General features: G+C 69.4%; 40 protein-coding genes and 3 pseudogenes (1 of these 43 running past the window's edge). 34 read left to right on the top strand and 9 right to left on the bottom strand.

Going from position 1 to position 57,671, the window contains the following annotated elements; all coding sequences use genetic code 11:
- The 3 genes and pseudogenes from ABNF97_RS25340 to ABNF97_RS34325 form a co-directional block, all read left to right on the top strand.
- Positions 1–1,079 carry the 3' portion of an FAD-dependent oxidoreductase gene (locus ABNF97_RS25340; RefSeq protein WP_130463654.1) on the top strand. The gene continues 205 nt to the left of window position 1, outside the view, so the window shows 1,079 of its 1,284 coding nt (coding positions 206–1,284); the start codon falls outside the window, past its left edge; the stop codon is at positions 1,077–1,079.
- 523 nt (positions 1,080–1,602) lie between these two features.
- Positions 1,603–2,847, top strand: a complete 1,245-nt coding sequence (locus tag ABNF97_RS25335; protein WP_349340042.1) for an MFS transporter — start codon at positions 1,603–1,605, stop codon at positions 2,845–2,847.
- A gap of 32 nt (positions 2,848–2,879) precedes the next feature.
- A pseudogene (locus ABNF97_RS34325) lies at positions 2,880–7,322 on the top strand (beta-ketoacyl synthase N-terminal-like domain-containing protein); the annotation flags it as partial.
- Between the two features lie 276 nt (positions 7,323–7,598).
- Here the strand turns inward: ABNF97_RS34325 and ABNF97_RS34320 are convergent.
- Positions 7,599–7,649 (bottom strand): annotated as a pseudogene (locus tag ABNF97_RS34320) (hypothetical protein); the annotation flags it as partial.
- Between ABNF97_RS34320 and ABNF97_RS34315 the strand changes: the two are divergent.
- The 18 genes and pseudogenes from ABNF97_RS34315 to ABNF97_RS25245 all read left to right on the top strand — a co-directional run bounded on the left by ABNF97_RS34315 (position 7,638) and on the right by ABNF97_RS25245 (position 29,116).
- Complete coding sequence (locus tag ABNF97_RS34315) at positions 7,638–13,922, top strand: MupA/Atu3671 family FMN-dependent luciferase-like monooxygenase (RefSeq protein ID WP_502930552.1); 6,285 nt, start codon at positions 7,638–7,640, stop codon at positions 13,920–13,922. The pseudogene ABNF97_RS34320 and the gene ABNF97_RS34315 sit on opposite strands and share 12 nt — an antisense overlap.
- 152 nt (positions 13,923–14,074) lie before the next feature.
- Positions 14,075–14,611, top strand: a pseudogene (locus ABNF97_RS25325) (DDE-type integrase/transposase/recombinase); the annotation flags it as partial.
- Positions 14,612–14,903: 292 nt separating this feature from the next.
- Positions 14,904–16,394 carry a flavin-containing monooxygenase gene (locus ABNF97_RS25320; protein WP_349340040.1) on the top strand — a complete coding sequence of 497 codons (1,491 nt, stop codon included), beginning with the start codon at positions 14,904–14,906 and terminating at the stop codon, positions 16,392–16,394.
- Between the two features lie 151 nt (positions 16,395–16,545).
- Positions 16,546–17,805 carry an ABC transporter substrate-binding protein gene (locus ABNF97_RS25315; RefSeq protein ID WP_349340039.1) on the top strand — a complete coding sequence of 420 codons (1,260 nt, stop codon included), beginning with the start codon at positions 16,546–16,548 and terminating at the stop codon, positions 17,803–17,805.
- 25 nt (positions 17,806–17,830) lie between these two features.
- Positions 17,831–18,682: an ABC transporter permease subunit gene (locus tag ABNF97_RS25310; RefSeq protein ID WP_165436795.1), complete on the top strand. Its 852-nt coding sequence runs from the start codon at positions 17,831–17,833 to the stop codon at positions 18,680–18,682.
- 104 nt (positions 18,683–18,786) lie between these two features.
- Positions 18,787–19,758: an ABC transporter permease subunit gene (locus tag ABNF97_RS25305; protein WP_165436796.1), complete on the top strand. Its 972-nt coding sequence runs from the start codon at positions 18,787–18,789 to the stop codon at positions 19,756–19,758.
- An 18-nt stretch (positions 19,759–19,776) separates the two neighbouring features.
- A complete protein-coding gene (locus tag ABNF97_RS25300; RefSeq protein ID WP_349340060.1) occupies positions 19,777–20,472 on the top strand; it encodes an ABC transporter ATP-binding protein in 696 nt (231 codons plus the stop codon).
- A complete protein-coding gene (locus ABNF97_RS25295; RefSeq protein ID WP_130463663.1) occupies positions 20,469–21,164 on the top strand; it encodes an ATP-binding cassette domain-containing protein in 696 nt (231 codons plus the stop codon). The genes ABNF97_RS25300 and ABNF97_RS25295 overlap by 4 nt, the downstream gene beginning before the upstream one ends.
- A gap of 62 nt (positions 21,165–21,226) precedes the next feature.
- Positions 21,227–21,745, top strand: a complete 519-nt coding sequence (locus ABNF97_RS25290; protein WP_165436798.1) for a nuclear transport factor 2 family protein — start codon at positions 21,227–21,229, stop codon at positions 21,743–21,745.
- 9 nt (positions 21,746–21,754) lie between these two features.
- Positions 21,755–22,552 (top strand): MBL fold metallo-hydrolase, encoded by a 798-nt coding sequence (locus ABNF97_RS25285; protein ID WP_130463665.1) that lies wholly within the window; start codon positions 21,755–21,757, stop codon positions 22,550–22,552.
- Positions 22,553–22,597: 45 nt separating this feature from the next.
- Positions 22,598–23,479, top strand: a complete 882-nt coding sequence (locus tag ABNF97_RS25280) for a glucose 1-dehydrogenase (protein WP_130463666.1) — start codon at positions 22,598–22,600, stop codon at positions 23,477–23,479.
- The gene (locus tag ABNF97_RS25275) at positions 23,476–24,381 is read left to right on the top strand and encodes an NAD(P)-dependent oxidoreductase (RefSeq protein ID WP_349340038.1); all 906 of its coding nucleotides are present in this window, start codon (positions 23,476–23,478) and stop codon (positions 24,379–24,381) included. The genes ABNF97_RS25280 and ABNF97_RS25275 overlap by 4 nt, the downstream gene beginning before the upstream one ends.
- On the top strand, positions 24,378–24,776 hold the full coding sequence (locus ABNF97_RS25270) for a cupin domain-containing protein (protein WP_130463668.1): 399 nt from the start codon (positions 24,378–24,380) through the stop codon (positions 24,774–24,776). The genes ABNF97_RS25275 and ABNF97_RS25270 overlap by 4 nt, the downstream gene beginning before the upstream one ends.
- A gap of 20 nt (positions 24,777–24,796) precedes the next feature.
- Positions 24,797–25,195 (top strand): 4-carboxymuconolactone decarboxylase, encoded by a 399-nt coding sequence (gene pcaC, locus ABNF97_RS25265; protein WP_130463669.1) that lies wholly within the window; start codon positions 24,797–24,799, stop codon positions 25,193–25,195.
- Positions 25,188–26,075, top strand: coding sequence for an NAD(P)-binding domain-containing protein (locus tag ABNF97_RS25260; protein WP_130463670.1), 888 nt, complete (start codon positions 25,188–25,190; stop codon positions 26,073–26,075). Before pcaC ends, ABNF97_RS25260 begins: the two co-directional genes overlap by 8 nt.
- Positions 26,076–26,116: 41 nt before the next feature.
- The gene (locus tag ABNF97_RS25255; RefSeq protein ID WP_349340037.1) at positions 26,117–26,797 is read left to right on the top strand and encodes a GntR family transcriptional regulator; all 681 of its coding nucleotides are present in this window, start codon (positions 26,117–26,119) and stop codon (positions 26,795–26,797) included.
- 73 nt (positions 26,798–26,870) lie between these two features.
- Positions 26,871–27,632, top strand: coding sequence for a carboxymuconolactone decarboxylase family protein (locus ABNF97_RS25250; protein WP_349340036.1), 762 nt, complete (start codon positions 26,871–26,873; stop codon positions 27,630–27,632).
- Positions 27,633–27,676: 44 nt separating this feature from the next.
- Complete coding sequence (locus ABNF97_RS25245) at positions 27,677–29,116, top strand: NAD-dependent succinate-semialdehyde dehydrogenase (protein WP_349340035.1); 1,440 nt, start codon at positions 27,677–27,679, stop codon at positions 29,114–29,116.
- A gap of 109 nt (positions 29,117–29,225) precedes the next feature.
- Here ABNF97_RS25245 and ABNF97_RS25240 read toward each other — a convergent pair whose 3' ends face one another.
- On the bottom strand, positions 29,226–30,467 hold the full coding sequence (locus tag ABNF97_RS25240) for a PQQ-dependent sugar dehydrogenase (RefSeq protein WP_130463673.1): 1,242 nt from the start codon (positions 30,465–30,467) through the stop codon (positions 29,226–29,228).
- A gap of 285 nt (positions 30,468–30,752) precedes the next feature.
- On the opposite strand from ABNF97_RS25240, the gene ABNF97_RS25235 reads away from it, so the two are divergent.
- The gene (locus ABNF97_RS25235; RefSeq protein ID WP_130463674.1) at positions 30,753–31,220 is read left to right on the top strand and encodes a TrmO family methyltransferase domain-containing protein; all 468 of its coding nucleotides are present in this window, start codon (positions 30,753–30,755) and stop codon (positions 31,218–31,220) included.
- Positions 31,221–31,297: 77 nt separating this feature from the next.
- On the opposite strand, the gene ABNF97_RS25230 is transcribed toward ABNF97_RS25235, so the two are convergent.
- Together ABNF97_RS25230 and ABNF97_RS25225 are read right to left on the bottom strand one after the other, a co-directional pair.
- Positions 31,298–33,052 (bottom strand): glycoside hydrolase family 44 protein, encoded by a 1,755-nt coding sequence (locus ABNF97_RS25230; protein WP_349340034.1) that lies wholly within the window; start codon positions 33,050–33,052, stop codon positions 31,298–31,300.
- 55 nt (positions 33,053–33,107) lie between these two features.
- A complete protein-coding gene (locus ABNF97_RS25225) occupies positions 33,108–35,039 on the bottom strand; it encodes an alpha-L-fucosidase (RefSeq protein ID WP_349340033.1) in 1,932 nt (643 codons plus the stop codon).
- Between the two features lie 664 nt (positions 35,040–35,703).
- On the opposite strand from ABNF97_RS25225, the gene ABNF97_RS25220 reads away from it, so the two are divergent.
- A complete protein-coding gene (locus ABNF97_RS25220) occupies positions 35,704–36,429 on the top strand; it encodes a FadR/GntR family transcriptional regulator (RefSeq protein WP_349340032.1) in 726 nt (241 codons plus the stop codon).
- A 53-nt stretch (positions 36,430–36,482) separates the two neighbouring features.
- On the opposite strand, the gene ABNF97_RS25215 is transcribed toward ABNF97_RS25220, so the two are convergent.
- Entirely contained in the window at positions 36,483–37,169 is a 687-nt protein-coding gene (locus ABNF97_RS25215) for an FCD domain-containing protein (protein WP_130463677.1), read from the bottom strand.
- Positions 37,170–37,464: 295 nt separating this feature from the next.
- Between ABNF97_RS25215 and ABNF97_RS25210 the strand changes: the two genes are divergently transcribed.
- The 10 genes from ABNF97_RS25210 (at position 37,465) to ABNF97_RS25165 (ending at position 48,869) form a co-directional block, all read left to right on the top strand.
- Complete coding sequence (locus ABNF97_RS25210) at positions 37,465–38,781, top strand: enolase C-terminal domain-like protein (RefSeq protein WP_130463678.1); 1,317 nt, start codon at positions 37,465–37,467, stop codon at positions 38,779–38,781.
- 111 nt (positions 38,782–38,892) lie between these two features.
- Positions 38,893–39,954, top strand: coding sequence for a substrate-binding domain-containing protein (locus ABNF97_RS25205; RefSeq protein ID WP_130463679.1), 1,062 nt, complete (start codon positions 38,893–38,895; stop codon positions 39,952–39,954).
- Between the two features lie 25 nt (positions 39,955–39,979).
- The gene (locus tag ABNF97_RS25200; protein WP_349340031.1) at positions 39,980–41,548 is read left to right on the top strand and encodes a sugar ABC transporter ATP-binding protein; all 1,569 of its coding nucleotides are present in this window, start codon (positions 39,980–39,982) and stop codon (positions 41,546–41,548) included.
- Positions 41,541–42,587, top strand: coding sequence for an ABC transporter permease subunit (locus ABNF97_RS25195; protein ID WP_130466109.1), 1,047 nt, complete (start codon positions 41,541–41,543; stop codon positions 42,585–42,587). Before ABNF97_RS25200 ends, ABNF97_RS25195 begins: the two co-directional genes overlap by 8 nt.
- A 422-nt stretch (positions 42,588–43,009) precedes the next feature.
- Positions 43,010–45,343 (top strand): nitric-oxide reductase large subunit, encoded by a 2,334-nt coding sequence (locus tag ABNF97_RS25190; RefSeq protein WP_349340030.1) that lies wholly within the window; start codon positions 43,010–43,012, stop codon positions 45,341–45,343.
- Positions 45,340–46,002 carry a hypothetical protein gene (locus ABNF97_RS25185; protein WP_349340029.1) on the top strand — a complete coding sequence of 221 codons (663 nt, stop codon included), beginning with the start codon at positions 45,340–45,342 and terminating at the stop codon, positions 46,000–46,002. Before ABNF97_RS25190 ends, ABNF97_RS25185 begins: the two co-directional genes overlap by 4 nt.
- On the top strand, positions 45,999–46,841 hold the full coding sequence (locus ABNF97_RS25180) for an SPFH domain-containing protein (protein WP_130463682.1): 843 nt from the start codon (positions 45,999–46,001) through the stop codon (positions 46,839–46,841). Before ABNF97_RS25185 ends, ABNF97_RS25180 begins: the two co-directional genes overlap by 4 nt.
- Positions 46,831–47,136: a hypothetical protein gene (locus ABNF97_RS25175; protein ID WP_349340028.1), complete on the top strand. Its 306-nt coding sequence runs from the start codon at positions 46,831–46,833 to the stop codon at positions 47,134–47,136. The genes ABNF97_RS25180 and ABNF97_RS25175 overlap by 11 nt, the downstream gene beginning before the upstream one ends.
- Positions 47,137–47,486: 350 nt before the next feature.
- Positions 47,487–47,618, top strand: coding sequence for a hypothetical protein (locus tag ABNF97_RS25170; RefSeq protein WP_349340027.1), 132 nt, complete (start codon positions 47,487–47,489; stop codon positions 47,616–47,618).
- A 189-nt stretch (positions 47,619–47,807) separates the two neighbouring features.
- Positions 47,808–48,869 carry an amidohydrolase family protein gene (locus tag ABNF97_RS25165; RefSeq protein WP_349340026.1) on the top strand — a complete coding sequence of 354 codons (1,062 nt, stop codon included), beginning with the start codon at positions 47,808–47,810 and terminating at the stop codon, positions 48,867–48,869.
- A 2-nt stretch (positions 48,870–48,871) separates the two neighbouring features.
- Here ABNF97_RS25165 and ABNF97_RS25160 read toward each other — a convergent pair whose 3' ends face one another.
- From ABNF97_RS25160 to ABNF97_RS25150, 4 genes are read right to left on the bottom strand one after another with little or no spacing between them, the layout of a single operon-like run.
- Complete coding sequence (locus ABNF97_RS25160) at positions 48,872–54,595, bottom strand: SCO7613 C-terminal domain-containing membrane protein (protein WP_349340025.1); 5,724 nt, start codon at positions 54,593–54,595, stop codon at positions 48,872–48,874.
- Entirely contained in the window at positions 54,535–55,065 is a 531-nt protein-coding gene (locus ABNF97_RS34310) for an AfsR/SARP family transcriptional regulator (protein WP_502930551.1), read from the bottom strand. The genes ABNF97_RS25160 and ABNF97_RS34310 overlap by 61 nt, the downstream gene beginning before the upstream one ends.
- A 13-nt stretch (positions 55,066–55,078) precedes the next feature.
- On the bottom strand, positions 55,079–56,362 hold the full coding sequence (locus ABNF97_RS25155) for an RNA polymerase sigma factor (RefSeq protein ID WP_349340024.1): 1,284 nt from the start codon (positions 56,360–56,362) through the stop codon (positions 55,079–55,081).
- Positions 56,350–56,721 carry a YciI family protein gene (locus ABNF97_RS25150; protein ID WP_130463687.1) on the bottom strand — a complete coding sequence of 124 codons (372 nt, stop codon included), beginning with the start codon at positions 56,719–56,721 and terminating at the stop codon, positions 56,350–56,352. Before ABNF97_RS25150 ends, ABNF97_RS25155 begins: the two co-directional genes overlap by 13 nt.
- Positions 56,722–56,808: 87 nt before the next feature.
- Between ABNF97_RS25150 and ABNF97_RS25145 the strand changes: the two genes are divergently transcribed.
- The gene (locus ABNF97_RS25145; protein ID WP_349340023.1) at positions 56,809–57,237 is read left to right on the top strand and encodes a YybH family protein; all 429 of its coding nucleotides are present in this window, start codon (positions 56,809–56,811) and stop codon (positions 57,235–57,237) included.
- The last annotated feature ends 434 nt before the right edge of the window (positions 57,238–57,671 follow it).

The raw sequence follows: 57,671 nt of genomic DNA, 5'->3' as shown, positions 1-57,671 counted from the left end.
CACCGCTGCCCGAGCCCGCGGTCCTGCGGTACGGCCTGCGCGCGGTCCTGAGCCCGCGTTCGCCGGTTTACCTGCCGTTGCGCGCCGACTGGCAGTTGCTGCGGTTCCTCACCTCCTTCGTGACGCACAGCACCACCCGGCGGTGGCGGCGCGGCATGGCCGGGTACGTGCCCCTCAACGATCGTGCGTTGGAGGCATTCGACGTACTCGCCGCCGGCGGCGTGACCGCACCGGTCCGGGCGGCCGAGCCCTTCCTCGCCTGTTTCCCGCGCGAACGCGACGCCCGGGCACTGCTGACCGAGCTGTCCGAGATTCGCGGCATGGGCCAGGACGTGAGCTTCCAACCGGTGGCCGGACCGGCGGTGCGGACGCTGGAGCCGGTCCTGACCGAGCGGGTCCACGGCGCGGTCAGGATCGACGGGCAGCGCTTCCTGAACCCGCCACAGTTCGTCGCCGCGCTGGCCGCGGCGGTGCAGGAGCGCGGTGGCGAGATCGCCGAGGGCGTCGAGGTGGCCGGCGTGCATCCGACGGCGGGCCGCGTCTCCCTGGTCGTTCGCGGCGGTGCGCAGCGACGGCACGACGCCGTGGTGGTGGCCACCGGCGCCAGGCTGGGCGAGCTGGCGAAACCTCTGGGGGTACGCCAGCCGGTCCAGGCCGGCCGCGGTTACAGCTTCAGCGTGCCGGTCGAGCGCATGCCCGCCGGTCCGCTGTACTTCCCGCAGCAGCGGGTGGCGTTGACACCGCTGGGCGACCGGCTGCGGGTGGCCGGGATGATGGAGTTCCGCCGGCCCGGTGACCCGCTCGACCCCAGGCGGATCACCGCGATCGTGGAGGCCGTACGCCCCTTCCTGGCCGGTGTGGACCTCGACGACCGTCGGGAGGAGTGGGTGGGCTCCCGACCGTGCACGCCCGACGGCCTGCCCCTGATCGGCGCCACCGCCTCCCCGCAGGTGTTCATGGCTGGCGGGCATGGCATGTGGGGCATAGCGCTCGGCCCGATCACCGGCCAGTTGCTCGCACAGACGGTGGTGAAGGGCGAGACACCGGCGGAACTCGCGCCCTTCGACCCGCGACGATAGACACCGTCCGTCCGTGCTCAATCGCTGGCGACTCGCGGGCGATCTCCCTGGCCGGGTCCGCCCGCGGAAGACCGTCCGCTGGATGTAGGAGGACGTCGTACGACCAGCCGCGGTTGCGGGACGCCTCGCGGCCGCCCGCGCTAACCCGGTCCGAGGTCCGGAGTACGGCGCAGCCGCGGCAGGCCATCCCCTCAACACGGCATCCGGTTCGGCGACCGCCAACCATCGACGCAGGCACCCGAACCATGTCCGGTATGGACAGTGGTCCGGGGCGGCCTCGGCACCGCACCCCGGGGTGACCCACCCCGCGCCCGCATTCCGGGTACGGTATCTCTCCTCCGGGATGTGCACCGGCTACGCGACGATGTGGTTGCAGGGGGTTGGGTGTCGAACGGAGACATGATCGGGCTCGACAAGGGCTGGTCGTGGTGACGAGGTGCCGCGCCCTGGACGACGTGGCGAGCGTGGGATCGGTCGCGGGCGCTGCGGCCGGACACGGTGGACCCAGACGCCGGATACCTCGGTGAGCGGCCGCCGCGATCTTCGGTTGTTCGGTGCCCTGGTGGCCGGCTACACGGTGTCGACGGCCGGGACGTTCCTGAACCTCGTGGCGATCAACCTGTACGTGTTCCAGCTGACCGCCAGCGCGCTGCAGACCGGACTCCTGATGGCTGCCCGCATCACCGCCGGCTTCCTCGCCGGTCCGGTGGCCGGATGGGTCGTCGTCCGCTTCGAGCGCCGGTTTGTCATGATCGCGAGCGACGTCACGCAGGCACTCGCGATGGTCACGCTGCTGGTGACCCCGGCGTCGCGACACCCGGATCTGCTCTGGGTGGTGGCGGTGGCGCTCGGTGCGGGAAACACCTTCTTCACGGTTGCCCTGCGGACCAGCGTGCCGAATCTCGTCGGCTCAGCCGATCGGTTGCGCGGAAACGGCTACCTGGTGACGGGGAAGTCCTTCGCCATGGTGCTCGGCTTCGCGTCGGCCGGCCCGTTGATCGGCGGGTTCGGCTTCATGCCCGCGTTCGGGATCAACGCCGGCAGTTTCCTCGTCTCGGCGCTCGTGCTGGCGTGGCTGCCGCTGTCGTTCCGCGGCACCGACGGCGGCGCTGACGGCGGCGTCGTGTCGTCGGACGAGCCGGTAGGGTTGTCGATGTTGCACCGGCTGCGGTTGCTGCGGATGGCCTCGCCGGTGCTTGTCGGCCTGCTGGGGCTACGGGGGATGGAGGCGTTGGGCGGAGCATCCCACAACGTTGCCCTGCCGGCGTTCGCCCAGACCGCCAGCCCGGAGAATCCCGCGGCGCTGCTGAGTGGATTCTGGGCCGCCTGGGCGATGGGCAGCATGGCCGCCTACCAGGCCGTCGCCCGGTGGCTCAAACGCGGCGGTCGCCACCTGGACGAGCGTGCTTTCGCCGGCGCGGTCTGCCTGGCCTCGCTGGCGTTCGTGGCGGTCTTCGCCGGCCTGCCACTGCCCGCACTGGTGATGGTGGCGCTGGTCGCCGGGCTCGCGGACGGTCTCGCCGAGCTGGCGTACGTCACCCGGTTGCAGGTCGGTTCCGACGACACCCGGGGCCTGCTCTTCGGGATGTCCGCAACGGCGGAGACGCTGGGAATGGCCGTCGGCATGCTCTCCAGCGCGCTCCTGCTGGAGCAGATGGCCGCGCTGCCGGTGGTCGGCCTCTTCCACGGCGTGCTCATCGCCGTGATGGTGGCGTTCCTGACACTGCGCCCGGCTCGTCGACGTCTGCCGACCGCCGCAGAGACCTGACCGCAGACAGTGCCGAAGAAGAAGGGGGACAGGTGGATCGACTGGCGTCTTATACGGGTACGCCGTTGGAGTTCGTGGCGGATCATCCACGCAATCTGACCGAGGCGCTGCTACACGCGGCCGACCGCCACCCCGGGGCCGGACTGGTCACCACCACCGAGATGGGCGTCGACACCGTCGTGTCCTATCCCGAGTTGCTCGACCAGTCCCGACGGCTGCTGACCGGGCTGCGGCGCGAGGGGCTACACGCCGGTGAGCACGTCGTGCTCTACGGTCCGGAACGGGCGGCGGACTTCTTCCGCGCGTTCTGGGCCTGCGTGCTGGGCGGCATCCGTCCGCTGCTGATGGTCCCGCCGCACCAAGGAGCGGCGGACGTCGCGACCCGGGACCGGCTGCGGCAGGCGGTTCGGCAGCTCGAAGGGGCCATGGTGCTCTGCGGCGGGGCCGACCCGGCGGCGCTCGTCGACGAGTTCCGAACCGCCGACGTCACCGGGTACGCCACCGAGCCGCCCGCCACCGACCTGCACCGCCCGGAGCCGGACGACGTCGCGATGCTCATGGCGTCCTCGGGCAGTACCGGCAGGCCGAAGCTCATCCAACTGACCCAGCGCGGGATGCTGGAGTTCGCCGCCGGAACACCGACGATGATGCCGATCAGGCCCGGCGACACCATGTTGAACTGGATGCCGGTCGACCACAGCGGGGCGTTCCTCCTCTATCACGTGCTCGGAGTCTTCGTCGGCTGTACCAACGTGCACGCCCGGACCGACCTGGTCCTGGCGGACCCGACCCGCTGGTTGGATCTGATCGCTCGCTACCGCGCCAACCACACCTGGGCGCCGAACTTCGGCTACCAGTTGGTCAACCAGGCGTTGGCGCAGGCCGACGGCCGGAGCTGGGACCTCTCCTGCGTACGCACCCTGGTCAGCGGTGGCGAACAGATCACCGTGCCGGTCATGGCCGAGTTCCTGAGCGCCACCTCGGCGTTCGGGATCCGCCCCGAGGCGTTCGTGCCGGTCTGGGGCATGACGGAGACCGTTACCGCGATCACCTTCGCCCGCCCCGGGCTGGCGCCCAACGTGTACCGGGCACGCGCGTCGAGCCTCGACGGCGACCTCCAGTGGGTGGACGAGGCCGGCGACCCGGCCGACACGGCGAGCTTCGTGGCGGTCGGCCGGCCCGCACCGGGCGCCGCGCTGCGGGTCGTCGACGCCGACGACGAGGTACTGCCGGAGGGCCGGATCGGCCGGTTGCAGGTCCGGTCCGCCCGGGTGACAGCGGGGTACTTCGCGAATCCGGAGGCCGACGCGGCCGCCTTCACCAGGTGTGACGACGCCACCCCGACCGCCTGGTTCAACACCCGCGACCTGGCGTTCGGCCGGGATGGCCAGATCGCCATCGTCGGGCGGGAAAGCGACCGAATCGTCCTGAACGGACAGAACCACTACGCTCACGAGATCGAAGGCGTGGTCGAGACGGTGGCCGGCGTGCTGCCGGGTCCGGTGGTGGCCTGCGGCGTACCGGATGACGCCACCGGCTCGGAGGCGCTGACGGTGCTCTTCGGCACCGAGCCGGGCGTCGACGCCGCCGGCCTCGGCCGCGCCATCCAGGAGGCGCTGTTCAGCCGGCTGCGGCTGATCGCCAGGGTGGTCGCGCTGCCCCGGGCCGAGTTCCCGAGGACCGCGAGTGGCAAGATCCAGCGTGCCGCCCTGCGCCAGCGGCTGCTCCGCGGTGAGCTGCCCGCCACCTTGCCGTCCGCCGGGCCCGACCCGGGCCGGTCGGCGGCGCGGGTCGGCCGGCCCCCGCGACCCGAGACGGTGCGGTCGGTGTTCCGGGCGGTACTCGGCGCCGACGTCGACGAACAGGCCCGCTTCTACGAGTTGGGCATCGATTCGGTGACCATCGTCCGGCTGCACGCGGAGCTCCGCCGCGAGCTGGGCGTACGCTTCGACCGCTCGGCAATGTTCGAGTACCCCTCGGTGGCCGCGCTCACCGAGCACCTCTGTGCCCTGCCGGAGACGCCGGCCCGGCGTACCCCACCGACCGCCGACCCGGCGACCGGAAACCGGATCGCCATCATCGGCATGGCGGCCCGTTTCCCCGGCGCCGACACCCTGGCCGACTTCTGGGCCAACCTTGTCGAGGGAGTGGGCAGTGTCCGCCGATTCGGCCCCGACGAACTCGCGGCGGCCGGCGTTCCCACAGCCGAGCACACCCGCCCGGACTTCATCCCGGTCAACGGCGCGCTCAGCGAGATCGACGGCTTCGACGCGGAGTTCTTCGGGATCAGCCCCCGTGAGGCGGCGCTGACCGATCCGGGGCACCGGCTCTTCCTGGAGTGTTGCCACCACGCGCTGGAGCACGGCGGGTACGCCGGCGCGGCCGGCCCGGACCGGATCGGGGTGTTCGCGGGTGCCGGGATGAACCTGTACGCCCATCAGAACCACCTCCTCGCCGCTCCGGCCACTTCGGACGGTCGGCTGCCGGCCGACCCGGTGACGGCGATGCAGGCGGCGATCGGCACCCAGCCGGACTTCCTGGCCACCCGGGTCGCCTACCGGCTCGGGCTGACCGGGCCCGCGATCGGCGTGCAGACCGCCTGTTCGACCTCGCTGGTCGCGGTGCACCTCGCCGTCCAGGCCCTGTTGGCCGGTGACGCGGATCTGGCCCTGGCCGGGGCCGCCGCCGTCCACGTCCCGCAGACCACGGGCTACCGGCGGTACCCCGGCTCGATCCTCTCCCCCACCGGCCGCTGCCGGGCGTTCGACGCCGACGCCGACGGCACCGTGGGCGGGAACGGGGTCGCCGCCGTACTGCTCAAGCGGCTCGACCGGGCGTTGGCGGACGGTGACACCGTGCACGCGGTGATCCTGGGCTCGGCGGTGAACAACGACGGCGCGAGCAAGGCCGGGTTCGCCGCGCCAAGCGTCTCCGGCCAGGTGGAGGTGATCGAACGGGCTCTCGACCGGGCCGGCGTGCCGGCGGAGACCATCTCGTACCTCGAAGCCCACGGCACCGGTACGCCACTCGGCGACCCGGTGGAGCTGCGCGCGGCGGCCCGCGCGTTGCGCAACCGCACCGACCGGGTCGGCTTCTGCACCGTCGGCTCCGTCAAGCCGAACATCGGGCACCTGGACACCTGCGCGGGGATGGCGGGGCTGCTCAAGACCGTACTCATGCTCAAGCACCGCACGCTCGTGCCACTGGCCAACTTCCACCGCCCCAACCCGGATCTGGAGCTCGACGGCAGCCCGTTGCTGCTCGGTACCACGACCGGGGACTGGAAGACCGACGGCGTCCCACGGCGTGCGGGCGTGACCGCCCTCGGCGTGGGTGGCACCAACGCGCACGTCATCCTCGAGGAGGCCCCATCCGCCCCGCCGCGTGCCGGGTCGGAGCCCGGGATCGGGGTACTGCCGCTCTCGGCGGCGCACCCGGCCGCCCTGGCCGAACTGACCGGTCGGGTACGCGACCACCTGCGGGCAGATTCGGAGCTGCCGGTCCCGGACGTCGTCGCAACCCTGGCGCTCGGCCGGCAGCATCGCCGGCACCGGGTCGCGGTGGTCGGGGACAGCGCGACCGCCTTGGCCGACGCGCTGGAGGAGGCCGTCGCCGCCAGCATCCCCGACGGCGGGGCCGGACCGCTGGCCTTCATTTTCACCGGACAGGGCACGGCCAGCCCGGGCATGGCCGCCGAACTCTACGACGCGTTTCCCCGATTCCGGGACGTGCTCGACGAGTGCGAACGGGCCTACCGGCAGGAGGGCGCCGGGAGCCTGCTGGCATCGCTGCGCGGGCAGCGCCCGGAGCCGGAGGTCTGGACCACGGAGATCGCCCAGCCGGCGCTGTTCGCCTTCCAGGTGGCCCTGGCGGAGCTGTGGCGGTCCTTCGGGGTACGACCTGACTTCGTACTCGGGCACAGCGTCGGTGAGTACGCCGCGCTCTGCGTTGCCGGCGCGATGACGGTCGCGGACGGGATACGGCTGCTGTCGTCGCGCGGCCGGCTGATGCAACGGCGGACGCCACCCGGCGCCATGATCGGACTATTCGCCGACGCGGGGACCGTCCGGGAGGTCCTCGCCCAGCTGCCGGTCGAACTGGCCGCCAGCAACGGTCCCGAGGAGTACGTCGTCACCGGGACGGCCGCCGCCGTGCGGCAGGCGACCGACTGGCTCGACGGGCGTGGCATCGGCTGGCAGCGGCTGTCGGTCGACCGCGCATTCCACAGCGGACTCCTCGAACCGATCCTGGACGATTTCGCGGAGCGGGTCGCGGCGGTGCCGCTGGCCCCGATAGTGACGCCGGTGGCGAGCACCCTCACCGGCGCCCTGCTCGACCCGGGCACCGTGGTGGACGTCGACTACCTGCGCCGGCAGATGCGCGAGCCGGTCCGGTTCGTCGACGCGGTGACCGCGCTCTGCGCCGCCGGCTGCCAGCGGTTCCTGGAACTGGGTCCGGACGCCGTGCTCAGCGCGATCGGCCGGCGGGTCCGGCCGGCGGCGACCTGGACGGCAACCCAACGCCGTGGCGTGCCTCCCCGACGTGCCCTCCGGCTGGCGGTCGCCGAGCTCTACCGGCACGGTGGCACACTCGACTGGTCGAGCCTGGCGGGCGACGGGCGGCGCATCCCGTTGCCTGGCTACCCCTTCCAGCACGAGCCGCACCAGGCAGCGTCCCGCGTCGCACCGTCCGGTCCGGCCGGCTGGACCGACGCCGTGCAGGTCGACACCGTGCAGGTCGACACCGTGCAGGTCGACACCGTGCAGGTCGACACCGTGCAGGTCGACACCGTGCAGGTTCACGACGCCGGGCGGACGGCGATCGTGCACCCGGTCGGCGACGGACAGGACGGCGTCGGAGGCGCGGGCGAAGTCCCCGCCACGGACCGGCTCCGGGCGGTTCTGGCGGCGGTGCGCGAGCTGACCGCCCAACAACTCGGTACGTCGATGGCCGACGTCCGGCCGGACGCGACCTTCCTCGAACTCGGCGCCGACTCGCTCAGCCTGCTGCGGCTGACGCAGGAGCTGCGACGATCCTTCGGCGTACCGGTGCCGATCCGGCGGCTGTTCGCGGAGGCCGACACACCTCACCTCCTGGCCGCGTTGGTCGCGGCGGAGACGGGAACCGACCCGGGCGGCCCTCCCGACGCTCCCCTGCCTGCTCCGGCGGAGCCAGCCCCGACCGAAGAGGCTGCGCCGCCGGTCGAGGCCCCCGTCCCAGCGGGATCCGCGGCGGCCGACGCGGCGGCGCCCAGGACCGGATCGCCGCCGCTCGATCGGGTCGTCGCCGAGCAGCTCCGAGTCGTCGACCAGCTCGTCGAGCGGGTCACCGCGGTGCTACAGGACCAGTTGGCGACGCTGCGGTCCGGAGCCGGAGCCGGGAACGGAGCCGGGAACGGAGCCGGAGCAGCGGCGGCAGAGACGGAGACGGAAGCACCGGCGGAGAGGAAAGCGCCGACGGAGACGGAAGCACCGGCGGCTGTCGTCCGTCCGGCGCCGTCGGCTCCGCTGCCGGTAGCACCGACCGCAGCGGACTCCGCGCGCCCGGGACACGCCGACTTCAGCCTGTACTTCTTCGGCGACTACCCAGACCAGGACCAGGACGACAAGTACGGCGCCATCCTGGCGGCCGCCCGCTTCGCCGACCAGAACGGCTTCCACGGCATCTGGCTGCCGGAGCGGCACTTCCACTCGTTCGGCGGACTGTTTCCGAACCCGGTCGTACTGGCCGCCGCCCTGGCCCGGGAGACCACCCGGGTACGGCTCAACGCGGGCTCGGTCGTGCTGCCGCTGCACCATCCCGTCCGGGTCGCCGAGGAATGGTCGGTGGTCGACAACCTCTCCGGCGGCCGGGTCGGACTCTGCGTGGCGAGCGGTTGGCACGCCAACGATTTCGCCCTCAACCCGGAGGCGTTCGGCACACACCGGGAGCTGATGTACGAGCATCTGCGGACGGTTCGGACGCTGTGGTCCGGCGGTGCGGTCTCCGCGCACTCCGGCAGCGGCGAGCGGATCGACCTACGGATCTTCCCGCGCCCGCTTCAGGAGATGCCGCCGTTCTTCGTCGCCGTGGTGTCGAATCCGGACAGCTACCGCGCCGCCGCTGCCGCCGACCTCGGCGTGGTCACCAACCTGATGGTGCAGTCGATCGAGCAGCTGGCCGACAACATCGCGCTCTACCGGCGGACCAGAGCCGAGCACGGCCTCCCGCCCGAGGGCGGGCGGGTGGTGGTGTTGCTCCACACGTACCTCGGCACCGACCTCGCGCGGGTCCGGGCCGAGGCGTACGGGCCGTTCTGCGCCTACCTCCGCTCCTCGTTGTCGCTGTTCGGGCAGGTCACCAACAGCCTCGGTCTGCGCATCGACCAGGACACCCCGGCCGAGGACGTCGAGTTCCTGCTTGAGCAGGCCTACCAGCGGTACTGCGAGGGCCGTGCGCTGATCGGGACCCCGGACAGCGTCGCGCCGATCGTCGACCGGCTCTCGGCGTTGGGAGTCGACGAGATCGCCTGCTTCGTCGACTTCGGGATGCCCGCCGAGCAGATGCTGAGCTCGCTCCCGATCGTCGACGCCGCCCGCCGCCGGCACCTCACGGCCGGCGTGGGTGGAGGTCGCGAGCAGCGGGAGCGGGCATCCCGGCACCCGGTTGCCCCGCCCGAGCCGGCGCGGCCGGCCGGAGAGCGGACCGGCGAGCCGCACCCCCCGTCACCGGCGCAGCGTGGGATGTGGTTTCTGGAGCAGTTGCACTCCGGCAGCACGAACTACCACGAGCCGAAGGCGGTACGGCTGGACGGCCCGCTCGACGTCGCGGCACTCCGACGAGGGCTGGCCAGGGTGGTTCGGCGGCACGCGCCACTGCGTACGGTCTTCCGCGCTGTCGACGGCGAACTCCAGCAGGTCGTACTGCCATCGGTGGAGCTGCCCTGCCCGCTGGTCGACCGCTCCGGCGTGCCGGACGGCGAAGCGATCCGGGCCGCTCTCGAAGACCTTCGCGCCGAGGGCTTCGACCTGGCCACCGGTCCGCTGCTCCGCGCCAGGCTGGTGCGTACCGCCGAAGATCGGCATCTGTTGGTGCTGTACGTGCACCACATCGTCTTCGACTCGTTCTCCACCGCCGTGTTCATCCGCGACCTCGCCGCCTACTACCGGAGCGATCCGACCGGGCCCGATCCGCTGCCGGCGCTGCCGACGAGCTACCCGGACCACGTCCGAACCCGACTTCTCGACGCAGGGTCGAAGGCGCGGGCGGTCGACTACTGGCGACGGGTCCTCGCCGACGCGCCGCCGCTGCGACTGCTCACGGGTTGGTCCTGCGCTCCGGCGGAGTCGATGCGCGGCGCCACGCTTTCGCACGAGTTGGGCGCCGACCTTGCCGAGGACGTCCGCCGGTTCAGCCGGCAGCACCGGGTGACCCCGTTCATGACCCTGCTCAGCGCGATCGCCGGTGTGCTGGGGCGGTTCGGCGGTCAGGACGACCTGGTCGTCGGTACCGCGCTCACCAACCGTCCGCCGGGCACGGAGGAACTGGTCGGCCTCTTCATCGACTCGGTCCCGCTGCGGATCGACCTCGCCGACGATCCCGACCTCGGAACGCTGGCGCAGCGGGTGCGGGATGCCAGCACGGATGCCTTCGAGCAGTCCGGTCTCGGCTTCGACGAGCTGGTCGGCGCGGTGAACCCGGAGCGGGTCCCGGGCCGCAACCCGCTGTTCCAGGTCATGGTCGAGTACGAGAACGCATCCGACGTCGACTTCGACCCGCCTCGGGTACGTGCCACCCTCATCGACGTACCGAGTGAGCGTGCCCCGCTCGACCTCACCCTCTACCTGACACACTATCCGAACGGCGTCCGCTGCTTCGTGGAGTACAACCGGGACGTTCTGGATGAGGCGACCGTGCGCCGGTTGCTCGAGTACACGACGGCCGTGCTGCGGCGGGCGGCCACGACCCCGCCGGCACCGCTGTCCGAGCTGACCGCGCCGTTAGAGGCGGACCGCGCGGCGCTCCTGCGGTGGTCCGGCGGACGGCGCGGTGCGCCGCCGAGCGGCCTGCACCAGCTCGTCGAGCAGCAGGTCGCCCGCGCGCCGGACGATGTCGCGTTGATCGCCGGCGGGGTGCGGCTGACCTATCGTGAGCTGGATCGGCGAGCGAACGCGCTGGCCTGGAGACTGCACGACCGGGGGGTACGGGCGGATCAACTGGTCGCGGTCTGCCTGGCCCGGGGCGTCGACCTCATCGTGGCCCTGCTCGGGGTGCACAAGGCGGGCGGGGCCTACCTGCCGCTCGATCCGGCCCTGCCGGAGTCCCGGCTGACCTTCATGGTGAGCGACAGCGGCGCACGGCTGCTCGTCACCGACGACGAGCGGGTGGCGAGCCTGCTGGGCCTGCCGATCGTGGCGGTCGACGGCGACGATCCACGCGCGGACCGGGCGCCCGCGACCTCCGTCGACCCGGCGAGCCTGGCGTACTGCATCTACACCTCCGGCTCGACCGGGCGGCCGAAGGGGGTGGCCGTGCCGCACCGCGGGCCGGCCAACCTGGTCGCCCACTACCTGCGGCACCGGCCGGCGTTGCGGACCCTGCAGTGGGTGTCGGTCAGTTTCGACGTCAGCGTGCAGGAGATCTTCACCGCCCTCGCCTCCGGAGCCGCACTGGTGCTCATCACGGACGAGATCCGCTACGACCCGGCCGCCGTCGTCCAGACGGTGCGTCAGCAGGGGGTGCAGCGGCTGTTCATGACCTACACGGCGTTGAAGTATCTGATGGAGACGGATCCCCGCATGCCGTCGCTGCGCGAGATCGTCGCCGCCGGTGAGGAGTTGAGGCTCACGCCGGCCCTGCGCCGTTTCCTCGCCGCCCACCCGGAGTGCGCGCTCTACAACGAGTACGGGCCGACGGAGGCATCCATCATCGCCACCATCCAACGCGTCGATCCCACGGCCGGGGACTACCCGCCGATCGGCCGCCCGGTCGACGGCGTGCTGGTCCGACTGCTCGACGAGCGGCGGCTGCCGGTACCAGCCGGCGCAATCGGCGAGATCTTTCTGGGTGGCGCCGGCCTGGCTCGGGAGTACCTGTCCCGGCCGGACGAGACCCTGGCGGCGTTCGTGCCGGACCCGGTTGCGCCGGGCACCCGGCTCTACCGCAGCCGCGACCTGGGCCGCTGGCTACCCGACGGCACGCTGCGATATCTGGGGCGGGCGGACGACCAGGTCAAGATCCGTGGTTACCGGGTGGAGCCGGGTGAGGCCCTGCGCGCGTTGACCAGCCTCCCCGAGGTACGCGACGCCGCGGTCGTGCCGACCACCGATCCACGGGGCGAGACCTGTCTGGTCGGGTACGTCGTGCCCGCCACCGAGGGGGCCAGGCTGTCCGGCACCGAGGGGACCAGGCTGTCCGGCACCGACCTGGCCCGGCAGCTCGCCGGCATCCTGCCCGGGTACCTGATTCCGGCGGCGTGGGTTCCGCTGGCCGAGCTTCCGGTCAACACCAGCGGCAAGCTCGACCGGAGCCGCCTGCCCGAACCGAGCTGGAACGACGGTCCGAGCGACGAACCCGCGACCGAGCTGGAGCAGACCTTGCACGACCTGTGGTGCGCCCAGCTGGGCGTGTCGCAGGTGCCGGTCGACACGTCGTTCTTCGCGCTCGGCGGGCACTCGCTCACCGCGGTCGGTCTGGTCGATCGGGTCCGGGAGGCACTCGGGGTCCAGCTGGGAGTCGCCGACCTGTTCCAGGCGCCGACGGTCCGGGCCATGGCGCACCGGCTCGACCGAGAGACCGTGCCGGACACCGGCCCGGCGTCGGGCGCCCAGCGCCGCGCGTGGCGCTGCCACCACAGCAATCCCCGGCCGCAGGTGTACAACGTGGCGCACCGGATCCGGTTCGAGGGGGACCTGGAGGTGCAGGCACTGGAGCGGGCCCTGAACGATCTCGTGAGTCGGCACGCCGCGCTGCGTACCCGCTTCGTCGTCCTCGACGGAGAGGTACACCAGCAGGTTCTCGCCGAGATGGCGGTGCGGCTGCTGCCCGTCACCGACCTGACCGACGATCCGGATCGGCTGGACGAATGGTGCCAGCAGGAGGTGGACGCCGTCATCCCTCCGGATCGGGCGCCGCTCTGGCGGGCCCGGCTGGCCCGACTCGACGAGCGGAGCTGGGTACTGGTGCTCGTCCTGCATCACCTGATCTGCGACGGGTGGTCGATGGGCGTTATCTGGGACGAGCTGTCGAGGTGCTACACCGCGCGGCGCACCGGACGCGTGGACTCAACGGCCGCCCCGGTCTCCTATCCCGACTACGTCCGGTGGCGCGGCGCCCAACTCGACGCGGACCGCGAACGCCTCCTGGCGTACTGGCGCACCCGACTGGCGGGCGTGTCCCTGCGGGTCGCCCTCCCCTACGACCGTCCCCGGCCCACACGGCTGTCTGGCCAGGGTGCGTTGCATCGTTTCGGGGTGCCGAGGCAGGTCGCCCAACGGGTACGGCACATGGCGCTGGAGACCGGCGGCACTCCGGCTGCCGTCCTGACCGCCGCCTTCGCGCTCTGGCTGGGACGGATGTGCCGGGAGCGGGATCTGGTGGTGGCGCTGTCGAGCGCGAGCCGGACCCGACCGGAGCACGCGCGCGTGGTGGGCCCGGTCGGCGAGGCCCTGCTCGTACGCCTCACCATGGACAGCGGCATGTCCTTCCAGGAACTGGTCAGCCAGGTTGGCGAGCGCACCTTCGACGCGGTGGACCACCATCTGCTTCCGTTGCACGACGTCGCCGAGGCCCTCGGCGTCGACCTGGTCACGCCGCAGATCCTGTTCACCGTCGTCACCAATCCACCTGCGCGGCTGAACCTGGCCGGTGTCACGGCACAGGTCGAGCCCCTGGCGGTGACCGACGTCGCCCGAACGGAGCTGTACGTCGTACTGCTACCCGGCGAAGACGGAATCGAGGCGGCCTTCGAGTACTCGACGGACCTGTTCGACGCCGAGACGGTCAAGGGCTGGGAGGCGGACTTCGTCGCCGTACTCGCCGAGGTGAGCCCCGGGCACCCCGTCAACGTGCACGTCGGGTACTCGTCGTCACCGTGATCCGGCGCCGACGACCGGCACCCGAGGTCCTGGTCCGGCGAACGGATCCGGCCGAGGTTGTCCCGTCTTCCCGGGGCGTGAGACGGAACCCCGCGATCCATACGCTGGCATGGTGCACGCGACGCCGCCCTCCGTAGCGGCTCTGGGTCGCCGACGCCACCCGCATCCCGTGCGGTGAGGGCGTGTTCTGGCTCGCCTCGTTCCGCGACGCGTTCTCCCGCCGGATCGTAAGGTGGAAGACCTCCGACCGCTGCGACACCGACCTGATCCTCGCCGCCCTCGGATACGGCATCTGGTCCCGCGATGTCCGCGACGGCCAGTTGATCCATCACAGCGACAAAGGATCGAACTATACGTCCTTCCGCTTCGCGGAACGCTTACAGGACAACGGGATCCTGCCCTCGATGGGCTCCGTCGGCGACTCGTACGTAGTCGAGGGTGAGCACCAGCTCGGGCCACCGCGCTTCGCCTGGATCGGCTCGGGCGAGGCGGAAGGCAGCTACGACCATGCCGCCACGGTACGGCGAGACCCGCGTCCAGGCCCCGTCCCAGAAATTACCTTTCATTCCGGAGCGCCTCGACGTACCGGCGAACGCTTGACCCGTGGTGTCGGTCTGGACCGCGGCGGCGTCAAACGCCGCCGTGCGCCCATGTCCTGCCACGCCGCCCAAGCCACCGACGCACGCTGACCGCCGCTCACCCTGATCGAGGCCGTGACCAGGAGTAACCCGACCGCCAGAGGCCCTGCTTCGGGACGTCCAACGGACCGAAAGACGGCTGACGGACTCTATTGACATACAGTCCGACTGTCATACGATGTGCCGAAGCGTGAGCTCAGAGCACGTCAAACGCCGTCAGCACTCGTTCCCGGGCCGTGACTGGCTTCGACGCTGAAGGGACCGCCGCAATGCCGACGAGGGTGGGCGAGAACCAGCCGTACGACATCGATCGCAAGGCCCGGACCGCAGGGCGGTGCAGCCGATGACCGGCAAGCGACGCCGCGACCAGGTTCGCATCGCAATCGTCGGCGGAGGCTTCGGCGGTATCGGATCGGCGGTGAAGCTAAAGACCGCTGGTTTCACCAACATCCGGATCTACGAGAAGGAAGCCGGCGCTGGCGGCACGTGGCGGGTCAACACCTACCCTGGTTGCGAGGTCGACATCCCGTCGCACAGCTACTCCTTCTCGTTCATGGGTTGGGACTGGACCCGTACCCATGCCCGACAGCCCGAGCTCATGGCCTACACGGAGGCGATCCTGGATCGCTTCGACCTGCGCCCTCACTTCACCTTCGGCACCGCGGTCGACCTCGTCGAATGGCAGGAGGGCACCAGCACCTACCTGGTGCACACCAGCGACGGGGCGAGCGCCGAGTACGACGTCGTGGTCACCGCCGTCGGCTTCCTGAGCGTCCCGAAATTTCCCGAATGGCCCGGGCTGGACTCGTTCGAAGGCCCCATGTTCCATACGGCACGCTGGGACCACTCGGTGGATCTCCGGGGCAAGCGGGTCGCGGTGGTCGGCACGGGGTCGACCGCCGCGCAGGTGGTCCCCGAAGTCGCCAAAATCGCCGAACACGTCCACGTCTTCCAACGTGAGCCCGGCTGGATCAACGCCAAAAACGACCGGGACTTCTCGCCGCTCGAGCGCAGGCTCTACCACGTACCCGGAGCGGCCAAGCTGCACCGGCTGAAAATTTTCTACGACTACTACAAACGCTTTGGAAGCTTCGACGTCGAGTCCCGTGCGCAGGCGAAGACCCGGGCCAAGTCGGTGGACTTCATCCGCGGCACCATTTCGGACGAGCAGCTCGCCGCGAAGGTCACCCCGAACTACCCGTGGGGATGCAAACGGCCGGTCCTCAGCGACAGCTTCTACCCGGCGCTGATGCGGGACAACGTCACGCTCGTCGCCGCTCCCGTGGTCAGGGCGACGAGTAACGGGGTTGTCGATGCGGCCGGTGCGGAGCACGAGGTCGATGTCCTGGTGATGAGCACCGGCTTTCGCACCACCGATTATCTGCACACCGTCGAGGTGGTAGGTCGGGGCGGCGTGAGGCTACACGACTATTGGGGAGACCGTCCACGTGCCTACCTGGGCGTGACGGTGCCGAACTTTCCGAACCTGTTTCTGATCTACGGCCCCAACACGAACGGCGGTGGATCAATCATCGCGCAGGAGGAGCGACAGGCGGAGGTCATGGTCTGGGCCCTGAAGAAGCTCGTGCAGCGAGGCGCCGCGACCGTCGACACAGCCCCCGAAGCGCTGGACCGGTGGATCCGGTGGGTCGACCGGAAGCTCGCGACCGATGCCAGCGCCATGGAGGCCGGCTGCACGAACTACTACCACTCGGAGTCGGGCGCCAACGCCACCCAGTGGCCCGGCACCCATCTGCGGTACTTCGTCATGACGAGACTGTGGCGCGGACGAGGAATCGCCTTCTCGCCACGGGCCGCCGACAGTCGCCGTTGAGCAGGCATCTCGGATCGGATCTCGAACCGTCGGTGACGGGTGGCATCACCAGGGCAACGGGGCAGCGGCCTACGAGCCGCACAAGCGGAACGACACCAATCACATCGATCAATGCCCTCGACGGAGGCGTCGAGCCGAATCAGGAGTAGCAATGAACTCTCAAATACAGTATCCGAAGCTCTCGCGTCGGCAGATGATCAAGGGATCCGCTGGCGCCCTCGGGATGATGGCTCTGCCGAGCGTGTTGGCCGGGTGCGGAGGCGACGACGGCGGGTCGGGCTCCGACGGAGACCCGATCAGGATCGCGGTCACCTCGGCGACCTCCGGCGCGCTGGCGATCTACGGTCGCGCGGTCCTGGATATGGCACCCTTCGCCGCGAAGTACCTGAACGATGCCGGCGGCGCCAACGGGCGCAAGATCGAGCTCAAGATCTATCCGAACAACGGGGAGACGGCTGACGCCATCCGTGCGGTCGAGAGCGCGGTGCGCCAGGACGGGTTCGATATCCTGACCGGCTACTTCTCGTCGGCCCAGTCCGCGGCAATCCAGGAGTCGCTCGACCGCCTAGGGCTGCTGTTCATCGATCCGGACGCCCAGGCCGACGGGCTCACCGGCGCTACCTGCAATCCGCTCTACTTCCGCACAGTGCCCAGCGTGAGCATGAACCTGAACACCCTCGCCGATGGCGTGCGGGGCCTGGGCATCAAGAGCTGGAGTGCGTTGTGCTCGGACTACGCGTTCGGTCACGACGCGTACGACGCGTTCAAGCGCCTCGTCGAGAGCCAACCCGGCACCACGGTCGCGCCCGGGCACTTTCCGCCGCTCACCCATGCCGACTACGGGTCCTACATTTCTCAGCTGCTCAACGAGGGGACCACCGGCCTCTTCACCGGGGTCGCCGGCGCCGACGCCATCACCTTCTTCAAGCAGGCGAGCCAGTACGGCGTGCTCGACCACTTCGACGCCATTGTGGGGGTCAACAGTTTCGACGTACTGGTCTTCGACGCCATCGGCGACGCCGGCCTCGGCCTCTATGGTGTGCCGGGCTACGATCCCACACTCGACAACGAGCGCAACAAGAAGTTCGTCGAGGCGTTCAAGAAGGAGTTCGGGCGCGAGCCGTTCTACATCGAGGCGAACACTTTCGTCGCACTGGAACTGCTGCTGGCCGCTGTTGCCGAGGCTGACTCAACCGAAGCGACGACCCTGGCCAAGCAGCTGACCGGATTCAGCGGCGACACGATCATGGGCAATGTCGAGCTGCGCGCGGAGGACCACCAGATCCAGCGGGAGAACTGGTTCGGTCAGATCGTCCGCGACGATGCCACCGGCGGAATCAAGTGGAACATCACGGCAGCCGTCGACCGGGACAAGGTCTCCATGCCCGTGTCTCCCGAGTGCAAGATGTAGCGGCTTCTACCAAGCGAGGTCACTCATGGCAATTCAGCTCCTGAACGCGCTCGCCTATGGCTCGCTGCTGCTCATCCTCGCACTCGGCCTCGCGATGATCTTCGGGCTCGGCGGCGTCTTCAACTTTGGTCACGGCGCGCTGTACATGTTCAGCGCCTACACCGCCTATTCCCTCAGCTCGGCGGTCTCGTTCTGGCTCGCGTTGGTGACGGTCCCAATCGTCCTGGCGCTGGTCGGCTACCTGGTAGACAGGGGCGCATTCAGGTTCCTGCGGAGCCGAGATCCCATCGAGTTGGCCATCATCACCTACGGCGGCGCGCTGGTCATCGAGAACATCGTCGTCATCGTCTGGGGGACCCAGCCCAAGGCGCTTGATCCGCCGGCACCCTTCGACAGGTCCGTCAGCGTGCTGGGTGACGCCTACCCGTCGTACCGGCTTTTCATCATCATCTTCAGCCTTGCCGTGGCGATCGGCATCGCCTCCTGGCTGCGCTATTCGAAGATGGGCCTGCACGTCCGGGCCGCAAGCCGCGACCTGGAGATGACCGGCGTCGCCGGAGTCAACACCGACAGGCTCAACGCCGTCGTCGCCGCCGTGAGCTTCGGCCTGGCGGGCGTGGCCGGGGTCCTGGTCGCTCCCTACGCCACGGTGAGCATCGACATGGGCGCGCGGATCCTCGTCATCGCGCTGATCGTCACGACCGTCGGTGGCCTGGGAAGCATCGGCGGAGCGGCGATCGCGGCCATCGCGCTCGGCCTCATTCAGGTGGCCGGCGACGTGAACCTCCCCGGCTGGTCCGCGCTAACGCCGTACGTGGTGATGATCGTCGTTCTGATCGTCCATCCGCGCGGCATCGCAGGAAGGATTGAGACATGACCTTGACGTCGGAGGACTCGATGGGGCCACGTACCAGGGCGGAAGAGGTCTCTGGGGGTGCCGATTCCCGACCGGGCAGGCCGCGCCTTCGGGCGAAGTGGGTGGTGAACGTCGCTCTGGTGGCGATCGGCTTTCTCGTTCCACTGGTCGTGACCGGCCCGTACCAGCGCCATCTGCTCGTCAACGCTGCGATCCTGGGCGTCTTCGGTTTGGGCGTGGCGTTCCTGATCCGGCGTCTGGGCATGGTCAGCCTGGGGCACGCGCTCTATTTCGGTGGCGCGGCGTACGCCTTCGGGGCGCTCAGCACGCACGGGGGCCTCGAGATCGTACCGGCGCTGATGCTGGCGCTCGGTGTGGTGGTGGCGGTAGCGCTGGCGGTGGGCAGTCTCCTCGTAAGGTCCCGCGGCATTGCGTTCACCATGCTCACCCTGGCGTTTGGACAGTTCGTCTTCACGCTCGCAGGGCTCACCCAGACCCGCTCGGTAACCGGTGGCGACGACGGGTTGCCGGTGCGCATGAACGGCACGCTGCTCGGCCTCACCGCCCGAGACTTCTCCGACCCGGTCACCATGTGGATCATCTGCTGGGCGGTGGTGGCGCTGGCCCTCATCGCCCTGGGTCTCATCGGACGCTCCCGCTTCGGGAAGCTCCTCGAGGCGATCCGCGAGAACGAGGAGCGGGTCAGGTTCAACGGCTCCAATACCTACCTTCCGGTCCTGGCCGCCTACCTCGTTTCGGCGTTGGTTGCCGGCATCGCGGGTCTGCTTTTCGCCCTCTACAACTCCTTCCTGTCCCTCGACGTCCTCGCCTGGACCACCTCGGGCAATGCGCTGATCGTGTCCTTCATCGGTGGCTGCTGGGTTGCGTCCGGTCCGCTGTGGGGCGCGCTCATCTACACCCTCGGCAACGCGATGCTCGTTTCGGGTGGTCGAAACGAATGGCAGCTGTACGTCGGTATCGCGGTCATCCTCGTCATGGTCTTCGGCAAGGCAGGAGTGGTCGGATCGTTGCAGGAGCAGTGGACCCGACACCGAGAACGCCGCCTACCACCGGTGGACCTAGCCAGGACGAACTGAGGCGGTGAGAAACAGTTGGTGCTTACGGTTCGCGACGTCACCGTCCGGTTCAAGGGTGTGACGGCGCTCGAAGACGTAGGGCTGGACCTCCAGCGCGGCCGCGTCCACGGAGTGATCGGGCCGAACGGCGCCGGCAAGTCGACGTTCGTCGACGTGGTTTCCGGGCGTCGACGCGGCGGCAAGGCGTCGATCATGTACAACGGGGAGAACGTGGCCGGCCGATCGATCACCTGGCGGCGTCGCCACGGCATCGCGCGATCGTTCCAGCGAACCAGTGTCTTTCCCGACCTCACCGTCCGGGCTCACTTCGAGCTGGTCGGCCACACGCTGCGCGACGAGAGCGTCGACGAGCTCGTCGTCGCCCTGGGGCTGGAGCCACTGCTGGACCGCAGGTGCGGACAGATCTCGTACGGCGACCAACGACGGGTCGACATCGGGATGGCGCTGGTGGGCCGGCCGGCGGTGCTCCTGGCGGACGAGCCAGGGGCGGGGCTGTCGCGCTCGCAGAGCCTGGAGCTGGCGCGCTTCATCCGACATCTGGCCCAGGAGCGCGACATGGCGGTGCTCTACATCGAGCACGACGTGGATGCGGTGTTCGAGATCTGCGATGACATCACGGTTCTCAACCTGGGCCGCGTCCTGATGTCCGGGTCCCCCGCAGAGGTGCGGCAGGACCACGGTGTGCGAGACGCCTACCTGGGGAGGGAAGAATGAGCGCGGTCCTGGCCCTTGACACGGTATCGGCGTTCTACGGGCCGGCGCAGGTCCTCCGGGACGTCTCCCTGTCGATCGAGAGCGGTGAAGCGGTTGCCCTCGTCGGACGGAACGGAGCCGGCAAGTCCACCCTCGCGATGGCGTTGTACGGGATCCCTCGCGTCGAAGGCTCGATCTTCGTCGACGGTGAGCCGCTGAGGCCCACCCGCGCATACCACGCGTCTCGGGCAGGCATCGCGCTCTGTCCGCAGGGCCGGCGCATCCTCTCCAACCTGACGGTCGAGGAGAACCTCCTCCTCGGCGCCGCACATGCCCGGAAGGGGCCGTGGAACCTCCAGTCCGTCTACGAGCTCTTCCCCATCCTCGCCGAGCGGGCGCGCTACAACGGTCATGCGCTCAGCGGTGGACAGCAGCAGATGCTCGCCATCGGCCGGGCACTGATGTCCAACCCCCGGGTGCTCGTGCTGGACGAGCCGACGGAGGGTCTGTCCCCGGTTGCGATCGACGAAGTCATCGCCGCGTTGGCCTCCATCGGCGAAACAGGGACGGCGCTCTTCCTGATCGAGCAGAACCTGAGGCTTGTCTCGCGCCTGGCACGCCGCTACGTGGCCCTGGTCAAGGGTGAGGTCGTGGGGACCGGAGAGGTGACGGGTGAGTCGATGGAGGAACTTAGGAGCACCGTCGGGGTCTGACCACGGTGGCCGAGACACGTACACGCAATCGTCAACATCGTCTACCAGGAAGGACAACAGAGGTGACGCAGGAAGCGGCAGTTGATCTCACCGCCGACACGCTGGCATTGTTGCGAATCGAAGGCTCTTACGCGCCCACCTACGACGGACGGCACGGGGAGGAGTGGGCCAACCTCTTCACCGAGGAAGGCATCTACCAAGCGCGAGTGATGGACGGCCAGGCGGGCAACTTCATTGCGGGTCGTGAGAACCTCGCGAAGTTCTGCAACGAGCAGCCGTGGCACGGAATCCACTACATGATGACGCCCAGGTTCGACATCGACGGGGACACGGCCTCGTGTCGGGTCCACTTCCAGTACCGGGCCATCGGGATCGTGGACGGGCGCGTCTCGATTCGCAACAGTTCGGGCGCCTACGACGTGGCGTATGTCAGGAGCACCGCCGGGTGGCTCATCGAGCGCCGAATCACCTCCTTCTTCGCCGAATCCAAGGAGGTCTTCTACGGCTGGTACCCCACCGCCGCCGACATGTCCGAGCCCTGGCCCTACCAGGGTGAGCGCTATGCCGACCGTCGTGTCTAGGAAAACCGGATGACTTCAGACAGATACCAGGTACTCGTCGTCAAGTTCGGCACCCGGTCCGCGCGAAAGAGCGAGGTCTACCTCAACTACCCGATCTACGGGCATCCGGACGAAGACCTGGACATGGACTACTTCTTTTGGATCGTCCGAAACGAACACCGCACCTTTGTGATCGACACCGGCTTCTCCCGGGACGGCGGCGAGAAACGGGGCAGGACATTCCTCGTCGATCCTTGGCGAGCCTTCGAGGCGCTCGGCGTACGCGGCGAGTCGCGGCCAACCGTCGTGGTCACCCATGCTCACTACGACCACATCGGCAACCTGAACCTCTTTCCAGAATCCGACATCGTCCTGACCGAGGCGGAGCTGCAGTTCTGGACCAGCGAGATGCGTTTCCGCAAGCAGTTCGCACATTCGGTGGAGTTCAGGGAGATCGACGACCTGGTGAAGGCACGCGACGAGGGGCGGACACGCACCTTCAACGGTCGACTGGAACTCGCCCCGGGCATCGAACTGCTGGAGGTCGGTGGACACACCCCGGGCCAGTGCATCGTACGGGTGAGCACGGCCGACGGCATCGTCCTCCTCGCCTCCGACGCGATTCACTACTTCGAAGAAATCGAGCGCGATATCCCCTTCGCCTTCGTCAGTGACCTGCCGGCGATGTACGCCGGGTTCGACCGGATCAAACAAATGGTCGCGGATGAGGACGCCATCCTCGTACCCGGCCACGACCCGGGCACGCTGGATCGTCTGACGGTAACCAGCGAGGGTGAGTTGTCAGGTTTGGTGGGAACGATCGGATGAGGTGGATCTGTGTCCCCTGACGGGCCGTTCAAGGCTTCAGATGGCGTGCAAGGGAACGGAGCAGCAGGGAAGTCCTCCCGGCTTGCCGGGAAGGTGGCGTTGGTGACCGGCGCCGCTGGGGGCCTCGGTCGGGCTTCTGCGGAGCGTCTGGCCGCCGAGGGTGCGAGGATCGTCGTCGTCGACATCGACGGAGACTCGGCCCGGCACGTGGCGGAATCGCTTCCGACCGAAGCGATCGCGGTCACCGCCGACGTCTCGAGCGAGAGTGACGTCGAGCGGTACATGGCCGAGGCGGTGGCGGCGTTCGGTCGGGTGGACCTCTTCCACCTCAACGCCGGCATCTTCGGCAGTTTCGCCGCCCTGCCGGACGTGACCGTCGAAGACTTCGACCGCGTTTGCGCGGTGAACGTACGCGGGCAGTTCCTTGGCGTCCGGGCCGCCTTCCGCCAGTTCCGGCGGCGACGCTCGGTCGGGCACATAGTGGTCACCGCGTCAATCGCGAGTCTGGGCGGGAGCGCCGACCTGCTGGCGTACCAGACCTCCAAGCACGGCGTGGTCGGCTTGGTGCGTGGCGCGGCGGTCTACGGTGGCCCGCTGGGCATCCGGGTCAACGCGGTGGCGCCGGGCATCGTCCCGACCGAACTCTTCGGGGCGGCTGGATCGATGGTCGGTGGCAAGAGCGACATGGTGCGCCGGGCGTCGACCACCCCGCTGCGGCGTGCCGGCCGGCCGGAGGAGATCGCGGCGGTGGTGGCTTTCCTGCTCAGCGACGACGCGTCGTACCTGACCGGTCAGGTCGTGTCGGCCGACGGTGGAGCGTCCTGGCTGAACACGCTCCGACCGTCCAGCGGCGCGGGTGCCTGGGACACGGCCACACTGGACCGCGCGTTGTACGGCGGCGACTTCACGCAAGGGGTGCAACAGTGACCGGACAGCGCGTGGGCTTCATCGGCCTAGGCAACATGGGCGGACGGATGACCCGCTGCCTGGTTCAGGGCGGCGTGGAGGTGCTCGGGTTCGACACCCAGGCGGTGCGGATAGCGGCGGCCGGGGCGGACACTGCGGCATCTGCCGTTGACGTCGTCCGCAACACCGAAGTCGTTCTGCTGTCGCTGCCCAGCAGCCGGGTGGTGGAGGCGGTCATGTTGGGCCCTGATGGGGCGGTTCACGCGGCCCGCGAAGGCCAGATCATCGTCGACCTCAGCACCTCCGATCCCGCCTCCACCCGCCACATTCACGGCCTCCTCGCAGCGCGGGGGGTGGCCTACGTGGATGCCGGCGTTTCCGGCGGTGCAGCCGCCGCGGAAAAGGGCGAGCTCACCCTCATGGTCGGCGGTGAGGAGCAGCCGCTCGACCAGGTACGGCCCGTGCTCGAGCACCTCGCGGCGAAGATCTTCCATCTCGGGAGTACCGGCGCCGGGCACGCGGCGAAGTTGCTGAACAACTTCCTGAACGCGATCGCGCTGTCGGCGACCGCCGAAGTCATGGTCGCGGGCAAGAAGGCGGGCCTGGACCTGCAGGTCCTGCTCGACGTCCTCAACTCCAGCTCCGGCGTCAACTTCGCCACCCTGAACCGCTTTCCGAAGATAATCCATGGTGACTATCTCAAGGGCGGCCTGACGAACACCTTGATGCTCAAGGACGTCATGGCCTACATCGACCTCGTCGCGGGACTGGGCGTGGCGAGCCTGCACTCCTCCGGTCCCCTTGCGGCGTTCGGCCTCGCCAAGGCCCTGGGGTACGCGGAGCAGATCAGCAACACGGTGGTGGACGCCATCGGCGACGTCTCCGGCGGCATCCGCCTGCACGATCAGAAGGAGGCAGCATGAAGATCACCAGGGCCGCCGAGCAGGCCGGCACCGCCGGCAAGCCCGGCTCGAGGTTCACCGGCAGCGTGTGGAACTACCTGACCATGCCGGCGACGGATGGCGTGACGATCAATACGGTCACGTTCTCGCCCTGCGCCCGGACGTATTGGCACACGCACGAACACGGGCAGATTCTCCAGGTTGTCGCCGGCCGCGGCCTGATCTGCACCGCCGGTGGGCAACCCGAGGTGCTCCGGGCGGGAGACACCGTCTGGGTTCCTGCCGGGGAGCGCCACTGGCACGGTGGCGCCCCGGATTCCTTCCTCACCCACACCGCGATCTCGCTCGGCAGGACCGAGTGGGCCGAGCCTGTGGCCGACGGTGATTACCCCACCACCGCAACCTCCTCGGCCTGAACTGAAGGGAGCACGACAAGATGACGGCGAACGGCACCCACCAGGAGTCGTACGAGCAAGGGCTCAAGGTGCGACGGGAGGTGCTCGGGGCGGATCACGTCGACCGGTCCCTGGGCAACGTCACCGAGTTTTCGCGGCCCATCCAGGAATTCGTCACCGAGTACTGCTGGGGCGGGGTGTGGTCCAGCGACGGTCTGGAGCGTAAGACCCGGAGCCTGCTGAACCTGGCGATGCTGACCGCCCTCAATCGCTCTCACGAACTCGGCGTCCATGTGCGGGGTGCGGTCAACAACGGGATCACCGAGAAGGAGATTCAGGAGACCCTCATGCAGGCCGCCATCTACGTCGGGGTGCCGGCTGCGCTGGAGTCGTTCCGCGTGGCGGAGCGGGTCCTGAAGGAGCTACGCGGCGATGAGTGACAGGTCGGTGGTCTTCATCGGGCTCGGGGCCATGGGCCTGCCGATGGCATCTCGACTGCTGGCGGCCGGGGTAGCGGTCCGGGGCTTCGACCTCTCTGGGACGGCACGCGCGAGGTTCACCACCGCAGGCGGGCAGACGTTTCCCGCTGCCGCCGAGGCGGCTGCCGGCAGCGACGTCGTCATCCTCATGCTTCCTGACTCCAAAGCGGTCGATGCCGTGATATCGCAGATCCGGGGCGTACTCGAACAGGGTGCCCTCGTGATCGACATGAGTTCCTCCGAACCCCAACGGACCCGGGAACTGGCCAGCGACCTCAGCAAGGATGACGAAGTCCATCTCGTCGACGCCCCGGTCTCCGGCGGGGTCGAGGGAGCCCGGGCGGGCACGCTCACCATCATGGTCGGGGGCGAACCCACCCAGGTGGAACGGGCCCGGGGCCTTCTGGAGCACATGGGCACCGTCAAGCATGCCGGCCCGGTGGGCGCTGGCCACGCCGTGAAGGCTTTGAACAACCTGCTCTCGGCGACTCACCTGTGGGTGACGAGCGAGGCTATCCTCGCCGGCGAGAGGTTCGGGCTCGACCCGAGGGTGATGCTTGAGATCATTAACGGTTCCAGCGGACGCAGTGGGTCGACGGAGAACAAGTGGCCCAACTTCATCCTGCCCGGAACGTACGACTCCGGCTTCACCCTGCGCCTGATGCTCAAGGACATGCGAATCGCCGCCGACCTCGCCCGCCAGGTCGGTCTGGCGAGCACCCTGGGAGAGGCGGCGATCGAGCATTGGGCTCGCGCTGACCGGCAACTGGGTCCAGCCGCCGATCACACCGAGGTGGCTCGGTGTGTCGCCGGCACCGACCACTCAAATCTGCCTGGCTAGAATACTGTCAGACAAAACGTCGAGCAATTGAAGAGGAACTCATGAGCCTGGCCCAGTCTTGGACGTCGGCGTCCGTGCAACGCACCGCCGCCCCATTGCGGGTACAGGTGACAGACGCCGTGCGGCAAGCCATCCTCGAAGCCAGGCTGAAGCCGGGCCAGCGCCTGGTGGAGCGGGAGCTCGTGGAGGGTCTGGGTGTTTCCCGGACCACCGTCCGCGAGGCGTTGCGAGAACTCGAGGCTGAGGGATTGATCATCACCATTCCCCAGAAGGGGGCAGTGGTCAGGACCCTGTCGAGATCCGAGGCCGAGGACCTGTACGACGTCCGAGCAGGGCTCGAGTCACTGATCGTGAAGCGGTTCGTCCACCGTGCCTCCCCCCAGGATGTCCAGCGGTTGCGCGAGGCGTTCGACCACTTCGCCGAGGTGTCTGCGAGCCAGGCAGAGGTCGTGGAGGTCCTGATCGCCAAGGACAAGTTCTATTACAGCCTCATCGCCGGCGCTCGCAGCGACGTGCTGAAGCAGTTGCTGGAAGGCATCCAGAGCCAGGTGCAGGTCCTGCGGGCGCAGTCGCTGTCCCAGTCCGGACGCCGGGCAGGGGCCGTCGCCGAGCTGCGGGCAGTCGTCGAATCAATTGAGGCAAATGATGCGGAACGAGCCTCCGCGCTGTGCGCCGACCACGTCCGTTCCGCAGCACAGACCATATTCGCGTCGTTTGAGTAATCTGCGCCGTCCCGCCCGTTGAACGGACGGCCTATTCGCTCGCGCACAGCACGGGCAAAGGGATTGGTAATATATGTCGCTCACCGCTGAACAGAAAAAGCTCAAAAACAGGTTCATCGAAGTGCGTGGCACCTGGGGGCCGGTATGGGAGACCCTTCTCAACCTTGACTCCGATTTCCTCGCCGCCTATCTGAACTTCTCCGCCGTACCCTGGCGGAAGAACCATCTCGACGCCAAGACCAAGGAACTCATCTACGTCGCCGTCGATGCGGCGGCCACCCACCTGTACGAACCCGGCATCCGCGAGCACATCCGAGCCGCACTTTCCCACGGTGCGACAGCCCAAGAGATTATGGAGGTTATCGAGCTGACGAGCACGCTTGGGATCCATAGCATGAACATCGGCGTGCCGCTGCTGGTCGAGGTGCTCGAGGAGGCCGGGCTGCGTGCCGGACCCGCGATGCTCACCGAGCACCAGAAGCAACTCAAGGCCGAGTTCACGGCCAATCGCGGGTACTGGCACGAGTTTTGGGACGAGATGCTCGAACTCGACCCGGAACTGTTCGAGGCGTACACCGAGTTCTCCTCCGTCCCGTGGAAGAACGGCACGCTGGAGCCGAAGGTCAAGGAGTTCGTCTACATCGCCTTCGACACCGCCGCCACGCACCTGTACGTGCCCGGCCTGAAGCTGCACATGAAGAACGCAATCGGGTACGGAGCCACGGCCGGCGAGATCCTCGAGGTCATGGAGATAGCCAGCGTGATCGGCTTCCACGCCGCGACAACGGCCGTGCCGATCCTTGCCGAGGAACTGGCCGCCAAGGAGGAGGAATGACTGAGCCGGGTGCCGGGCCGCTGGCCCCGGCCGAGCAGTCGGTGGTGGACACGATCCACAAGGGTCTTTTCCTGGCCGGCGCCTGGGTGGAGGCCTCGGGCGGGGCGACTCTGTCCGTGGAGGACCCAGCTACCGGGCTCGTCATTGCCGAAGTCGCCGACGCGACGCCGACCGACGGGGCCCGGGCCCTCGACGCCGCGGTGGCCACTCAGGCCGACTGGGCAGTGACCCCTCCACGGAGCCGCGGAGAGATTCTGCGCGCGGCGTACGAGGCGATGGTCGGCAAGGCCGACGAGCTCGCCCTGCTGATGACGCTGGAGATGGGCAAACCGCTGAGCGAGTCCCGGTCCGAGGTGCTCTACGCGGCCGAGTTCTTCCGCTGGTTCTCGGAGGAGGCCGTCCGCATCGCGGGCAGTTGGGCCATCGCACCGGACGGCCAGACCCGCCTGTGGACGATGAAGCAGCCGGTGGGCCCGTGCCTGTTCATCACCCCGTGGAACTTCCCGCTCGCGATGGGCACCCGGAAGATTGGCCCAGCGGTGGCCGCAGGTTGCACCATGATCGTGAAGCCCGCCAGCCAGACACCGCTGAGCATGCTCGCCCTCGCCCAGATCCTGGCGGACGCGGGACTGCCCGACGGCGTGCTCTCGGTGCTACCCACCTCCTCTCCACAGCAGCTCACGACCCCGCTCATCGCCGATCCGCGACTGCGCAAGCTTTCCTTCACCGGTTCCACAGCCGTCGGGAAGAAGCTCGTCGAGCAGGCGGCACACCAGCTTCTGCGAGTGTCGGTGGAGCTTGGCGGCAACGCGCCGTTCATTGTCTTCGACGACGCGGACCTCGACCACGCCCTGGACGAGGCGATGAAGGCCAAGCTCCGCAACAACGGTGAGGCGTGCACCGCAGCAAATCGTTTCTACGTGCAGCAATCCGTGGCACGACCCTTCGCCGACCGACTCGCCGAACGCTTCGCCGCCCTCGTCGTCGGTCGCGGCGCGGACGAGTCCGTGCACCTGGGTCCGCTGATCGACCGGAACGCTGTGGCGAAGGTTGCCAACCTGGTCGACACGGCCATCCGGGACGGTGCCCGCCTCCTGCACGGTGGCGCCAGCCCCAGCCAGCCTGGGTACTTCTACCAGCCGACCGTGCTCGCTGACGTTCCGCCGGACAGCACGCTTCTGCGGGAGGAGATTTTCGGGCCGGTCGCGCCGATCAGCACCTTCGACACTGACGAGGAGGTCACCGCTACGGTCAACTCCTCGGAGTACGGGCTCGCCGCGTACCTCTTCACCCGTAGCCTCGATCGGGCGGTGCGGATCAGCGAACACCTGGAGGTCGGCATGATTGGCCTCAACCGTGGGGTGCTGTCGAACGCCGCCGCGCCCTTCGGGGGTGTGAAGGCCAGCGGCTACGGTCGCGAGGGCGGACGGGTCGGCATCGAGGAGTACCTCGAGACGAAGTACGTCGCAGTGCACATCAGCTGACACCACGCGGTCTCTCCGCCAAGGTGACCGGGGTGAACGGCCTTCGTGGTGTACGCCCTGCATGCTGCCACCCCGCGTCTCGCGGATGCGGTGCGATGGCCCCCGGGGTTCAGCGGTTCGTCGCCCCGCCGCCGGAGGCTGGTTGGACCCGCTCGAACCGCACCCGGTTCAGCCATCCCGGGAGGTCGCTGAGGACGTACAGCTCGCCGTGCACGTCGGTGCCGATCGCCGTGGGTTGGGTGGGGAAGTTGCCGATCGTGGCGGACTCGTAGCTGCCGTCGGACTTGGGTCGCAGGGCGAACACCCGGGTCGAGCAGTAGTCGCTCGCGACGTAGGTACCCCACGCCTCGGGGGTCTTGAACCCCCGGTACACCACGCCGCCGATCACCGAGCAGTTGTCGTTGTAGTGGTCGTACTCGAAGACCGGGTCGGTGTACCGCACACCCGGCCGGCATTGCTGCTGGTCGAAGACCGGGGTGCCCTCCCGGCAGGACCAGCCGAGGTTCGCCCCACCCTGCCACGGGCGGATGTGGTTGATCTCCTCGACCAGGCCCTGGCCGACGTCACCGATCCAGAGCGAGCCGTCGACCGGGTCAAAGGAGAACCGCCACGGGTTGCGCAGCCCGTAGAGCCAGATCTCCGGCCGGGCGCCCGGAGCGCGGACGAACGGGTTGTCGAAGGGCACGCAGTAGGGCTTCGCCCCGCAGGTGCGGTTGACGTCGATCCGCACGATCTTGCCGAGTAGGGTGCCAAGGTTCTGACCGGACTTGAACGGGTCGTTCGCGTGGCCGCCGTCGCCGAGAGACCAGTAGAGGTAGCCGTCGCGGCCGAACGCCACCTGTCCGCCGTTGTGGTTGCCGTACTCGGCGTGCTCCTGGGTGAGCAGCACCTGCAAGCGTTCAGGAGCGGTGATGGGCACTCGCGCCAGGGTCAGCGTGCCGGCCGGCAGGCTCGTGTAGGCCACGTAGAGGATCCCGGTCCGGGCGAAGTTCGGCGCCGGCGTGATGCCGAGGAGGCCGCGCTCGTTGTCCGACGTGTCGATCCGGGCGGTCAGGTCGAGTACCGGTTCGGCCGCCAAGCCGGTGTCGGGGTGGTAGGCGCGGACGGTGCCGTCCTTCTCCGCGATCAGCATCCGGCCGTCCGGCAGCCCGGTGATCGCGATCGGACGCCGCAGCCCGAAGGCCACCTGCTCCGACACCACGGTCAGTTCGGTGAGCGGCACCGCGCGCGGGTGGAAGGTGCCGGTCGCGACCGTGCCGGCCACCGAGGTCGGTGGCAACAGGAGCGCAGACAGCGCTAGAACGAGCAGGCCGGCCAGCATGGTGGCCGGGCGACAACGCCGCCGCGACATGTTTCAACTCCTCGGGCAGAGTGGAGGTTGCAGGCTGGGAACGTTCGCAGCCTATATTGATTTCCAGCAATATCCAACCCGGTCGGGAAGGCCTCCCTGGCCCAGCACCGACCGCCCCACGGCACGATCAGCGACTAGCAATGCTAGACATCCTGTCAGAAGCAGCCTATTGTCGCTACGGAATCTAGTGTCGCTAGGAGTTCGCGGGTCTCACCAAGAGGGCGTGACCACGGGTCACCCGCTCCGGCCGAGGATCGCCTCCACCGAAGGGAACAGCCTCTCTCCATGCCCAGCTTCGAAATCACCCCGATCGGTACGGTCCGAAACGACAGGACGGAGGTCCAGCACACCGACCACTGGGGCGCCGTCCGCAGCACGATCATCATCGACGAGCGCTTCGGCGACGCGTGCCTGCAGGGGCTGGAGGGCTTCTCCCACGTCGATGTGCTCTTCATCTTCGACCGGTTTCCGGAGCACGACGACTTCCGCGAGCCGCGCCCGAGTCGCGGCCGCACCGACCTACCGCCCGTTGGCATCTTCGCCGGCCGCGCTCCCCGTCGACCGAACCGCATCGGGGTGACGTGCTGCGCGATCGAATCCGTGCGCGGCCGCGAACTGACGGTGGTCGGCCTCGACGCGGTCTCGGGCACCCCCGTCATCGACCTGAAGCCGACGATGATCGAGTTCCTGCCGGAGAACGTCCGGCAGCCGGCCTGGGTCAGCCACCTGATGTCGGAGTACTTCCAGCAGTGAGCGAGGCTCGACGGTGCAGCCGATTCCGTGCGCGTAGACCTGCCTGTCGGACGGCGTGCAGGGGTGGGGATCTCGGCTCAGTGTCGGTGTTTCGGCAGGACCAGCAGCGTGATGGAGTTCGCCGGGTACGTTGCGGTGACGCTGCCGCCCCTCACCCGGAGATCCTCCCCACGCGCGATCGAGGTGAGATCGGCGGGACTGTAGGTGAAACGCTGCACCTTGCCCTTGCCGTTGAATCCGGCGACCGACAACCGTGAGGTCAGATCGTCGCCCGTCTTGTTGATCACCATGACGGTCAGTGCCTTGTCGGACGAGCGTTGCGCACCATAGACCGCCAGTTGTCCCTGGTCGCTGCTGACCGCCGATACGCTCACGTCGCCGAACCGACTTCCGGCTCCGTCGTAGTTGCGGTACATCCGGAACGCGTACGCGCCGGGATCCGTCGGTTTGGGCTCGCCCCAGATGGTGGCCAGGTCGAGGCCCTCGCGCCCGAAGATTCCAAGTACGTCGGCCTGTGCCAGCGCACCGTTGATGTCGTCCAGCGCGCCCCAGTTGTACTCGGTGATCGCGACCTTCGTGCCGGGGTAGTACTGCGCGACCCACGCCTTCATCGTGCGGATGAACTGTAGCGGCGGCGCGTTGACACCGCCGGGGCCGATCCACGATTCCTCGACGTACGTCGGGTCCCACAGCGACCGGGTGGACCGCAACCGCAGCGCGTTGGCCTCCGGGTCCTTGCCGCCGCTGATCTGCGGGTAGTAATGCTGGTCGAAGTAGTCGAGGAAGCGCTTGCCGCCGTGCGCGTCGCTGAAGTCCTTCATGTTCTTCAGGTACCACTGGGACAGGTTGAGCCCGCCGTGCGCGGCCGCGTCCGCACCCGGGGCGCACCCGTCCAGCCCGGACGCCACCCACTCGCAGTAACCCCAGCCCGACGGGCCGAGCACCGCCGCGCTCGGATCAGCGGCCTTGACCGCCGCAGCGGTCGCCGTGCCCTTGCTGCCCAGTTCGTCGTAGGTCACGAGCTCGGGGTGCACGTCACGGTGCGTCGAGCTCCACAGCACCGGCTCGTTGTCGAGTTGGTAGATCGACACACCGCCCCGCGCTGCCCGGCCGAACTGGTCCACCAGATGCGACACCATCTCACCCGCGAACGACGCGTCCGCCGGGATCGAGGTGTCCGTGGGTACCGCACCGGCGAGGTTCGCGTCGTCGAGCCGGCCGTTGCCGCAGTTGGGGTCCCACGGGTCGAACGCGTCCTGGGTCGGGAAGCGGGTCGCCGGGAACCCGCAGGCGAACGGGTGTGACTGGGGCGAGTCCTTCGCCACCCACCCGATCAACGGCACGGTGACCACCTGCTTGATCCCGCGGTCCCGGTTGCGCTGGACGAACGCCTCGACCGTGTTGTCCGGCCCGGCCACGATGTTCTCGAAGTACCAGTCACTGCCGGTGTTGTAGGTGTGGTTCCTGAAGTTGTAGCGGCTGCTCGCGTTGCCGCCCCAGCGCGCCACCGGCATGCCGAGCTCGGCGACGAGCGCGGGATCACCGCCGTTCATGCCGTAGACATCCGGACTGATCGCATGCCGGGCGGTGGAGACATCCACGGACAGGGTGAGCCCGACGGCGACCGCCGGGCCGGCGACGGCCGGTGCGGGCAGAAGCCCCGCCACCAGGAGAGATCCGACCGCACCGATGGCCGTGGCCGACGCGAGCCCGCGCCGTCGTTGAACACCCACCAGAGACTCCCGCCACTCGCCAACCCAGAGCACGCCGAACCGGCTCCAGCATATTAGCGTCCATCTATCTACTGTCAATCGGTGCGACAGCGCAGCCACCGGGGCCCGGGCGAGACAGCCGCTCTCCCCCGGACCCGTCCGTGGCGTCGCGGGGTCAGACCGCGGCGATGGTCCATTGGAGGTTGGTGCTGGAATCCGGCGCCCACAGCTTCACCCTCGAACCGACCGTGGCGTCGCCACCACTGTCGAGTGCGGTGCCGGTGCCGCGGTTGATGATCTGGAAACGGCCGCTGCCGACGCTGTTCAGCCGCCACTGCTGGTTGTTGCCGCCGTTCCACGGCGCCTGCCTCGCGGTCGCGCCGTTGCTGCTGTCGCCCCAACTGTCCGCGACCATGCCATTGGTGCGGTTGACCAGCCGGTAATAGCCGCCGCCCAGGTCGACCAACTGCCACTGGAGGTTGGTGCTGCCGTCGTAGTTCCACTGTTTGAGCATCGAACCGGAGGCGACACTGCCGCCACTGTCGAGCACCAGGCCGGTGGTGACGTTGGTGATCCTCACCCAGCCGGTGGGGGTGCTGCCCCCGCCGAGTGCGGGGATCTGGCCGGAGAAGGTCAGCTTCACCACGTACGCCGGGGCGCTGAACGGAGCACTCCCGGGCATCGTGATGCGCAGGCCGGAGCCATCCTGGGTGGGGCTGGGCAGGTTGAGGTACGAGCCGGCGGAGGAACCCAGCAACTGCACCGTGGAGAGGGTACCGAGGTTGATCCGGTTCGAGCTCAAGGTCGTGACGTTCAGGGTGCCGCCCGGCCAGCCCAGCACGGTGACGTACAGGACGCGGTTGTCCTTGCTGCGGGTGAACCGGATGTCCCGGTTGGTCCCCGCCCGCGGCGTGACGAAGGAGCCCCCACCCATCTGTGTCGGGCCCTCCCCGTAGGCGGTCCAGGCCCGGGTGGCGTAGATCGACTCACCGAACCGGCGCAGGTAGTCACCGATGCCGAGCAGGATCGTGCGCTGCCCGGCCGGGATGGTGCCGTCCGCCATCGGTGCGATGTTGAGCAGCATGTTGCCGTTCTTGCTGACCCGGTCGATCAACGAGTGCAGCATGGCGTTGAGCGAGTAGTAGCCGATGCCCTGGGTGTAGCACCAACTGGAGCTGGAGATGCTGTCGTCGGTCAGCCAGTAGGGATGCTGGATGTCCGCCGGACCGCCGCGCTCGAAGTCGTACACCGATCCACGGTTGTTGAGACCGTCCTTGTAGGTGGTGACCACGTCCCTGTTCCACGCCACGGCCTGGTTGAAGTAGTAGGAGAGGAAGTCCAGCCGCCGCGACTCGTCGATCCGGGGCAGGTTGAAGTCCTGCCAGATGATGTCGGGCTGGTAGCCGTCGATGACCTCCTTGAGCTTGTCGTACCAGAGCTGCTGCTCCTCGGCGGCGCTGAGCTGCCCGTACAGCTTCCGGAGGCTGGCCGTCGACTGCGTCGGCACCCGCTCGTAGAAGCCGGTGAAGTTGTACGCGTGGTGCAGGGACACCAGCAACCTGAGGCCCTTGGAACGGATGGCGTCGGCATGCAGGCGCAGCAGGTCGAGCCTGGGTCCGGTGGCGACGGAGTTCCACTCGTTCACCCTGCTGTTCCACATCGAGTAGCCGTCGTGGTGTTCGGCCACCGGCCCGGCGAACCTGGCGCCGGCATCGGCGAAGAGCTGCGCCCACTCGTCCGGGTCGAAGTTGCCGCCGGCGGACCTCAGCCGCGGCGCGAACTGCACCCAGTTTCCGGCCCGGTCCCTACCGCCGTTGATGAAGTTGTGATACGGCCAGGTCGACGGGTCGCCGTACACGCTCCGGTGGTGGTTGTTCTCGTTCGATCCGCTGAAGTACATGTTCCGCGGGTACCACTCATTGGCGAACGCGGGAACGCTGAAGGCGCCCCAGTGGTAGTAGATGCCGAACTTGGCGTCCTGGAACCACTCCGGCGCCGGTGGATGCTGGTCGACCGACGACCAGGTCGGCGTGTAGCTGCTCGGACCTTCGGTGGCGTGGGCCTCGCCGACCCTCCACGGACCGGTGGCCGCGGCGGCTCCGGTCATCCCGGCGGTAACGAGAAGGCTGCGGCGCGTGAACCGAAACGTTGACGAGGACATCGTGGCGGATCCTCCCGGAGGTTTCGCGGTGGGCAGCCGCATCAGTCATCACACGTTAAGTTACATACTTGCAACAGTCAATGTGTCCAAGCGAAGAACGCTGAGGGCCGTCGACTGCCACCATCCGCCCGTGAGCTGTAGATATGTAGACAGCCCGCGATCCCTCATCGTCAGCGGCACCAGCGGAGGTTGGGGCGATCTTGGCTCCCGGTGAGAAGAGATCAGATGTATCCGTCGTTCGCTTCGCACTGCTGCGGGTACCGCCGCGCGCAGGCGCGCCCGCCCGTCGGTGCCCGGTCGGTTAGAATCCGCCACCTGGTCGCATCAACACCCACTCGGCGGGCCCTCCACCCGCCCGCCACCGTCCCGCCTGCCGCATCGGTTCCTATGACGGCCCGCGTCCGCCGTGCCGCGCCGCCCTCGCCGCGGCGACCGCCGGGAGTGGCCCGGTGGCGGCACGTGGAGCCGACCGTAAGACCCGCGTACGCGGGCAGGTGGCTGTGAAGCGTGAACCCGGCACGACGTCAGTCGATCAGACCGGGACCGTCCCCCCGCAAGGCGGGACTATCGATCGTGTGCTCACCAAAGCACACCGAAAGGTGACGGTGGCATGTCTCGCACTGACGAAGTGATCAACAGCATCAAGCGGATGATCCTGGAGGGGGTGCTCAAACCCGGGGATCGGCTGCCGGTCGAGAAGGAGCTCGCCGAGTCGTTGGGGGTCTCGCGCAGTTCGCTGCGCGAGGGGATCTCGGCGTTGTCGCTGCTCGGCGTGGTCAACACCCGCCAGGGAGACGGGACGTACATCACGAAGCTCGACGTCACCCAGTTGCTGGCTCCACTGGGCTTCGTGGTCGACCTCGAAGGCCGGGGCAACGCACGGCACGTGCATACGATTCGTCGGGTGCTGGAGTGCGAGGCCGCCCGATTGGCCGCGACCCGGATCCCCGACGAGGCACTCCTCCAGGCCCGCGAGCTGCTGGACGAGGCGACCCGAATCGCGGGTGAGGCGCCGCGGTACCACGAACGGATCATCGAGATCGACATCCACTTCCACCGGATCATCGCGGTGCACAGCGGTAACCCGGTCCTGGTGGGGCTCATCGACGCGTTCGCCGGGCGCACGGTCCGCGGCCGGTTGTGGCGCAGCCTGCACGAGGAGGGCGCCGACCGCCGTACCCATGAGGAGCACCTGGCGATCTGGCGAGCGCTCGCGGCGCGTGATCCGGAACGGGCCCGGATCCGGATGGCGAACCATCTGGCCGGGGTCGAGGAATCTCTCTACGCGCTGGCGGACGATGAGCCGTTGCCCGGGCCAGGGCCACAGCCACACTGACCGACGAGTCCCCGGACCGCCAGGCGGCTTCGGCACGCCCGCCCGCACGTGGCTCAGCGCTCCTCCGGCAGGCGGGTACGTAACCAGTTCTCGGTCGTGGTGATGTGCATCAGGGCGGCCGCCTGGGCCTGGATAGCGTCCCCGGCGGCCAATGCCAGGTAGATCGCCTCGTGCTCGCGCAACGTGCGCCCGGCGGCGTCGGCGTCGACCAGGCCGCGCCACACCCGGGCACGCAGGGTCCGGCTGGAGATGCCGTCAAGTACGGTCGACAGCGTCTCGTTGCCGGTTGCGGCTACCACCGCGCGGTGGAAGGCGAGGTCGTGCTGGTTGAGCAGCTCCACATCGTCAGCCGCGGCGCGCATGGCTTCCAGGTGGTCCTTGACCTCGGCGAGCTGCCGCGGCGAGATGCGGGTGGCGGCGAGGCCGGTCGCCGCGGCCTCGAACAGCCGCCGCACCTCGGTGAGCTCCAGCATGGTGTCGCCCTGGAGCAGCTCGACCGCGCCGCCGATGCCTTCCAGCAGCACCCGCGGTTGCAGGCTGGTGACGAAGGTGCCGTTACCCCGTCGCACCTCCAGCACCCGGGCCGCCACCAGTGCGCGTACCGCCTCGCGCATGATGTTGCGTCCCACCCCCAGCTCGGTGGCGAGCTGCTGCTCCGGCGGGAGCCTGGAGCCGGGCGGGAGCTCCCCCGACTGGATCAGCTCGCGGAGGCGTGTCATCGCCCTGTCGGTCAGCGACATGTCTCGACCCCTTGGTGGTCTCCCGCAGTGGTCAGCGGGTTGTGGATGGCCCGTGCAGGCAACCCTAGCAAGGTGATCCCATGTCTGGACACGAGGACTTCCGTCGATCCAGCGCACGCTCCCGCGCGACACGCTGAAGTTGCTGCCGGAGCCCCTGTTTCCGATCTGTGTCTAGACGTGAACCACGAGGACGGCTATAAAGACATCCCATGTCAGACGGTTCACTGGGCGACGTGAGATCGCGGACGGCAGCACCCCGGCCGGCAGGGCCAGCGAGTGGGCGGGGCGGACGGCCATGACCGAGGTGATCAGCGCGGTCGACGCGGTCGACGTCCGGTTTCCCACCTCTTCCGGCCTCGACGGCTCGGACGCGATGAACCCGGAACCGGACTACTCGGCGGCCTACGTGACCGTGCGCACCAGTACCGGCCAGCAAGGGTTCGGCCTGGCCTTCACCGTGGGACGCGGCAACGACGTCCAGGTGGCCGCGATCCAGGCGTTGGCCCCCCTGGTCATCGGGCTGCCGGTCGGGGACGTCCTCGCCGACCTGCGGGGCTTCTCGGAGATACTGACCGGCGACAGCCAGCTGCGCTGGCTCGGCCCGAACAAGGGCGCCATCCACATGGCCGCCGGCGCGATCGTCAACGCGATCTGGGACCTGTACGCGCGCCGGGAACGCAAACCGCTGTGGCGCCTGCTGGCCGAGATGCCGCCAGCGCAACTCGTCAGCCTGATCGACTTCCGGTATCTGCGGGACGTCCTCACTCCCGAGGAGGCACTGGAGATCCTCCAGCGCGCGCAGCCGGGACGGGCGCAGCGCCAGCGGCAGTTGCTCGACAACGGATACCCGGCGTACACCACCACACCGGGCTGGCTCGGCTACACCGACGACAAGCTTGTCCGGCTGTCCCGAGAGGCCGTACGTGACGGCTTCGGCCTGATCAAGCTGAAGGTCGGCGCGGACAATGACGCCGACGTACGGCGGCTGGCCCTGGCCCGGGAGGCGGTCGGCTCGAACATCCTGATCGCCATCGACGCGAACCAGGCGTGGGGAGTCGACCAGGCGGTCGCCTGGCTGAAGTCCCTCGCGCCGTACGACCCGTACTGGATCGAGGAACCCACCTCGCCGGACGACATACTCGGGCACGCCGCGATCCGCAGGGCGGTCGCGCCGATCAAGGTCGCCACCGGCGAGCACTGCCACAACCAGGTCATGTTCAAACAACTGCTGCAGGCCGAGGCCATCGACATCCTGCAACTCGACGCCACCCGCGTCGCCGGGGTGAACGAAAACGTCGCGATCCTGCTGCTCGCCGCCAAGTTCGGGGTGCCGGTCTGCCCGCACGCCGGCGGCGTCGGCCTGTGCGAGATGGTGCAGCACCTGGCGATGTTCGACTACGTCGCCGTCAGCGGCAGCACCGACGGTCGCGTGATCGAGTACGTCGACCATCTCCATTCGCACTTCGTCGATCCCGTTGTCGTCCGCAACGGCCACTATGCGGCACCACTGAACCCGGGCATCGGCGCGCGGATGCATCCCGGGTCGATCGCGGAGTACCGCTTTCCGAACGGTCCGCAGTCGGCAACCACACCCTGGTCGGTCGGCCGGTGAGCCGGAGGATCGGCGCGACCGGCAGCCGTGTCCCGGGCTGGCCCCTCGGCCAGCCCACCGGCAAGCACCCTCGAAACCTCACGTCCGGGCATCTCTCACATAGGAGCCGTGATGAACCGTAGACCCATCGCCGTGACCGCGGCCGTCGCCATGTCCGTCGCACTGCTGACCGGATGCGCCGGCAGCGACAACGCCACCGGTGACGGCGGCGCCGCCGCGGTGGTCGGCGTCGACTACCCGCGGTCGGACACCGACTTCTGGAACTCCTACATCAAGTACACCCCGCAGTTCGCCACCGAACTCGGGCTGGACCTGAAGACGACCAACTCCCAGAACGACGTGGCGAAGCTGATCTCCAACGTGCAGTCCTTCATCAGCCAGGGCGTCAAGGGCGTCGCCATGGCGCCGCAGGACACCGCCGCGATCGCACCCGCCCTGCAGACCCTGGCCAGCAAGAAGATCCCGGTCGTGACCATCGACACCCGGCCCGACCAGGGCAAGGTGTTCATGGTCGTCCGCGCCGACAACCGCGCCTACGGCGAAAAGGCGTGCCAGTTCCTGGGTACCAAGCTCAACGGCGCCGGCAAGGTCGTCATGCTCCAGGGCGACCTGGCCTCGGTCAACGGCCGGGACCGCACCGAGGCGTTCAGCGAGTGCATGAAGAAGAACTACCCGGGAATCAGGGTCTTCGGCGAGGCGACGAACTGGGACGGCGCTATCGCCTCGCAGAAGCTGCAGATCCGGCTCACCGAGCACCCGGACATCAAGGGTGTCTACATGCAGTCCAGCTTCGCCCTGGCCGGGACGCTCCAGTTGCTGAAGCAACGCGGTCTGCTCACCGCGCCGACCGACCCGAAGCACGTCTTCGTGGTCTCCAACGACGGCATCCCGAAGGAGCTACAGGAGATCGGCGCGGGCAACATCGACGCCACCGTCTCGCAGCCCGCCGATCTCTACGCCAAGTACGCGCTCTACTACCTCAAGGCGGCCATCGAGGGCAGGACGTTCCAGCCGGGCCCGACCGACCACGACAGCACGATCATCCAGGTACGCGACGGGGTGCTCGAAGACCAGCTCTCCGCACCACTGGTGACCCTCGACGGCGGAACCTACGGCGGCGTACCGAGCCTCAAGCCCGATGACAGCTCCCTCTGGGGCAACAACATCGGCTGACCAGCCGCGGAGGAGAAACCGGAACATGAGCGGCAACGGGAAGGCGTCGACACGCTCGCCATCCGCCCCGGGCGACGACGGGCGGGCCCCAGCGGGCCCGCCCGTGGCCGAGGCGACCGACATCACCAAGCGGTACGGGTCGACGGTGGCGCTCGACCATGCGCGGATCACCGTACGCAGCGGCGAGACACACGCCCTGGTCGGCCGTAACGGGGCCGGCAAGTCCACCCTGGTCTCGATCCTGACCGGTCTGCAGCCCGCCGACTCCGGAGAGATCAGGTTCTTCGGGCAGCCGGCACCCCGGCTGTCCGACCGCGACGGCTGGCGGCAGCGGGTCGCCTGCGTCTACCAGAAGTCGACAATCATCCCCCAGCTGACCGTGGCCGAGAACCTGCTGATCAACCGGTACGACCGGAACCGCAGCGGGCTGATCAGCTGGCGAAGGCTTCGCCACCGGGCGCGGGACCTGCTGGCCGGCTGGTCTGTCGACGTGGACGTCGACGCCCTGGCCAAGGAGCTCAGCGTCGAGCAGCGCCAGTTCGTGGAGATCGCCCGGGCGCTGTCGTTCGGTGCCCGGTTCATCATCCTCGACGAGCCGACCGCACAGCTCGACGCCAGCGCGATCGCCCGGCTCTTCGACCACATCCGCGAGCTGCAGAGCCAGGGCGTCACGTTTCTGTTCATCAGCCACCACCTACAGGAGATCTACGAGATCTGCGACATGGTGACGGTGTTCCGCGACGCCCGGCACATCGTCACCGCTCCGGTCGCCGAGCTTCCGCGCAACGATCTCGTCGCCGCGATGACCGGCGAAGCCACCGCGCTCGATGCCCCGCGCTCCCGGACGGCCCCGGCCGGGCACCCCGAGGTGGTGCTCGACGTGGCCGCCCTCTCCCTCGACGGGGTGTTCGACGACGTGACCTTCCAGGTCCGGTCCGGCGAAATCGTCGGCATCGCCGGCTCCGGCGGCAGCGGGCGGACCGAGCTGGCCGAAACGATCGTCGGACTCCGCGCGCCAGACACCGGGACCGTTCTGATCGCCGGCCGGCAGCCCCGAGCGGGTGACGTCCGCGCCGCCCTGGCAAGCGGCGTGGGATTCGTGCCCCAGGACCGCCACCACCAGGGGCTGGTCACCGGAATGTCGATCGCCGACAACGCCACCATGACCATCCCGGAGCGGCTCGGGTCAGCCGGCTTCATCAGCACTCGCCGCCGCGACGCCATCGCCAACACCCTGATCGACGATCTGGCCATCAAGACGCCCGGACCGGACCTGCCCGTCTCCGGACTCTCCGGCGGCAACCAACAGAAGGTCGTCATGGCACGCGCACTCGCGAACGACCCCCGCGTACTCGTCCTCATCACGCCCACGGCGGGCGTGGACGTACGGTCCAAAGAGTTCCTCCTCGACAAGGTCGACGAGGTCGCCAATTCCGGCACCGGCCTCGTCGTCGCCTCCGACGAACTCGACGACCTGCGCATCTGTGATCGCGTCCTGGTGATGTTCCAGGGCCGCATCGTCGCCGACATGCCAAGCGGCTGGCGTGACCACGACATCGTGGCCGCAATGGAGGGACTTACCGCCGATGTCTGAGACCCGGACCGTACCTGACACGGCCGCCGACGGCCCCGCCGTCCCGGCCGGCCTCGCACCTCGCCGGCCCGCCGGCAAGCTGACCGTCGCCCGGCTGCGGGACCTCGCGCTGGTGCCGGCGATCGTGCTCATCGCCATCGTCGGGCAGATCGTCAACCCGGTCTTCCTCCAACCCGACAACCTGATCAACATCGTTCAGACCATGGCGGAGATCGGGCTGCTCGTGCTGGCCCAGACCATCGTCCTGGTCACCGGAAAAATGGACCTGTCGCTGGAATCCACCTTCGGCCTCGCCCCGGGCGTCGCCGCGTGGATGACGGTCGCCGTCGGCGCCGGACACGGCATCGGGCTCGTACCCGGCGCCTGGAGCATCCCGATCACCCTCGCGGTCGGCGCGCTCATCGGCATCGCCAACGCCGCGCTGATCGTCCGGTTCGGCCTGCACGGCTTCATCGTCACCCTGGGGATGCTCATCGTCCTTCGCGGCCTGCTCACCGGCATTTCCGGTGGCCAGACCTTCTTCAACCTCCCCGAGTCGATGATGTACCTCGGCAACGCCATCTGGTTCGGCATTCCCGCGTCGATCTGGCTCTGCGTCGCCCTGTTCGCGGCCGGGATCATCCTGCTCGGCTACACCAACTTCGGACGGTCCCTCTACGCCATCGGCGGCAACGTCGACGCCGCCAAGGCGGCCGGCATCCGCACCGACCGGGTGCTCTGGATCGCCCTCACCGGCGCCAGCGTCCTTGCAGCCCTGGGCGGCCTGATGCTCTCCGGCCGCCTCGCCTCCGTCGCCGCCTCTCAGGGCAACGGTGCCATCTTCACCGTCTTCGCCGCGGCGGTGATCGGGGGCGTCAGCCTCAACGGCGGTAAGGGCACGATGTTCGGTGCGTTCACCGGCATCCTGCTGCTTTTCATGATCCAGAACGTGTTGACCCTCGCCGGCGTACCGGCACAGTGGATCGGCGCGCTCAACGGTGCCATCATCCTCATCGCGCTCGTCGTCTCCCGGATCACCGGTGGCAAGGCGCAGGAGTAGCTGATCGCGAAGCGGCACCGCCGCCATCCCCGCCGTCGTGCGTGCCCGCACCATGGGCGATCCGGCGGCGCTGATGCCTCGCGGCTCAGTGGAAAAACAGGACCAACGGCCCTGTTCGCCGGAGTAATGCGACCCCACGCTGGAGCGGGCCAAGACATCACCGTTGCGTCGATGTATGTGAAACGAGTGCGTGTTCGCTCGACTGGGCGGGTGTCGTGCGGTGCGACGGCCATCGCGTGACCGGTGAAGGGATGTGACCGTGCAGCGCTGGGTCATCGCCCCCTCGGCGGCCGCCATGCCGCTGGCCTGGATCACCGGCGAGACGGAGGGGCGAGGACTTGTCTGAGCAGGTGCAGGTGAGGGGTTCCGGCCGAGCGGGGTTGACCCTTTCCAAGGGATGGGTTCAGGGCGTCGCCCTGGTAATGGTTTTCGGGTTCTTCGTGATGGGCATGCTCGCCCTGCGGACCTACTCCGACTCGATGCCGCTGCCGCAACGGGTGACCGGTCCGGACGGTGCGGTGATCTACACGGCAGCGGACGTGACCGCCGGCCAGCAGACCTTCCTGCGCCGAGGGCTGCAACAGTACGGCTCGGTGATGGGTCACGGCGGCTACCTCGGCCCGGACTACACCGCGGAGTACCTGCGCATCTCGGCCGAGCACATCAAGGCCGATCTCGCCGGCTCCGGAGCGCAGGAGCCCTCCGAGGCCGCCAAGCGGATGCTGCGGGAGAACCGGTACGACGAGGCGAGCGGCGAGCTGGTGTTCACCGCGGAGCAGGTGGCCGCGTTCGAGCACGCCACCCGGCACTACGCCGACTTCTTCGCCACGGACAGCACGAAGTTCGGCCTCATTCCGCAGGTGATCACCGATCCCCGCGAGATCCACGAGTTGACCGCGTTCTTCTCCTGGACGGCGTGGGCGAGCGCGGCGGAGCGGCCGGGCCACACCTACTCCTACACGAACAACTGGCCGCCGGAGCCGCGCGTCGACAACACCCCGACCGCCGACATCGTGGTCTGGTCGGGTCTGTCGCTGACGGCTCTCCTGGTCGGCCTGGGCGCGCTGTTCGCGCTCTACGGGCGGTGGAGCCGCTCGATCGGCTGGCACGCCAGCGAGCAGCCGCCGCTGGCCTTCCGCCAGCCGGGCGAGGTGCAGATCACCAAGGCGCAGAAGGTGACGGCGTGGTTCTTCTTCGTCGTGGCCGCACTCGCGCTGGCGCAAACCCTTCTGGGCGGCGCGATCGAACACTACCGGGCCGACCTGAGTACCTTCTTCGGCATCGACCTGGCACAGGTGCTGCCGTTCAACCTGGCCCGCACCTGGCACGTACAGCTGTCGCTGTTCTGGACCGCGGCGGCGTTCCTCGCCGCCGGCATCTTCCTCACGCCGATCATCTCGGGTCGGGAGCCCCGACGGCAGCACTGGCTGGCCTGGGGCCTGCTCGGTGCGCTGGTGGTCGTGGTCGTCGGCTCGCTGGCTGGCGAGGCGATCAGCATCTTCGGCGTCGACTGGGCGAAGGGCTCGATCCTCTTCGACCAGCAGTGGGAATACCTGGACCTGCCGAGGTTCTGGCAGGCCCTGCTGGTGGTCGGGCTCTTCCTGTGGATCGCGATCGTCTACCGCGGCATCCGGTCGCGGCTGAAGACCGAACACCGGCTCAACATGCCGTGGCTCTTCCTCTACGCCGGCCTGGCGATACCCGCCTTCTACGCGGTCGGCATGCTGGCGTCGACGGGTAGCCATCTGACCGTCGCGGAGTTCTGGCGCTTCTGGGTGGTGCACCTCTGGGTGGAGGACTTCCTGGAGCTCTTCACCACCGTGATGGTGGCCTACATCTTCGTGATGCTGGGTGTCGTTCGCCGTAAGATCGCCATCCAGATCATCTTCCTCGACGTCATCCTCTACTCGGCGGGTGGCGTGATCGGGACGATGCACCACCTGTACTTCTCGGGTACGCCGGTGGAGCACATGGCGCTCGGCGCGTTCTTCTCCGCGCTGGAGGTGATCCCGCTGACGTTCCTGACCGTCGAGGCGTGGACCTTCCTGCAACTGGGCTCCCGGCAGCAGAACCGCACCAGTGCGCCGTTCCCCCACCGCTGGGCGGTGATGTTCCTGGTGGCCGTCGGCTTCTGGAACTTCGTCGGCGCCGGGGTCTTCGGTTTCCTGATCAACCTGCCGATCGTGTCGTACTTCCAGATCGGCACGGCGCTGACCGCCAACCACGCCCACGGCGCCATGATGGGTGTGTACGGCATGCTCGCGGTCGGCCTGGCGCTGTTCGCGCTGCGCTACATCATCCCGGCGGCGAAGTGGCCGGACAGGCTGGCGAAGCTCTCCTTCTGGTCGCTCAACATCGGCCTCGCCTGGATGGTGTTCGTGACCCTGCTTCCGCTGGGCATCCTGCAGCTGTGGCACTCGGTCAACGACGGATACTACGAGGCGCGCACGCTCAACTACATCACCGAACCGGGCAACGCGCTGCTCGAATGGATGCGGATGCCCGGTGACCTCATCCTCATCGTCGGCGGCGTGCTGCCCTTCCTGTGGATCACCTATCTCGGCATCCGCCACGGCATCCGGGCCACGGCGACCGAGCTACCGCCGGAGACGCTGTACGTCGAGGAGACCCCCGAAGCGGCCCAGGACCGCACCGGCCTTCCGATCCTGACCGGTGCCGCGGGAGCCGTGGACCAGGTGCCCCGGTCCCGGAGCCGGTACGCCTCGGACCGGCGCGACGAGGCGGAGCAGCCGTGACCGGGTTCTCGGCCTCGGACGTGGGGGTGGAAGCCTGGCTGGCGTCCACCTACTGCCTGGCCCTGGTCGGACTGGCGTACGTCATCGACGCGCTGGCGCGCCGCGCCGCGTCGATCTCCGAAGGTGGCATGTCTGGTGGCTTCGTCTACCACGAGGACCACGATGCGTGGCAGTGCCCGCAGGACCAGTGGCTGTGGCCGCAGTCCTTCGACGCGCAGAACCGCGTGATGCGCTACCGCGGCACCCCGTCGGTCTGCAACGCCTGCCCTGTGAAGAGCACGTGCACCACCTCGTCCTCCGGGCGGGAGGTCCAGCGCGCGGTCGACTCCTGGCCGGCCTCCGAAGCGGCTCGCTTCCACCGCGGCATCGCGTGTCTGGTGGTTCTGTTGGGCCTCGTGTGGCCGGTCGGCACCGCGCTCACCGGCCCGGGCCCGGACGCGTTGCTGGTCCTGGCCTCGGCCGTGGTCGTCGCGCTGCTGCTGAGTCTGCCGCTCTGGTCACACCTGCGGCGCAACCCGGTGTTCATCCCCGAGACGGTGGCCGACCAGGCGCTCGATGAGGTGGTCGCCGAGCGGCTGGCAGCTGCGGCCGCCCTACGCCGCAGGCGCTCACGCTACGGGTCCGACCGCCGTGAGCCCGATCCGGAGGCCACACAATGACCATCGCGATCGTCATCATCCTGGTGCTGCTGTTCGTGGCCACCTCCTCGCTACGGGTGCTGAAGGAGTACGAGCGTGGGGTGGCGTTCCGGCTGGGACGGTTGCGCGAGCCGTTGGGCCCGGGGGTCCGGGTGCTGCTTCCAGGCCTGGACAAGCTGGTCCGGGTGGACCTGCGGGTCGTCACGCTGACCATCCCACCGCAAGAGGTGATCACCCGCGACAACGTGCCGGCCCGGGTGAACGCCGTCGTACTCTTCCGGGTGGTCGACCCGGTGAAGTCGGTGATGACGGTGGAGAACCATGCGGTCGCCACGTCCCAGATCGCGCAGACCACCCTGCGTTCGGTCGTCGGCCGCGCGGACCTCGATACGCTGCTTGCTCACCGGGCCGACCTGAACGAGGATCTCGCGAAGTCCATCGCTGCGATGACCGAGCCCTGGGGGGTCAAGGTCGAGGTCGTGGAGATCAAGGACGTCGAGATCCCGGAGGCGATGCAGCGGGCGATGGCCCGCGAGGCCGAGGCCGAGCGCGAGCGGCGGGCAAAGGTGATCAACGCCCGGGGGGAACTCCAGGCATCGGCGGAGCTGCGCGACGCCGCGAAGACGCTCAGCGAGAGCCCGGCAAGCCTCCAACTACGCTACCTGCAGACCCTGCTGGAACTCGGCGCCGACCAGAACTCCACAGTGGTCTTCCCGCTGCCGATCGACATCATCGGTCCCTTCCTCGACGCCATCCGCGGCGCCAGCACCGGACCGACCGACGCCGGCCGCGCCGCACCCGACGCCAACGGCACCTCGCCCGCGACCAGCGCCGTGGAAAGGACACCTGGTGACCGCTGAACTCGACCCAAGCTCCGTCCAGGGCCGCCCGATCGAACTCACCCCGGTCCCCCGAGGTGTCTGGCTGGTCGTCCTCGGCGGTGGAGTGACCGCCCTCGCTCCCCTTTTCGGATTCCTCGTCGGAAGCATTCTCGGGACCGAAGACGAGACCCTCGGAATGAGTTCGATCTTCCTGTTTCTCTTCCTCGGGTTTCTCGTCGCCGGCGTCGGCATCGGCATCGCGATCCTCGGCGTACGACGTATCCTCCGCACCCGGAGCCAGCGGGCTCGTGAGGTTCGTGAGGCTGATCGGTGATGCGTGGACGGGACGGCGCCTACAGCTGTGTCCGTGCCTCCTCCACCCGGCGGAGGACACCCTGAGCATCGCGGGGCCGGGCGTCGACCGGGACGCACCGGCGCCGGGGATCACGGCCTGGGCGATCGCGCCCGCCTCCTCGACCAGCGCCAGCGCGTCGTCGCGGTGCCCCTCGCCGGAGGTCAGGTAGGCCAGCGCAAGCAGGCCCGCGGCGACTCCGTACCAGCGGGTTCCCCAAGGCGACGTGGCGCAGCCCGTCTACCTGCACGCCGAGGTGCAGAACATACAACGCCAACCCGACGACCGCCACGCACGTCATCAACGTCGAGCCGGTGGAGCTTGGCTGCACGATGCAGATAACTCGCCACTACTACCGGCAGGTCATCAACTCCAACGGCTCCGCCGAGCGGGAGCTGGTGCTGACGTTGAAGAACATCGGCTCGGCGCAGTGCTCTGCCCGACCGTTGCTGTCCCGGATCTGACGTGCCGCGTCCGGCCGGGCTGGTCCCGGCCGGACGCGCCTGAACGGAGCCGGTAAGGCGACGGGCACGGCGAAGGTCCATTGCCAGGCAAGGGCGTAGAGGTGGTCATTCGGGTACCCTCGGCTAACCGGATGGCGTGTCGACCGTCCCGCCCGAATCGGATGGCACCTGAGGTACGGGGGTGGCGTGGTGGCGGTGCTGCGGATCCGCGGTTTCGCTCTCCCCGAAGGGGAGCCGGTTGATCTCTATGCCGACGGTGACAGATGGACCTCCGATCCAGTCGCCCGTGCTGAGCTGATAGCTGAGGGCTGGCTGCTGCCTGGACTGGTCGACGCGCATACACATCCCGGAGCGGAGGCGCCGGGACAGCCGTTGGATCCTGGCATCCTGCGGGAAGATCTCCGGGCGCACCTGGCGTCCGGAGTCGCGCTCATCCGTGCTCCCGGTCTCGCCGGCGATCCGCCTGACTGGTTCGGTCTCGCAGACGACAGCCCACGAGCCTTCCATGCCGGCCCCTGGATCGCTCAGCACGGACAGTTTTTCGAGGGCTGGGGCCGCCGTCCGGACCCGGCCGATCTGCCCGCCGTCGCGGCCGAGCAGGCGGCTCGTGCCGGATGGGCGAAAGTCGTGATCGACTGGCGTCCCGGCGACGATGTCCTGCCGGTGGAGGTACTGCGCGAGGTTGTCACACACGTACACGCGGTGAACGGGCGTGTTGCGGTGCATTCACAGCACCCGGACGGTGGTGCGGTCGCGGTCGAAGCCGGGGTGGACTCCGTGGAGCACGGTATGGGCCTGGACCCGACGTTGCTGCCGCGGATGGCCGAGCAGGGCATCGCACTGACGCCAACACTCTCTGTGATCACCGCTTCGCTGAGGCGGGTCTCCACCGAGCCGGACAGTTCCCGCAAGCGTTGGTACGTGTCGGGAGCAAGTGTGCACGGCCAGCTCGCCGCTGCCGCCGTCGAGGCCGGCGTCACCGTGCTGGCCGGTACGGACACCCGGCCGCACGGCGGCATCGTCAACGAAATCCGCGCTCTGGTGCTCGCCGGCGTGTCACCACATGAGGCGATCGCTGCCGCGTCCTGGACGGCCAGGTCCTACCTTGGTCTGCCCGGCTTGGTGGCAGGAGCCCCGGCCGACGCGGTCGTCTTCGACGCCGATCCCCGCAGCGACCTCGACCAACTCGACAGGCCGCGAGCGGTCATCGTCCGCGGCAAGTGCCTCCATCGCCGCTCTGATCCCCGATGACCTCACCCCATCCGCGTTACCGCCTGGCGCAGCCGCCGCAGGTCGCGGCGTCGCCGCTCATAGGTGGCGCCGACAACGATGAGAACGACGCCGCCGATGCCCATCGGCAGCCACCGAGGCAGCATGTCCCAGTACCGCACCACCTCGTAGACAGTGATCACGGCGAGCACACCGGCGCCGCCCACGACGGGGGCCTGGCGGCGGCGCGCCGCCCCGAGAACCAGTACGAGGAAGCCGCCGACGCCGAGCAGCAGTCGCCGCGCCGGGTACTCCGCGCCCGCCAACAGGAGCGCGATGCTCGGCAGGAAGGTAGCGACCAGCGCCGGGCCGTACGCCAACCAGCTGTGCAGGTGCGGGCGGCGGCGAAGCTCGAGCGCGCCGCCCAGCAGTGCCAGCAGCGCCGCCGGAAGGGTGTACGCCTCGACCACGCCGACCCCACCGGCGAACAGCAACAGCCAACAGGCGAGCAGCTCACAGCCAGCGCCGGCCACCGCCAGCCGCCAGCGGCGGGGCCGTAGCGCGGACAGCCCGAGAGCCACGCCGTACCCGACCAGGATCAGCGCGGTGACCCGCAGGTCCGCCGCGCCTGCGGTCAGCGCCGCCAGCCCCGCGATGAGGTAGGACATCATCTCCGTGGTCGCGACCTCGGTCCGCTGGTGGTGCGGCAGCACGGCCGCGGCGAGCAGCAGCAGGACGGCCAGCACGACGAGGCTCGACGAGAACTGCTCGGGGGCCAGATGTGCGCCTGTCGCCACGGCGGCGAGCAGCGACAACGCTGCCACGCCTACGGAGTGCCAGCCGGCGAGGCGGCCGCCGGTGCGCCGCCCGACCACGGCCGCGGCCAGCCCGGCGGCCACCGCAAGGCTCAAGCCGGCGTACGTCGCCGGTTCGGTCGGGAGAGCGCCGGAGATCCCGGTGCCGCCCAGCAGTCCACACAGGACCACCGCGGTGGCCGTCAGGGACCGGCCTCCGGCGGAGTCGGGCCAGCCGCGGCGAGCCGCCCAGACACCGGTCCCGGCGGCGACGAGGAGCGCCGTGCCGGGACCGGCCGGCCATGGGGCGTCCCAGGCGACCGGCATGATCGACACGGCAAGGGCCGCGCAGGACAGGACCGCCGGCCAGGTCCATGGTTGGCGGGGACGGCCGAGTCCGCGAACGCACATGCCGGCGCCGAGCGCGAGCAGCGCCAGCGCCATCGGGTGCCAAGCGGTGCCGGGCCAGCCGTTCGCGCCCGGCGCGAGCCCGTCGATCGAGCCTCGGGGCGCCGGCCCCCACCCCACGCCGAGCCAGGCGTACGGGCGGAACAGCACCGCGGCGACGGCGGGCAGGACGGCGACCGCGGCGATCAGGGCCATCGGACTGGCGGCGGCGACAACGGTGCCGGGCCGCCGACCGGGTGGCGCCAGGAGCCCCGCGCCCACGCCCAGGACGGCGGCGAGCGCGGCGTACCCTCCGGTTGGTTCGGCCGACGTGAGGGTCGCCAACGCGACCACCGTGCCGCCCACCGGGACGGCGACGCTGCCGTACGGCAGGTACGCCGGACACGCGCGCCGCAGCCATACCACCACGCCGAACGCGACAACCGTCGCGGCCAGCGCGCCGCGCAGCAGCGGGCCGGCACCGAGCCCTGCTGCCGCGCCGACGGCCGCCGTCGCTCCGGGCAGCGCGATGAGGGCACCGGCTGCCGCGACGCCGCCGACGAGTCGGTGCGCAGCGGCGTCCGGGTCTTCACCGGCGGGCTCTCGCTCGCCGGCCGGCAGGCTGGCCGCGACGACCGCGCCGCAGAGGACCACGCCGCAGAGTACGGCCGCGGTCAGGGCGGGCCGGGGAAGGGCGGCGGCTGCGGCGTACAGGCCGAGGAGCGCGCCCGCCGCGGCGAAGCGTAGGCGGGGTCGCGCAGCCCGGGCCCTCGTCGCGGACAGTCCACACCCGAACGCGACGAGGCCGGCCAGCATGGTCGGCGCCCACCAGGGCATCCGCAGCGAGACCGGCGCATCGACGACGGCCAGGATCAGCGCCGCCGCAGCGGAGTCCCGCGCCACCCGGTAGCCCCATCCGCGCACCACCGGACTGTCGGCCAACGCCAGTGCCGTGGCCGCGATCAGGATCAGCGCCGCCAGCGGCTGCCACCCGACGATATCGCCGGCGACCGGCCCGCCGGCCAGCCAGCCGTCCAGGTCGGCCCGCCAAGCCGGCGTACCGTCGACCAGGACCTGCACCGCCCGCGCAACGGCCAGAGCCGAGGCCACGGCTGCCACCGCCGCGAGCGCAAGGCCGGCTGCGCCGGCCGGGCCACGCCGCCAGGCCAGTGGCAGCAGGCCGACGCCGAACGCCACGAGCAGGACGACGGCCGCGGTGGTCAGCAGCGCGTACCCGGGGAGCAGCACCGCTGCCAGTCGCGACAGCGACACGAGGAGCGCGAGGGTGACCCCGGCTGCTTCCTGGTAAGCCACGCGGACCGCTCTCCCGGCCGGCCGGGAACGAGGAATCAGCCGCAGCGCCGCCGCAAGGAAGAGGAACGCGACGGCGAGGTGGTCCGCCAGGGTGGGGGCCCCGCCGCTCCAGACGATCACCCCGATCAGCACCGCGCCGGCCGCCGCGCCGTGGGCGGGAGCCTCGCCGCCTCGAGCCAGTCGTACCACCGAGCCCACCGTGAGGGCCGCGCTGGCCGTGGCCAGCCCGAGCGCCACCACCGTCGCCGGGGGCAGCCCGACCATGGCCGCCGCGCTCGCCACCGCGCCAGGCAGCGCCGCGAGCCCGCCACCGATCGCTGCATCGGCCACCCACCGCGCCTGGTGGCCGGGCGGGGCGGCATGTCCGATCAGGCCCACTGCGGCGCAGACGACAACGGCCGTGCCCAGCACCAGCGCCGTGCTCCACGACCGGCCGAGCGCGGCACCCGCGGCATGCACCCCGAACAGCGCCGCGACGACGGCCAGTCTCCGTCCCGCGCGCGAATCCTGGACCCGGACCGCAGCGAGAGCGAGGAGCGTCCCGCTCGCCCCGCTCACCGCCGACGGCGCCCACCAGGGCAGGCCGAAGGCGACGGGCGCCGCGAGCAGCGACAGGGCGCCGGCGGTGAGTGCCGCCGGGTCGCGGTACCGCTCCGGCAGTGCGAGGGCGCCGGCGACGAGGAGCGCCAGCGCGAAGGGCACCTGCCGGCCGTACGCCGCGACGACGGCGACGAGGTCGGGCCACCGGCCCAGGTCGGCCGCCCACGGGCGGGGGTTCATCGACGCCATCACCGCGGTGGAACCCTCGACGATGGCGATCAGGCCGCAGGTCAGGGCCAGCGCGGCACCGGCGACGAGGGCGCCCGCCGCCGGTCCCCGGCGCCACGGTGAAGCCCGGCGGGCCGCAGCGAGCCCGACGGCGCTGGTGAGGGCGGCCGCCGTGACAAGACGGAGTCCCGGTGCGGCGACCGACACCAGACCCACCGCCGACGCGACTACGGCAAGGGTCGTCACGGCGTGCGCCACCAGCAGGAGCCGATTCCCGGGAGAGTGCGGTTCGGACCGGCGGACGGCGGCGATGAGCAGCGTGGCGGACAGGCCGAGAAGGACGGCGGTTCCGGCATCGGCGAACGTCGGCGGGGATCCGCTGAGAAGGTTGGCGCTGCCGGTGAGCAGCGCCCCGCAGGCCGCGCCGACGGTGGCCCCCGGCGCTGTCCGGCGTCGGGTCAACGCGACCGCGCCGGCCACGAGCGACAGGGCGGCAACCGCGCTGGTGACCGTCCGTACCGCGGTCGCATCCGCATTCAGGGCGGCAAGCCCGGCGCCCGCGATTCCCGGAAGTATCGCAAGGAAACCACCGAAAGCGGCATCGGCGATGTGTACGGACCGCAGATTTGTCGCCGCTGCCGACGGTCGGCGGCCGAGGCGGGCTATGAGGAAGCATCCGGCGGCCAGCGTCGCCAACACCGCCGCCGTGAGCCAAGCCCGCGGCAGCGCCGTGACGAAGGCGTATCCGCCGAGGGCTAGGCCGGCCCAGACGGGTAGGTATCCCAGCTGGCCCTCGTCGCCGGGGTCCCCGCGGTCGCCAGGACCGGCCTCTTCGGCCCTCCGACCGGGGCTGAGCAGACCCGACAGGCCCAGTGCCAGCGCCGCCGCGACCGCGATCCACGGTCGCACCCACCAGGGCAGCCCCGACGAGGCGGGGGCGACGATCGCGAGCAGGGCGAACCCCGCGAGGATCGCCTGGTGGGCCGTTCGGCGTCCGAGCAGCATCGCCACCCCGACGGACACGATCAGCATCGCCGCCGGCAACTGCCATCCGGCCAGCCGACCGCCGATCGGTTCCACACCGGCCGCCTGCCAGGCAGGGAAGGCGGCGGCCAGGACACGTACGGCGACGACCAGGCTCCACGCCCCGAGGAGGACGCCGAGGAGGATGACCATGCCCGCGCTCGCGGTGATCGGGCCACGTCGCCATGGCGGCGGAAGGGCGCGGGCCACGACCACAGCCACGGTGACGGCGGCGGCCAGGACGACCAACCCGGCGGGGGCCCACATGAGCGCTATCACCCGGTAGACCGCGAACACCGCCGTGACGGTCGCCGCGCCGGTGGCGACGTGCCGCACCGCGGGGTGCCCGACCACGGTCGCCGAGCGGACGGCCAGGGTGGCGGAGAGCAGGAGGACGGTGGCGGAGAACATGCCCGGCAGCGGCGCGGTCGCGGTGGCCAGAGCGGTGGCGGCGAGCGCGCCGGCCCCCGCGAGCGCGAGACCGTGCAATACCCACGCGAGCGCCCTCAGCGGCAGTGGTCCCGACCCGGCCCGGGTGAGCCGCGCCGCCGCCACGAGGTTCTGGACCGCGACCGCGTTGGCCAGCAGGGACGTGAGGGCGAAGCCGACCGTGAGCCGGGAAAGGTCGGACCAGGAGAAGTCGGCCTGCCTGGTCGGTGCAGCGCCGTCGTCGTCGAGCGCGCCCAGCGCGATCATCGGGAGTACGGGCTGCGCCGCGATCAACGCGACGTAGCGCGGTACGGTCAACCGGGTCACCGCCCGATAACCCGCCGCAACCGCGCTGGTCACCAGGAAGGTCAGCCCGGCGTACGCCGAAACGGGCAACACCCGGTCCACCCCGAACAGTCCGAGTGACCAGACGGCGAAGCCGTCCAGTAGGACGAGCAGCAGCGCAACAGCGCTGATCGTCTCGGCCGTGGCCACCAGTCCCCGGCGGGCCAGCAGCACCGGTGTGGTCACCGCGATGACCGTGCCCGCCGCGAGAATCAAGGCCTGGCCGGCCTGGCCGAAAGTCGTCCACGCCACGACACTGAACGTGATGGCGGCCGCGCCCAGCAGCACGCCGCCGAGGGCGAGCAGCACGTTCTGCACCTGCAGCACGGAGGCCTCCGGCCGAACGGCCGGTGACGACGGCGGCGCTGGTGGCGGTGACAGGACCTCCCGCACCGGCTGCGGTGTGACCGGCGGGACCGACGGCTGCCTGACCGGCGGGACCGACGGCTGCGGCGGGGCGAGGCGGGGTGGCACCGCAGCGGGCGCGACGACCGGCGACAGTGGGGCCGGCACCTGCGCCGGCCGCGCGAGCCGGGCGCGCTCGGCGGCGAGCAGCTCGTCGCGCTGTGCCACAGCCTCGCGGCGCTGGCGTTGCACCTGCTCCTGCTGCCCGCGCAGGTACTCCGCCCGCGCGTCACATTGGGCGATCACCCGGTCCAGCCGGGCCAACCTGACGGCGTCATCGCCATGTATGTCGGAAGCACGCACGTACGCCAGCATCGACGCTGCCCCCGTCGCCGTGTGCTCCCGGTGACTCCGTCGCACCCGAACCGAGTCCAAACCGGAACCGTCGGCTTGCCGGATGCCGACCGGGAGCGGATGGTCGAACTGCTACGCAGTCCCGCCCCGCCGCACCTGTTGGCGAACGGCTGGCAAGCGCACTCCCGCCTCCGTGACGGAAACGGCCTGGGCTGTCCTGTCCGCTCATCGACAGGATCGCCGCCCCGGGGTCGACGGTCAGCGCCGCCGCCGGTCGTGCCGCCTGGGACCGCATCCGGAGGTGGCCGGTCGAGGCCCGGCCGCGCGGCCAGGTCGGCCGACGGAACCGCGTCGAGTTCGCGACGCAGCAGGTCCCGGTACGCCTCGTACGCTCGGTAGCCCTCGATCCAGTTGCCCTCGGCCAGATGGGCTTCGATGAGGGCCCGCTGCGCGCCTTCCCGCAGCGGTTCGGCAGCCAACAGCGAATCCTCTTCAACGTGGCCAGTCCTCTTCAACGTGGCCAGGGCGGCGACACCCGACGCCGGCCAACGGCCCGGATGCGCGTAGGTCCGATGCCAGCTGCGCGGCCCGTGTCTGCAGGTAGCGCTGCTCGGGCCGGCTCAGTGTGAGCCGCGCCGCCAGCCGGTAATACTCCTGCGCCCCGGCCCGGTCGCCGGCCAGTTCCAGCAGGTGGGCCCGCACCGCCGCGGTCCGGTGGTGCCGGGCCATCAACGGGTCCTCGGCGATCCGGTGCAGCGCGGCTAGCCCGGCTTCCGGGCCGTCGACCATGGCACGTGCCACGATCCGGTTCAGCGTGACCATCGGGCTCGGGGCGAGTGCGTGCAGCATCCCGTACAGGGCGAGGATCTGCGGCCAGTCGGTGTCCTCGGCGCGCGCCGCTTCGTCGTGCACCGCCGCGATCGCAGCCTGCAGTTGGTACGGGCCGATCGGGGCCCGGGCCAGCGTGTGGGTGATGATCGCGACGCCTTCGGCGATCGCGTCCGCGTCCCAGCGGCGCCGGTCCTGCTCGGCGAGCGGGACCAGGGCGCCGTCCGGCCCGGTACGCGAGGGCCGGCGTGCGTCGGTGAGCAGCATCAACGCGAGGAGCCCGGCGACCTCGCCGTCGTCCGGCAGCCGCCGGTGCAGCTGCCGGGTCAGCCGGATCGCCTCCCGGGTCAGCTCCACCCGGTTCAAGGCGTCGCCGGAGCTGGCCGTGTAGCCCTCGTTGAACGTCAGGTAGAGCACGTGGCGGACCGCGGTGAGACGCTCGCCGAGCTCGCCCGGCGCGGGCCTCTCAAACTGGCCGCCGGTATCGCGGATCCGCTGCTTGGCCCGGCTGATCCGCTGGCTTACGGTGGCCTCCGGCAAGAGCAGCGCCCGGGCGATCTCCGCGGTGGTGAGCCCGCCGACCGCCCGCAGGGTGAGCGTGACCTGCGCCGGCACGCTCAGGGCGGGATGGCAGCAGAGCAGCAGCAAGGCCAGCTCGTCGTCGCCACGGACCTGCGGCACGGGCTCGAGCCGGACCGCTTCCTCGCGGCGCCGGCGGGCCGTCTCGTTGCGTAGCAGTTCCACCCGCCGACGGCTCGCCACGGCGATAAGCCAGTTCCGCGGATGCTCCGGGACGCCGGTCTGCTGCCACTGCCGGAAGGCCGCGATCAGCGCCTCCTGCACCGCGTCCTCGCAGGCCTCGAAGTCGCCGTAGCGGCGTACGACGGCGGCCAGGACCTGGGGCGCGCAATCGCGTAGCAGGTCCGGCAGCCCGGTCACAGCTCCCATGCGCTCATATCGAGGATCGGGCGCACCTCGACCCGGGTGTACGCGGCGTCCGGCGCCTTCGCCGCCCAGGCGACCGCCTCGTCGAGATCCGCGACGTCGATCAGGTAGAAGCCGGCCAGGTGCTCCTTGACCTCGGCGTACGGGCCATCGGAGGTGATCGTCCTACCGTCGCGTACCCGAACCTGGGTGGCCAGGGCTGGGTCGCCCAGCCCTTCGCTGACCACCAGCACGCCGGCCTCGCGCATCTCCTCGGTCAGTCGCAGGTGACCGAGGCCGAAGTCGGTCCGCTGCTGATCGGTCAGAGTCTCCCAGACGGCCAGCGACCGCGGGTTCGACTGAATCAGGAGCAGGTATTTCATGGCTTCTCTCCTTTTCTCTCGTCGGGATGTCGAAACTGACCGGCCCGGCTTCGACATCCCGGGCAAGAGAGAAAGGTAGGACCTGTCATGGACGAGATCCGGGAAGTCATCGAGGGCAAGGCCGCGCTGCTGCAGAAAGGTGACGCCAGGGCCATCCTGTCGTACTACGCGCCCCGCTTCGTCGAGTACAGCCTCGCCCCGCCGCTGCGCCAGCCCGGCGACGGGCGGAACCCGGCCGCGCTGGAGGCCTGGATGGCCACCTTCGAGGCGCCGCCGCGCCGCGAGGTCACCCAGTTGGAGATCACCACGGACGGCGACGTGGCGTTCGCGACCAGCCTCGACTGTCTGACCGCTGTGCCGTGCGGCTCGACCGAGAGTTTCAGCCTGTGGTTCCGAGTGACGCTGGGACTGCGCCGCATCGACGGGCGCTGGCTGGTGACGCACGAGCACGAGTCGGTGCCGTTCGAGATGGACGGCTCGTTCCGCGCCTCGACCGGGCTGACCCCCGCCACCTGAGGTTCATCAGGGGCGCCGGGCCTGCCGCCGACACCCGTCGGCGGCAGGCCTCGCCGGAGGCTGGCCCCAGGCGGCTTGGGCTTCGCCGCAGCGAGCGCTTCCCGTTATCTTCCTTCGATACCGGCCCGCGAACGTCCAGGGCAGGACTACGGATAGAGGGTCCGGTCCGGGTTCGAATCCCCTTCGACACACACGTCCGACGAGAGACCAGCCGACCTCATCGCCATCGTGATCAGCAGCTGTTCAACCACGCAATGACCCTGAGCACGACCGCAGGCAGGTCAGTAGGCGACGAGTCCGATGCTAGCCCGGGTGATTCACCGTGATCGTCAAGATGTGCTGTTCGTCGGCGTGTAGATAAGCGGAAGTGCCTGCCCTGCAAGGGAAACTTGTGATTGCGACATCTACAGGTTTCTCTCTGAGGGAGGCACTTC

The sequence above is a fragment of the Plantactinospora sp. B6F1 genome (assembly GCF_040120695.1).
Lineage (GTDB): Bacteria > Actinomycetota > Actinomycetes > Mycobacteriales > Micromonosporaceae > Plantactinospora.
Note: the sequence above shows the minus strand (reverse complement) of the source record. Positions and strands in the feature narration are given on the sequence as shown.

What these genes read in the sequence shown, in the direction of transcription:
- ABNF97_RS25250 (WP_349340036.1), top strand. Translation starts at nt 26,871, where the DNA reads ATGTCGCTCACCGCTGAACAGAAAAAGCTCAAAAACAGGTTCATCGAA.
- ABNF97_RS25240 (WP_130463673.1), bottom strand. Translation starts at nt 30,467, where the DNA reads ATGTCGCGGCGGCGTTGTCGCCCGGCCACCATGCTGGCCGGCCTGCTC.
- ABNF97_RS25260 (WP_130463670.1), top strand. Translation starts at nt 25,188, where the DNA reads ATGAGTGACAGGTCGGTGGTCTTCATCGGGCTCGGGGCCATGGGCCTG.
- ABNF97_RS25220 (WP_349340032.1), top strand. Translation starts at nt 35,704, where the DNA reads ATGTCTCGCACTGACGAAGTGATCAACAGCATCAAGCGGATGATCCTG.
- ABNF97_RS25295 (WP_130463663.1), top strand. Translation starts at nt 20,469, where the DNA reads ATGAGCGCGGTCCTGGCCCTTGACACGGTATCGGCGTTCTACGGGCCG.
- ABNF97_RS25270 (WP_130463668.1), top strand. Translation starts at nt 24,378, where the DNA reads ATGAAGATCACCAGGGCCGCCGAGCAGGCCGGCACCGCCGGCAAGCCC.
- ABNF97_RS25225 (WP_349340033.1), bottom strand. Translation starts at nt 35,039, where the DNA reads ATGACCGGAGCCGCCGCGGCCACCGGTCCGTGGAGGGTCGGCGAGGCC.
- ABNF97_RS25285 (WP_130463665.1), top strand. Translation starts at nt 21,755, where the DNA reads ATGACTTCAGACAGATACCAGGTACTCGTCGTCAAGTTCGGCACCCGG.
- ABNF97_RS25155 (WP_349340024.1), bottom strand. Translation starts at nt 56,362, where the DNA reads ATGGGAGCTGTGACCGGGCTGCCGGACCTGCTACGCGATTGCGCGCCC.
- ABNF97_RS25170 (WP_349340027.1), top strand. Translation starts at nt 47,487, where the DNA reads ATGCAGATAACTCGCCACTACTACCGGCAGGTCATCAACTCCAACGGC.
- ABNF97_RS25315 (WP_349340039.1), top strand. Translation starts at nt 16,546, where the DNA reads ATGAACTCTCAAATACAGTATCCGAAGCTCTCGCGTCGGCAGATGATC.
- ABNF97_RS25190 (WP_349340030.1), top strand. Translation starts at nt 43,010, where the DNA reads ATGGTTTTCGGGTTCTTCGTGATGGGCATGCTCGCCCTGCGGACCTAC.
- ABNF97_RS25310 (WP_165436795.1), top strand. Translation starts at nt 17,831, where the DNA reads ATGGCAATTCAGCTCCTGAACGCGCTCGCCTATGGCTCGCTGCTGCTC.
- ABNF97_RS25205 (WP_130463679.1), top strand. Translation starts at nt 38,893, where the DNA reads ATGAACCGTAGACCCATCGCCGTGACCGCGGCCGTCGCCATGTCCGTC.
- pcaC (WP_130463669.1), top strand. Translation starts at nt 24,797, where the DNA reads ATGACGGCGAACGGCACCCACCAGGAGTCGTACGAGCAAGGGCTCAAG.
- ABNF97_RS25180 (WP_130463682.1), top strand. Translation starts at nt 45,999, where the DNA reads ATGACCATCGCGATCGTCATCATCCTGGTGCTGCTGTTCGTGGCCACC.
- ABNF97_RS25210 (WP_130463678.1), top strand. Translation starts at nt 37,465, where the DNA reads ATGACCGAGGTGATCAGCGCGGTCGACGCGGTCGACGTCCGGTTTCCC.
- ABNF97_RS25145 (WP_349340023.1), top strand. Translation starts at nt 56,809, where the DNA reads ATGGACGAGATCCGGGAAGTCATCGAGGGCAAGGCCGCGCTGCTGCAG.
- ABNF97_RS25255 (WP_349340037.1), top strand. Translation starts at nt 26,117, where the DNA reads ATGAGCCTGGCCCAGTCTTGGACGTCGGCGTCCGTGCAACGCACCGCC.
- ABNF97_RS25215 (WP_130463677.1), bottom strand. Translation starts at nt 37,169, where the DNA reads ATGTCGCTGACCGACAGGGCGATGACACGCCTCCGCGAGCTGATCCAG.
- ABNF97_RS25200 (WP_349340031.1), top strand. Translation starts at nt 39,980, where the DNA reads ATGAGCGGCAACGGGAAGGCGTCGACACGCTCGCCATCCGCCCCGGGC.
- ABNF97_RS25320 (WP_349340040.1), top strand. Translation starts at nt 14,904, where the DNA reads ATGACCGGCAAGCGACGCCGCGACCAGGTTCGCATCGCAATCGTCGGC.
- ABNF97_RS25235 (WP_130463674.1), top strand. Translation starts at nt 30,753, where the DNA reads ATGCCCAGCTTCGAAATCACCCCGATCGGTACGGTCCGAAACGACAGG.
- ABNF97_RS25195 (WP_130466109.1), top strand. Translation starts at nt 41,541, where the DNA reads ATGTCTGAGACCCGGACCGTACCTGACACGGCCGCCGACGGCCCCGCC.
- ABNF97_RS25150 (WP_130463687.1), bottom strand. Translation starts at nt 56,721, where the DNA reads ATGAAATACCTGCTCCTGATTCAGTCGAACCCGCGGTCGCTGGCCGTC.